This window comes from Polynucleobacter sp. AP-Reno-20A-A9 (genome assembly GCF_018882085.1).
Classification (GTDB): domain Bacteria; phylum Pseudomonadota; class Gammaproteobacteria; order Burkholderiales; family Burkholderiaceae; genus Polynucleobacter.
Window position 1 is genome coordinate 114,093 of sequence record NZ_JACVPB010000005.1, and the last position, 56,032, is coordinate 170,124.

Annotated in this window: 63 protein-coding genes and 1 tRNA gene (2 of these 64 only partly in view); 27 read left to right on the plus strand and 37 right to left on the minus strand. The window is 44.5% G+C overall.

Features of this window, described 5'->3' with window-relative positions; translation table 11 throughout:
* The 5 genes from tilS to ICN39_RS06355 form a co-directional block, all read left to right on the plus strand.
* Window positions 1-712: the 3' portion of a tRNA lysidine(34) synthetase TilS gene (tilS, locus tag ICN39_RS06335; protein ID WP_216233210.1), read on the plus strand. Its footprint begins 677 nt before the window's first position; only the last 712 of its 1,389 coding nucleotides appear in the window; the start codon falls outside the window, past its left edge; the stop codon is at window positions 710-712.
* A gap of 14 nt (window positions 713-726) precedes the next feature.
* Window positions 727-1,977, plus strand: coding sequence for an aspartate kinase (locus tag ICN39_RS06340; protein ID WP_216233211.1), 1,251 nt, complete (start codon window positions 727-729; stop codon window positions 1,975-1,977).
* A 72-nt stretch (window positions 1,978-2,049) separates the two neighbouring features.
* A tRNA-Ser gene (locus ICN39_RS06345) sits at window positions 2,050-2,144 on the plus strand.
* Window positions 2,145-2,423: 279 nt separating this feature from the next.
* Window positions 2,424-2,756 (plus strand): hypothetical protein, encoded by a 333-nt coding sequence (locus tag ICN39_RS06350; protein WP_216233212.1) that lies wholly within the window; start codon window positions 2,424-2,426, stop codon window positions 2,754-2,756.
* Window positions 2,757-2,992: 236 nt separating this feature from the next.
* Window positions 2,993-3,163, plus strand: coding sequence for a hypothetical protein (locus ICN39_RS06355; protein ID WP_216233213.1), 171 nt, complete (start codon window positions 2,993-2,995; stop codon window positions 3,161-3,163).
* Here ICN39_RS06355 and ICN39_RS06360 read toward each other — a convergent pair.
* Window positions 3,160-3,390, minus strand: coding sequence for a helix-turn-helix transcriptional regulator (locus ICN39_RS06360; RefSeq protein WP_216233214.1), 231 nt, complete (start codon window positions 3,388-3,390; stop codon window positions 3,160-3,162). The two genes, ICN39_RS06355 and ICN39_RS06360, sit on opposite strands and share 4 nt — an antisense overlap.
* Window positions 3,391-3,787: 397 nt before the next feature.
* Here ICN39_RS06360 and ICN39_RS06365 point away from each other — a divergent pair, with 397 nt between their 5' ends.
* Both ICN39_RS06365 and ICN39_RS06370 read left to right on the plus strand, forming a co-directional pair.
* Window positions 3,788-4,561, plus strand: a complete 774-nt coding sequence (locus ICN39_RS06365; RefSeq protein WP_216233215.1) for a peptidoglycan DD-metalloendopeptidase family protein — start codon at window positions 3,788-3,790, stop codon at window positions 4,559-4,561.
* The gene (locus ICN39_RS06370; RefSeq protein ID WP_216233216.1) at window positions 4,537-5,463 is read left to right on the plus strand and encodes a M48 family metallopeptidase; all 927 of its coding nucleotides are present in this window, start codon (window positions 4,537-4,539) and stop codon (window positions 5,461-5,463) included. The genes ICN39_RS06365 and ICN39_RS06370 overlap by 25 nt, the downstream gene beginning before the upstream one ends.
* Window positions 5,464-5,592: 129 nt before the next feature.
* On the opposite strand, the gene ICN39_RS06375 is transcribed toward ICN39_RS06370, so the two are convergent.
* The 7 genes from ICN39_RS06375 to ICN39_RS06405 form a co-directional block, all read right to left on the minus strand.
* On the minus strand, window positions 5,593-6,321 hold the full coding sequence (locus ICN39_RS06375; RefSeq protein ID WP_216233217.1) for a plasmid recombination protein: 729 nt from the start codon (window positions 6,319-6,321) through the stop codon (window positions 5,593-5,595).
* Entirely contained in the window at window positions 6,314-6,622 is a 309-nt protein-coding gene (locus ICN39_RS06380) for a hypothetical protein (RefSeq protein ID WP_216233218.1), read from the minus strand. Before ICN39_RS06380 ends, ICN39_RS06375 begins: the two co-directional genes overlap by 8 nt.
* Window positions 6,609-6,857 carry an AlpA family transcriptional regulator gene (locus tag ICN39_RS06385; RefSeq protein WP_216233219.1) on the minus strand — a complete coding sequence of 83 codons (249 nt, stop codon included), beginning with the start codon at window positions 6,855-6,857 and terminating at the stop codon, window positions 6,609-6,611. Before ICN39_RS06385 ends, ICN39_RS06380 begins: the two co-directional genes overlap by 14 nt.
* A 99-nt stretch (window positions 6,858-6,956) precedes the next feature.
* Window positions 6,957-7,424 (minus strand): hypothetical protein, encoded by a 468-nt coding sequence (locus ICN39_RS06390; RefSeq protein WP_216233220.1) that lies wholly within the window; start codon window positions 7,422-7,424, stop codon window positions 6,957-6,959.
* Window positions 7,421-8,656, minus strand: a complete 1,236-nt coding sequence (locus tag ICN39_RS06395; RefSeq protein ID WP_216233221.1) for a tyrosine-type recombinase/integrase — start codon at window positions 8,654-8,656, stop codon at window positions 7,421-7,423. Before ICN39_RS06395 ends, ICN39_RS06390 begins: the two co-directional genes overlap by 4 nt.
* Before the next feature lie 393 nt (window positions 8,657-9,049).
* Entirely contained in the window at window positions 9,050-9,643 is a 594-nt protein-coding gene (locus ICN39_RS06400) for a nitroreductase (protein ID WP_215309027.1), read from the minus strand.
* The gene (locus tag ICN39_RS06405) at window positions 9,633-10,100 is read right to left on the minus strand and encodes a nuclear transport factor 2 family protein (protein ID WP_216233222.1); all 468 of its coding nucleotides are present in this window, start codon (window positions 10,098-10,100) and stop codon (window positions 9,633-9,635) included. Before ICN39_RS06405 ends, ICN39_RS06400 begins: the two co-directional genes overlap by 11 nt.
* Before the next feature lie 287 nt (window positions 10,101-10,387).
* Between ICN39_RS06405 and ICN39_RS06410 the strand changes: the two genes are divergently transcribed.
* Window positions 10,388-11,353: an HPP family protein gene (locus tag ICN39_RS06410; protein WP_255532347.1), complete on the plus strand. Its 966-nt coding sequence runs from the start codon at window positions 10,388-10,390 to the stop codon at window positions 11,351-11,353.
* Window positions 11,350-11,874 (plus strand): HPP family protein, encoded by a 525-nt coding sequence (locus ICN39_RS06415; protein ID WP_216233224.1) that lies wholly within the window; start codon window positions 11,350-11,352, stop codon window positions 11,872-11,874. The genes ICN39_RS06410 and ICN39_RS06415 overlap by 4 nt, the downstream gene beginning before the upstream one ends.
* Window positions 11,875-11,880: 6 nt before the next feature.
* Here the strand turns inward: ICN39_RS06415 and ICN39_RS06420 are convergent, their stop codons facing one another.
* From ICN39_RS06420 to ICN39_RS06445, 6 genes are read right to left on the minus strand one after another with little or no spacing between them, the layout of a single operon-like run.
* The gene (locus tag ICN39_RS06420; RefSeq protein ID WP_215340168.1) at window positions 11,881-12,390 is read right to left on the minus strand and encodes an HPP family protein; all 510 of its coding nucleotides are present in this window, start codon (window positions 12,388-12,390) and stop codon (window positions 11,881-11,883) included.
* 3 nt (window positions 12,391-12,393) lie between these two features.
* Window positions 12,394-13,302, minus strand: a complete 909-nt coding sequence (gene ybiB / locus ICN39_RS06425; protein WP_216233225.1) for a DNA-binding protein YbiB — start codon at window positions 13,300-13,302, stop codon at window positions 12,394-12,396.
* Between the two features lie 7 nt (window positions 13,303-13,309).
* Window positions 13,310-16,150: a nitrate reductase gene (locus ICN39_RS06430; protein WP_216233226.1), complete on the minus strand. Its 2,841-nt coding sequence runs from the start codon at window positions 16,148-16,150 to the stop codon at window positions 13,310-13,312.
* On the minus strand, window positions 16,143-16,493 hold the full coding sequence (gene nirD / locus ICN39_RS06435) for a nitrite reductase small subunit NirD (protein WP_216233227.1): 351 nt from the start codon (window positions 16,491-16,493) through the stop codon (window positions 16,143-16,145). The genes ICN39_RS06430 and nirD overlap by 8 nt, the downstream gene beginning before the upstream one ends.
* Window positions 16,486-18,936 (minus strand): nitrite reductase large subunit NirB, encoded by a 2,451-nt coding sequence (nirB, locus tag ICN39_RS06440; RefSeq protein ID WP_216233228.1) that lies wholly within the window; start codon window positions 18,934-18,936, stop codon window positions 16,486-16,488. The genes nirD and nirB overlap by 8 nt, the downstream gene beginning before the upstream one ends.
* Entirely contained in the window at window positions 18,933-20,228 is a 1,296-nt protein-coding gene (locus ICN39_RS06445; RefSeq protein WP_216860306.1) for a CmpA/NrtA family ABC transporter substrate-binding protein, read from the minus strand. The genes nirB and ICN39_RS06445 overlap by 4 nt, the downstream gene beginning before the upstream one ends.
* A 151-nt stretch (window positions 20,229-20,379) precedes the next feature.
* Here ICN39_RS06445 and cobA point away from each other — a divergent pair, with 151 nt between their 5' ends.
* The 6 genes from cobA (at window position 20,380) to ICN39_RS06475 (ending at window position 25,294) form a co-directional block, all read left to right on the plus strand.
* Entirely contained in the window at window positions 20,380-21,183 is an 804-nt protein-coding gene (gene cobA / locus ICN39_RS06450) for a uroporphyrinogen-III C-methyltransferase (RefSeq protein ID WP_255532335.1), read from the plus strand.
* Between the two features lie 20 nt (window positions 21,184-21,203).
* A complete protein-coding gene (locus ICN39_RS06455) occupies window positions 21,204-22,577 on the plus strand; it encodes a CmpA/NrtA family ABC transporter substrate-binding protein (RefSeq protein ID WP_216233229.1) in 1,374 nt (457 codons plus the stop codon).
* Between the two features lie 15 nt (window positions 22,578-22,592).
* Window positions 22,593-23,453, plus strand: coding sequence for a nitrate ABC transporter permease (gene ntrB, locus ICN39_RS06460; protein WP_071465701.1), 861 nt, complete (start codon window positions 22,593-22,595; stop codon window positions 23,451-23,453).
* Window positions 23,443-24,306: an ABC transporter ATP-binding protein gene (locus tag ICN39_RS06465; RefSeq protein ID WP_215345032.1), complete on the plus strand. Its 864-nt coding sequence runs from the start codon at window positions 23,443-23,445 to the stop codon at window positions 24,304-24,306. Before ntrB ends, ICN39_RS06465 begins: the two co-directional genes overlap by 11 nt.
* 30 nt (window positions 24,307-24,336) lie before the next feature.
* Window positions 24,337-24,780: a cyanase gene (cynS, locus tag ICN39_RS06470; RefSeq protein ID WP_216233230.1), complete on the plus strand. Its 444-nt coding sequence runs from the start codon at window positions 24,337-24,339 to the stop codon at window positions 24,778-24,780.
* A gap of 88 nt (window positions 24,781-24,868) precedes the next feature.
* Window positions 24,869-25,294 (plus strand): PAS domain S-box protein, encoded by a 426-nt coding sequence (locus ICN39_RS06475; protein WP_216233231.1) that lies wholly within the window; start codon window positions 24,869-24,871, stop codon window positions 25,292-25,294.
* 468 nt (window positions 25,295-25,762) lie between these two features.
* On the opposite strand, the gene ICN39_RS06480 is transcribed toward ICN39_RS06475, so the two are convergent.
* The 6 genes from ICN39_RS06480 to ICN39_RS06505 all read right to left on the minus strand — a co-directional run bounded on the left by ICN39_RS06480 (window position 25,763) and on the right by ICN39_RS06505 (window position 29,455).
* Entirely contained in the window at window positions 25,763-26,356 is a 594-nt protein-coding gene (locus tag ICN39_RS06480; RefSeq protein ID WP_216233232.1) for a DNA-3-methyladenine glycosylase I, read from the minus strand.
* A 148-nt stretch (window positions 26,357-26,504) separates the two neighbouring features.
* Window positions 26,505-26,924, minus strand: coding sequence for a hypothetical protein (locus ICN39_RS06485; RefSeq protein WP_216233233.1), 420 nt, complete (start codon window positions 26,922-26,924; stop codon window positions 26,505-26,507).
* Window positions 26,921-27,754: an FAD:protein FMN transferase gene (locus tag ICN39_RS06490; RefSeq protein ID WP_216233234.1), complete on the minus strand. Its 834-nt coding sequence runs from the start codon at window positions 27,752-27,754 to the stop codon at window positions 26,921-26,923. The genes ICN39_RS06485 and ICN39_RS06490 overlap by 4 nt, the downstream gene beginning before the upstream one ends.
* A complete protein-coding gene (locus tag ICN39_RS06495) occupies window positions 27,751-28,296 on the minus strand; it encodes an FMN-binding protein (protein ID WP_216233235.1) in 546 nt (181 codons plus the stop codon). Before ICN39_RS06495 ends, ICN39_RS06490 begins: the two co-directional genes overlap by 4 nt.
* Before the next feature lie 7 nt (window positions 28,297-28,303).
* Window positions 28,304-28,498, minus strand: coding sequence for a hypothetical protein (locus ICN39_RS06500; RefSeq protein ID WP_216233236.1), 195 nt, complete (start codon window positions 28,496-28,498; stop codon window positions 28,304-28,306).
* Between the two features lie 27 nt (window positions 28,499-28,525).
* A complete protein-coding gene (locus tag ICN39_RS06505) occupies window positions 28,526-29,455 on the minus strand; it encodes a DUF6662 family protein (RefSeq protein ID WP_216233237.1) in 930 nt (309 codons plus the stop codon).
* Window positions 29,456-29,617: 162 nt separating this feature from the next.
* On the opposite strand from ICN39_RS06505, the gene ICN39_RS06510 reads away from it, so the two are divergent.
* Window positions 29,618-30,067, plus strand: coding sequence for a bacterioferritin (locus tag ICN39_RS06510; protein WP_216233238.1), 450 nt, complete (start codon window positions 29,618-29,620; stop codon window positions 30,065-30,067).
* A 103-nt stretch (window positions 30,068-30,170) separates the two neighbouring features.
* Entirely contained in the window at window positions 30,171-30,818 is a 648-nt protein-coding gene (locus ICN39_RS06515; RefSeq protein WP_216233239.1) for a hypothetical protein, read from the plus strand.
* Between the two features lie 78 nt (window positions 30,819-30,896).
* On the opposite strand, the gene ICN39_RS06520 is transcribed toward ICN39_RS06515, so the two are convergent.
* The 6 genes from ICN39_RS06520 to ICN39_RS06545 form a co-directional block, all read right to left on the minus strand.
* Window positions 30,897-31,445: a hypothetical protein gene (locus ICN39_RS06520; RefSeq protein WP_216233240.1), complete on the minus strand. Its 549-nt coding sequence runs from the start codon at window positions 31,443-31,445 to the stop codon at window positions 30,897-30,899.
* A 63-nt stretch (window positions 31,446-31,508) separates the two neighbouring features.
* Window positions 31,509-32,336, minus strand: a complete 828-nt coding sequence (locus ICN39_RS06525) for an SDR family NAD(P)-dependent oxidoreductase (RefSeq protein WP_216233241.1) — start codon at window positions 32,334-32,336, stop codon at window positions 31,509-31,511.
* The gene (locus ICN39_RS06530) at window positions 32,337-33,062 is read right to left on the minus strand and encodes an SDR family oxidoreductase (protein WP_370623699.1); all 726 of its coding nucleotides are present in this window, start codon (window positions 33,060-33,062) and stop codon (window positions 32,337-32,339) included. It lies immediately after the preceding gene.
* A gap of 2 nt (window positions 33,063-33,064) precedes the next feature.
* Complete coding sequence (locus ICN39_RS06535) at window positions 33,065-33,844, minus strand: citryl-CoA lyase (protein ID WP_216233243.1); 780 nt, start codon at window positions 33,842-33,844, stop codon at window positions 33,065-33,067.
* Between the two features lie 23 nt (window positions 33,845-33,867).
* The gene (locus ICN39_RS06540; RefSeq protein ID WP_216233244.1) at window positions 33,868-35,376 is read right to left on the minus strand and encodes a class I adenylate-forming enzyme family protein; all 1,509 of its coding nucleotides are present in this window, start codon (window positions 35,374-35,376) and stop codon (window positions 33,868-33,870) included.
* Between the two features lie 6 nt (window positions 35,377-35,382).
* On the minus strand, window positions 35,383-36,375 hold the full coding sequence (locus tag ICN39_RS06545) for a tripartite tricarboxylate transporter substrate binding protein (protein ID WP_216233245.1): 993 nt from the start codon (window positions 36,373-36,375) through the stop codon (window positions 35,383-35,385).
* A 403-nt stretch (window positions 36,376-36,778) separates the two neighbouring features.
* Between ICN39_RS06545 and ICN39_RS06550 the strand changes: the two genes are divergently transcribed.
* The 5 genes from ICN39_RS06550 to ICN39_RS06570 are packed head-to-tail and all read left to right on the plus strand — an operon-like array spanning window position 36,779 to window position 38,605.
* The gene (locus ICN39_RS06550) at window positions 36,779-37,078 is read left to right on the plus strand and encodes a hypothetical protein (protein WP_216233246.1); all 300 of its coding nucleotides are present in this window, start codon (window positions 36,779-36,781) and stop codon (window positions 37,076-37,078) included.
* Between the two features lie 59 nt (window positions 37,079-37,137).
* Complete coding sequence (locus ICN39_RS06555; protein WP_216861009.1) at window positions 37,138-37,563, plus strand: Smr/MutS family protein; 426 nt, start codon at window positions 37,138-37,140, stop codon at window positions 37,561-37,563.
* A 47-nt stretch (window positions 37,564-37,610) separates the two neighbouring features.
* Window positions 37,611-37,952, plus strand: coding sequence for a YqjD family protein (locus ICN39_RS06560; RefSeq protein ID WP_216233248.1), 342 nt, complete (start codon window positions 37,611-37,613; stop codon window positions 37,950-37,952).
* Between the two features lie 6 nt (window positions 37,953-37,958).
* On the plus strand, window positions 37,959-38,327 hold the full coding sequence (locus ICN39_RS06565; protein ID WP_216233249.1) for a phage holin family protein: 369 nt from the start codon (window positions 37,959-37,961) through the stop codon (window positions 38,325-38,327).
* Entirely contained in the window at window positions 38,324-38,605 is a 282-nt protein-coding gene (locus ICN39_RS06570) for a YqjK-like family protein (RefSeq protein ID WP_216233250.1), read from the plus strand. Before ICN39_RS06565 ends, ICN39_RS06570 begins: the two co-directional genes overlap by 4 nt.
* Here ICN39_RS06570 and ICN39_RS06575 read toward each other — a convergent pair.
* Window positions 38,602-39,120: an adenine phosphoribosyltransferase gene (locus ICN39_RS06575; protein ID WP_216233251.1), complete on the minus strand. Its 519-nt coding sequence runs from the start codon at window positions 39,118-39,120 to the stop codon at window positions 38,602-38,604. The genes ICN39_RS06570 and ICN39_RS06575 overlap by 4 nt on opposite strands.
* An 11-nt stretch (window positions 39,121-39,131) precedes the next feature.
* On the opposite strand from ICN39_RS06575, the gene ICN39_RS06580 reads away from it, so the two are divergent.
* Both ICN39_RS06580 and ICN39_RS06585 read left to right on the plus strand, forming a co-directional pair.
* Entirely contained in the window at window positions 39,132-39,692 is a 561-nt protein-coding gene (locus tag ICN39_RS06580; protein ID WP_216233252.1) for a 5'-methylthioadenosine nucleosidase, read from the plus strand.
* 47 nt (window positions 39,693-39,739) lie between these two features.
* Complete coding sequence (locus ICN39_RS06585; protein WP_216233253.1) at window positions 39,740-41,338, plus strand: choline dehydrogenase; 1,599 nt, start codon at window positions 39,740-39,742, stop codon at window positions 41,336-41,338.
* On the opposite strand, the gene ICN39_RS06590 is transcribed toward ICN39_RS06585, so the two are convergent.
* From ICN39_RS06590 to ICN39_RS06620, 7 genes are read right to left on the minus strand one after another with little or no spacing between them, the layout of a single operon-like run.
* Window positions 41,335-42,099: an enoyl-CoA hydratase gene (locus ICN39_RS06590; RefSeq protein WP_216233254.1), complete on the minus strand. Its 765-nt coding sequence runs from the start codon at window positions 42,097-42,099 to the stop codon at window positions 41,335-41,337. The two genes, ICN39_RS06585 and ICN39_RS06590, sit on opposite strands and share 4 nt — an antisense overlap.
* Before the next feature lie 5 nt (window positions 42,100-42,104).
* Window positions 42,105-43,085 (minus strand): nitronate monooxygenase family protein, encoded by a 981-nt coding sequence (locus ICN39_RS06595; protein ID WP_216233255.1) that lies wholly within the window; start codon window positions 43,083-43,085, stop codon window positions 42,105-42,107.
* Window positions 43,086-43,109: 24 nt separating this feature from the next.
* The gene (locus tag ICN39_RS06600) at window positions 43,110-43,565 is read right to left on the minus strand and encodes a DUF2147 domain-containing protein (RefSeq protein WP_216233256.1); all 456 of its coding nucleotides are present in this window, start codon (window positions 43,563-43,565) and stop codon (window positions 43,110-43,112) included.
* A 31-nt stretch (window positions 43,566-43,596) separates the two neighbouring features.
* Window positions 43,597-44,793 carry an acetyl-CoA C-acyltransferase gene (locus ICN39_RS06605; protein WP_216233257.1) on the minus strand — a complete coding sequence of 399 codons (1,197 nt, stop codon included), beginning with the start codon at window positions 44,791-44,793 and terminating at the stop codon, window positions 43,597-43,599.
* Between the two features lie 17 nt (window positions 44,794-44,810).
* Complete coding sequence (locus ICN39_RS06610) at window positions 44,811-47,252, minus strand: 3-hydroxyacyl-CoA dehydrogenase/enoyl-CoA hydratase family protein (RefSeq protein WP_216233258.1); 2,442 nt, start codon at window positions 47,250-47,252, stop codon at window positions 44,811-44,813.
* Between the two features lie 10 nt (window positions 47,253-47,262).
* A complete protein-coding gene (locus ICN39_RS06615; protein ID WP_216233259.1) occupies window positions 47,263-49,050 on the minus strand; it encodes an acyl-CoA dehydrogenase C-terminal domain-containing protein in 1,788 nt (595 codons plus the stop codon).
* A gap of 24 nt (window positions 49,051-49,074) precedes the next feature.
* A complete protein-coding gene (locus ICN39_RS06620; RefSeq protein ID WP_216233260.1) occupies window positions 49,075-49,710 on the minus strand; it encodes a TetR/AcrR family transcriptional regulator in 636 nt (211 codons plus the stop codon).
* Window positions 49,711-49,949: 239 nt separating this feature from the next.
* Here ICN39_RS06620 and ICN39_RS06625 point away from each other — a divergent pair, with 239 nt between their 5' ends.
* The 3 genes from ICN39_RS06625 (at window position 49,950) to ICN39_RS06635 (ending at window position 53,395) form a co-directional block, all read left to right on the plus strand.
* Window positions 49,950-50,762, plus strand: coding sequence for an outer membrane protein (locus tag ICN39_RS06625; protein WP_216233261.1), 813 nt, complete (start codon window positions 49,950-49,952; stop codon window positions 50,760-50,762).
* 139 nt (window positions 50,763-50,901) lie between these two features.
* Complete coding sequence (locus ICN39_RS06630) at window positions 50,902-52,578, plus strand: long-chain-fatty-acid--CoA ligase (RefSeq protein ID WP_216233262.1); 1,677 nt, start codon at window positions 50,902-50,904, stop codon at window positions 52,576-52,578.
* Between the two features lie 79 nt (window positions 52,579-52,657).
* Window positions 52,658-53,395, plus strand: coding sequence for a 1-acyl-sn-glycerol-3-phosphate acyltransferase (locus ICN39_RS06635; RefSeq protein WP_216233288.1), 738 nt, complete (start codon window positions 52,658-52,660; stop codon window positions 53,393-53,395).
* Between the two features lie 33 nt (window positions 53,396-53,428).
* Here ICN39_RS06635 and ICN39_RS06640 read toward each other — a convergent pair whose 3' ends face one another.
* The 3 genes from ICN39_RS06640 to ICN39_RS06650 form a co-directional block, all read right to left on the minus strand.
* On the minus strand, window positions 53,429-53,881 hold the full coding sequence (locus ICN39_RS06640) for a DUF4442 domain-containing protein (protein ID WP_255532338.1): 453 nt from the start codon (window positions 53,879-53,881) through the stop codon (window positions 53,429-53,431).
* Window positions 53,882-53,893: 12 nt separating this feature from the next.
* Window positions 53,894-55,636, minus strand: coding sequence for an IlvD/Edd family dehydratase (locus tag ICN39_RS06645; RefSeq protein ID WP_216233263.1), 1,743 nt, complete (start codon window positions 55,634-55,636; stop codon window positions 53,894-53,896).
* A 64-nt stretch (window positions 55,637-55,700) separates the two neighbouring features.
* A protein-coding gene (locus tag ICN39_RS06650) for a transporter (RefSeq protein WP_255532339.1) crosses the window boundary here: on the minus strand, window positions 55,701-56,032 show its 3' end. It continues 508 nt past the right edge of the window; the window shows 332 of its 840 coding nt (coding positions 509-840); its start codon lies off the right edge, out of view; it ends in the stop codon at window positions 55,701-55,703.

A 56,032-nucleotide genomic window follows, 5' to 3' on the forward strand; every position in this document is an offset into this window, starting at 1 on the left:
AGCATTGGCAAACATGGCGCGTAGCGCAGAACTTTTGGGAGAGGCGCAAACTCTACTCAATCGTCTGGCCAAGCAAGATGGGAAGAGCATTCTCAATAAAGATCAATTGAAAGTAGTGCCATTATTAGCTCTTGCTAAGGATGACTTGCCGGCAGCAAATAATGTCTTGCGCTATTGGTTGCAAACGCAACAGTTGGCGATGCCATCTCAAGAACGTCTTCAGGCATGGTGGCGTGATCTTGCAAAAGTCAAAACAGACGCCAAATTAGAGTGGCTGCATGACGATAGAAAAATCTACCTATGGCGTGGGGCACTGCAAGTATCGAATCCAAATGAAGGGCGTTGGGTTCTCAAATCATTGCCAGCGAATTCCAAGCAATTGGGGCTGCCAGCTGATTGGGTTAAAAAAGCCCAAGAAAATAATCAAATCACCCTCAGAGAGCGCCTAGGCTCCGAGAAGATTCAGATTAAGCCCGAGACACCCCGTAAAACCCTCAAAAACCTCTACCAGGAGGCTGATATCCCGCCTTGGGAGCGTCAGGCACCCTTACTCTATATCGGTGATGAGTTAATCGCTGTAGCTGGGATTGGGCTTAGTTATCCGCATCTCACATCCATGGGAAGGCGAGTACTCCCGGAATGGGTGCAAAACCCTGTAAAATTAGCCCTTTTTAGACCTCCAAGGATTCATTTCCTTGTTACAGATAGTTAGATAGACAGTTTTTTATGGCTCTTATCGTTCATAAATATGGCGGCACCTCAATGGGCTCAACAGAGCGCATTGCCAATGTTGCCAAACGCGTAGCTAAATGGATGCGTGCTGGCCACCAGGTAGTGGTTGTGCCATCAGCTATGTCAGGCGAAACCAATCGCTTGCTAGGCCTTGCAAAAGAGATTAATCCGGACGCAAGCCCACGCGAGTTAGATCAAATTGCATCTACTGGTGAGCAAGTCAGTTCTGGCCTATTGGCTCTGGCACTCATGCGTGAAGGCGTTGATGCGGTGAGTTACGCTGGTTGGCAGGTAACAGTGCATACCGATTCTGCTTTTACTAAAGCACGCATCAAGAGTATTGAGGGCGACAAGATTCTCAAAGATCTGAATGCTGGCCGTGCAGTCGTTGTTACCGGTTTCCAGGGTGTTGATCCTAACGGCAATATCACCACACTAGGTCGCGGTGGCTCCGATACATCAGCAGTAGCAATGGCAGCAGCTTTAAAAGCGGATGAGTGTTTGATATACACAGACGTTGATGGTGTCTACACAACTGACCCACGTGTTTGTGAAGATGCGCGCCGCCTAGACAAGATTACCTTTGAAGAGATGCTAGAAATGGCAAGCTTAGGTTCAAAGGTATTGCAGATTCGTTCAGTCGAGTTTGCAGGTAAGTACAAAGTTAAAACCCGTGTTCTGTCTTCATTGACAGACCCATTGATGCCTTTAGACATAGAAATGAAGTCGGGCACCTTGATTACATTTGAAGAGGACAGCACTATGGAAGCCGCAGTTATTTCCGGCATCGCCTTTGCGCGTGATGAAGCGAAGATTACCGTTCTTGGAGTTCCTGATCGTCCAGGTATCGCATATCAAATCCTTGGCCCGATTGCAGATGCCAATATTGATGTGGACATGATTATTCAGAACCAATCAGTGGAAGGTAAAACAGACTTTACGTTCACAGTGCCGCGTGCTGATTATCAAAAAGCATTGGACTTACTAAAGAACACTGTACAAGCGCACATCGAGGCAAAAGAAATCTCTGGCGATCCAAAGGTATCTAAAGTTTCAGTAGTTGGCGTTGGCATGCGTTCCCATGTTGGCATTGCCAGCAAGATGTTCCGCACTTTGTCAGAAGAGGGCATCAATATCCTGATGATCTCTACCAGCGAAATCAAGATCTCAGTGGTGATTGATGAGAAATACATGGAATTGGCTGTACGCGCCTTGCACAAGGCGTTTGAGCTAGATCAGAAGTAAGTAAAAAGCGTAATAAACCCCTCAGGAGCGGTTATCCGTTAAACTGTGGGGCGTTGTAATAGTATGAAGTACGGAGACGTGGCCGAGCTGGTCGAAGGCACTCCCCTGCTAAGGGAGCATCGGGGCTAAAACTCTGATCGGAGGTTCGAATCCTCTCGTCTCCGCCAAATACTCTGTATTTTGGCAATGAAATCAAAGGGTTACAGGTTTGGTTATCTGTATACCCCTTTTTCAACCCTCACTTCATCATTCCATAGACTCCATTTTTCCCTAGAAACTAGGGGTGGGGGAAGGAAAACCTACAGATTTAAATATAGATATAAGGGTGCTTCTGACGCCGACCTAACTTTTCAAATTTAAGTTTTTTATGAGTCAACTCGTTCATTTTCATCAGCGTTATTAGGGTAAGAGGATGAATAACCTCTGTACATAAATGGGAGGTCAAAATGAAAAAGATACTCGTTTCCCTAGTAACTGCATTAACTCTAGTAGGTGTTGCCTCTTCAGCAAATGCTCATGGCTGGAGAGGGGGTTATGGTGGCTACGGTGGTGGTTGGCATGGAGGTGGATGGGCACCATTTGCGGTGGGTGCTGTAGCAGGTGCGGTAGTAGCTAATGCTTATTACAGACCAGCCCCTGTTTACTATGGCCCAGCATATTACCCCCCACAAAACTACTACTATCCACAACAACATGCTGCAGCCTATTGTCCTGAAAATGGCTTGTACTATCCTCAAACTCAAGCCTGTCCTAGTGGATGGCAAAGAGTGGTCAACTAAGCAACTTTACTCAAATAAAAGCATTGAACCACCTACGGGTGGTTTTTTATTGCCTGACCTTCTTGTTATTATTATTTGTATGTTAGATATTGAATTCTTTGCAAGAGTAAATCCTCAAAGACTTACCTCTTTTGACGAGGACCTCAAGACATGGAGAAAAGAGTTTCAAGACGATGAGAAGCGAAATGCCCTAAAAAGGGTGGGGCACCTAAAAGCCGAACCATTAGAAACAACCTATGAAAGATTTCCTGAAGAAAGCTAAGCCCACCCTTGAGAGCCTTTTGAGGGAAAGTCAGGTTATTACAGGAAAAGACTTGATTAAGCGTAAAGAGGACAAGGATAAGGAATTGGCTTTATTCCAAGAAGCCCTTGAGTTTGAGGAGCGACACAGAAAGCCTAAGTCTTAGAATTTATCGACCAGTCTCTTTAGCCATTTACTTGGCTCAAGGTCTAATGCCTCGCAGTAAGAAGTAAACTCAATTACATCTATATTGCGCTCTCCAGATTCAACTTTTGAGATGTAGCTCTGGGGCTTCTTTAGTTTCTTGGCTAGGTCAACTTGATGCATCTTGGCCTGTAATCGAGCATTTTTAAGCTCAGACCTAAGAAGTTCGTATTTTTGACGTTCCAGCATCGTTTGATGCTAAGAGCTATCACTAAATATCCCATATTAGGATATAGAATATAGAGATTAGAACCATCGGGGTGAGCAATGAAGTGTCTACTGGCATTTACAGCTTTAGTTTTAGCATCTATTTCTTTAGTGTATGGACAGTGGGGGCAACCTCAGTGCGGCACCTCATTTACCCCTCCGTGTATTCAGCAAGTTAGACCTGCTGTACCACCACCAGGTCCTCCTAGAGCAGACCCTTATCAAAATAGGCCAGATTATCCCCAGCAATTGAATGGAGGTGGTTTTTCACAAACTCGGCAAACGGACTGGAATTGTGTCGCAAGGTGTACTGCTCAGGGTGGTGGCGGGAATCAATGCAACCAAATTTGTTCGCAATAGAAACTTTGAAATTTAATAAATGAGAATTGCAGTTGCTTTTATCTTCACGTTTGTAAATGTTCTGGCTTTTGGCCAGAATGCACCTTCGACTTATGTGGTAAAGGAGGGGGATACGATTGCACGAATTGCTTTGGACCATGGAATTAGTCCAAAAGAATTTGCCACATGGAATTGTTTGCTAACAGGAAATCCACAATCTGTTAGCCAAATATACATTGGCCAAATATTGAGTTTGCAGCCTAAAAATAATTCTTGTAACCAAGTATCTTCTGGTGCTGCACCGACAAGCTCTCCACCAAACTTTATCTGGCCAGCAAAAGGGAAAGTTGTACAGAGCACGGTGGGAATTGGCAAAGGAATTGCTATTTTGGGTCAATATGGAGACCCAGTAGTAGCAGCAGCCGATGGTACAGTGGCATACGCTGGAGATGGCCTCAAAGGCTATGGCAATTTGGTGCTCATTAAACACGACAGTACTTATTTAACAGCCTATGCTAACAATAGTTCCTTGCAAGTAAGAACTAATGATTTTGTTTCCAAAGGACAAAAGATTGCAGAAGTAGGCGGTTCAGATATTAACAATCCACAATTGCATTTTGAAATCAGGGTCAATGGAAAACCAGTTGACCCAGAACCATATCTTAAGGGCCTCATAGCTTCAACTCCTTCGGCACCCTCAGCGTCTTCAAACCCAACACCCTCTTTAGGTGATTACAAAAATAAATGTAAAGAACTAGGCTTTAAAGAGCAGACAGAGGCATTTGGAAAATGCGTACTACGACTTTCAAAATAGTTGTTACGTTAACCATTCTTTTGGGTTCGAGCCTATGCTTCAGTCTTGATACTTCTGATGAGGAAAAGGCATGTAGAGATATTGGATTTACCAAGAAGAATCCTCAGCTTGGTGAATGTGTTTTAGAGTTGTTAGAGAGAAAGCAAGCATTTGAGGCAGCAAAAAAAGCAAATGCTGTTAGTCAACTGAGTTATAGGTCTTCACCCCCGAGACCAGGCAGTACTTCGGTTTGGGATTTGAGGCAAATCGCCAATTCAAGCAATCAAATTTCTTACTTAAATAGGCCAGATTCCTCTGTTTATGAAACGTTAAAGGTGGAGGATGCTAAATCAGTTGTTGCTGTGGCTAACGCGATAGGTAGGAACTCTGGGATACGTCCAACACTATTTCTATTGGAATCAAGCGAGCTGAATGCTGGAGCAACCTTCAATAAGGATGGCAAGCCAATCATTATTATCAATAAGCCAATGATGGATTTGATAAAAGATGACCCCGATATGGCTGCAGCTCTATTAGGTCACGAGATGGCTCATCTTTATTTAAGGCATCCTGGCGCTACTGCTGGAGCTGATGCGGCAGGAAGTATTTTAGGGTTGCTCGCTGGTATCGCCTTAGAAATTGTTGCTCAAAATAAATTAGGCGTTACAAATCTAGGATTGCAGGGCGGGCAACTTATTGGAACTGCTTTTTCTACATCTTTTACTAGAGACCAAGAGAGAGATGCAGACAGGCTTGGATTGATTTGGGCCAAGCAAGATGGTTACGACCCCAATGGAGCCATCAAGCTATTTAAAGCTATTGAGAGCAAAAGTGGCAATACTTTGATTCCTTTTTTCCAAAGCCATCCTAACCCAAGTGAGCGTATTGAAAATGCTCAGAGAGTAATCAATGGGGGAGGATAGCAAGTTCTGCAAATAATCCTTGTATAGATATACAGAGACTAAATATATGTAGTGATTAAAAGGCTAACTTGTGTAGACCAATTTCTAACCGCACTCCTCATGCTCACTAAATCTATACGATTACCTGCGCTACTTAGTCATTATTTCAACAAATTCCTCTCGGCCTTTTATATTCGGATGAATCCCAATGGCATTCAATAAGGGTAGCGGATTCATTTGGATAACCCTCTCTAATGCATCTCGATATTCCGTTAGTTTTTCAGGAAATCTAATTACGGTATCCAGAAAATTATTGGTCAGATTTATTCGTTGTTCGGACGATATCAGATGGATAGGTATTGGCTTATGAATTCCATATTTATTGGCTACTTTTGTAAAATAGTCATCTATCATGGCTCGTTGTTGAGCTTTGTAACCGCAGATTTCTTTGGCTGTTAATTTTCCATTTCTTAAAGGCAGCATAACTACATGCATATGCGGTATTCCTTCATCAAAGTGGATTACAGCGTTAAGCACAGGAACTTTGAGATAAGCTCTTATCCATTCCAAAGAGTTACGGAATAGACCCATCAAATTACCCTCAAAATGGATATCTGGACAGAAGATGGCCTCAATAGCGAGAATGGCATCCTTCCTAATCTTTTTTTTGTATCCATTACTCAATAATTCTTTTGCCTCTAGTGCTACCAACTTAGAGTGATTTGCCCCCTCAAGGATGATGTTCAAATGACTCTTTCTTGGGTCAATTCGACTAGTTCCTCCAAGTTCAGCAGTTATTTCCCTTAAGTTATGTCTGGCGGCAATTTCAGCAGAATAAGCTCCTTTAATCTTTTTGAGTTTGAAAATTAAATTACCCATTTAACTTTCTCCCAGCAAGGATTCGAGAGCCTGTAGTTGTGGCTCTTATAAGGGCGCTTACAAGGTGAGCAGGAATACCAGGAAGAGTGAATATCTCCTCGGTAGCCTTAGCCATTACCTTAGCTATCTCTCCTAGGTATGCATCCTTAAAAATCTCAGGACGAACCTTTTCCTTTTGGTATTCCAGAAGATAAAGGCATAGTTCTTCACCTTTTATTATTCGTTGCTTAATTATTGGTTTCCAGATTGGACAAATGGGGGCTGAGCAGAACTCAAATCTATCGCAGTCATAGATTTTCATATGACCCCCTCGATGATTCAAGTGAAGATACTAGGGACTTAATCTGCTCATTAGATTGACCAGCTATTCGAGCAGATAGAAGAGTGCTTATTTCGTTGGAGGGCCAGCCAACAGCTCTTTTACCAAGTCTGATTGGCTTAACAAACAATCCATCTTTTACTTGCTGATATATATGTGAACGTGAGACTCCAAATGTTGTTAATACATCTGGAAGTCTATGAATCTCTGAAATCATTATTAACTCCTTTAGTGGTTTAACTAAGGAGTAGTTTCGAGATTCTCTTTCAATCTGAAAATTGCTGTCATAGCCCTATTTTTAGGGATGATGGACTATTTATTTAATATTCCTTAAAAAGTACTGAATTTTTGGTTTCACATAGTTGTAGTTTGCTTTAATGCGGTCAAATCTGCATCCATCAATATCGCTGACCTTTGCCCTCGCTATGTAATCGGCAATCGCCTTTTCCAACGTCAATTCATAGCGTTCCCTGAGGTATTGGACGAAATAATAATCACGAACTCGCTCGCCTAGATTGATTGAGCTCTCTTTTCTGCCTTTAATCTTGGCTTTGCCATATACAAGTTTGAAAGCATCGGGATGCTTTAACCAAATCTTATTATCTTTGGGTAAGGATTTGAGGGCATGAACAAGTGTCCAGTATTTTGCCTCTATAGTGCTCAGTATTTGCTGCATCTCTATGTCAATTCGTTTCTTGTCGATGGAGCTATGAAGTTCAGAAATTAGGAAGTGAATTTCTTTTCCTTCCTCAAACTTCGACTCATTAAATTCTTTACAAGTCACGCTGCACTCCTAAATGGAAGTACTTGGCTGCTATCCAGTTGACCTTCGGCTAATTGGGCAAAATGATTCATCAAGTTAATGCGATTTTGGTATTGATTAGACCTTAAGTAGGATGCTTCTACCTTATTGGGATTATTGTGTGCTAGAGCTGCTTCAGCAATCTCTGCTGGGAAGTTGGTAGCTTCAGATACCCAGGTGCGGAAGGTTGAGCGGAATCCATGAACAACAATTTCTTTATTTGATGTCTTATCTTTGTAGCCCTTTATACCTCTCACAACCTCTAGCATTGCCATATTAGAGAGCACTCCCATTTTCTTATCGTTAGGGAAAACCCATTTTTCATGAAGTCCTTTAACCTTTTCAAGAATTGCAACTGCTGAAGGGGAGAGTGGAATAGCATGCTCTTTTGCCATCTTCATTCTGGTAGCTGGAATCGTCCATCTTTTTTCATCAAGGTCAATTTCATCCCATTGAGCATTGATTACTTCACCTGTTCTAGAGGCGGTTAGGATTAAGAACTCTAAGGCGAGTCTGCTCACTGCATTTGACTTTCTTAGCTCCTTAATAAAAGTAGACAATTGTTTCCAATGCAATGAGGGCTGATGAATTCTTTCAGTGGGTTTTTTGGCTAAACTAAACTCTAAATTTCCTTTCATTGCAGCAGGATTCTCACCGGTTCTAAAGCCCATACTCTTCGCGTAGTCCAAGACCCTTTCAATCCGACCCCTAAGTTTCCTGGCCGTATCGTTCTTCTCATTCCAGATGGGTTGAAGCACCTTTAGGACTAGTGGGGTGGAGATGAAATCTACCTTGATGTTAGAGAGACTCTTAGCATCATTTTTAAGGGTGTTGCGCCACTGGAGTTCACTCTTGGCATTCTTCCAGTCGGACTTATGAATTTCAATGTATGCCTCACAACATTCCCAAAAAGTTGGAACATTCAAAGACTTCTTTAAATTTCTTTCATAGAGTGGGTCTTTGCCTTCTAGCAACATCTTGCGAGACTCAGCAAGTTTTAATCTGGCCGCCTGTAGACTGACATCTTTCAAGGCTCCAAAGCCCATTTCTCTAACGCGCTTATTGAGCTGGTATCTGAATATCCATGACTTACTAATGCCTCTGGCTCCCTCGCGAACTTGAAGGTAAAGGCCATCTCCATCCAAATGATTTCCAAGGTTCTTGGTTGTCTCTACGAACTTAGCTGAGAGCTGGTTGCTTGTTCTATTGGCCATATAAATCCATTTTACCTACCCATTGTTCAACCCCATTTATGCTACAGGATTTATAAGAACTGTAAAGAACATTCTTGGACTAATATCAGCCTATGAGCCAATAAATATATGGGGTATTTGGAATTCCTTGGATTTTCTTGGAGGTGGTGAGAACGCCTCTCGTCTCCGCCAGTACTTTTGGCATTTTTTCTGTTTTTCACTATATGCATCAATGACTTAGCCTCATAACCGGGGCTTTTTCTTTATTACTCCCGCTTACCAGTACGCTTACCACTCAAGCAATATTTGATTCCGGATGTGTGGCTAATGCAATTTAAGCTAACGATTACTCAGCACACCTTGATGGCATGGTTAATTAATTGTTGAGAAGCTAAAAACGTTCAATAGATTCAGCTAGAAAACTGAACTGTAAGAATTTGCATCAGGCCTATGCTTATTGGGCTTATGAACCGAGATAGTGCCGATAGTGATGAAGCACAGAGGCTCCTCTTTATCTTTAAATAAAAATAATTCCCTCATCTTTTGGCTGTAAAGAGCCTTACCGCTTGATAGTCCTGAGCCAAATCCCAAAGCATTAGCCATTAGCAAAATATTTTGAATTGCACACCCTGCGGAGATGAGTTTTTCTTGCTCGGGAATATTGTCAAGTTCATTGTTCAGCTTAGCGGTTGCCAATAAAAGCAAGGGGCCTCGAAAAGCTTTCTGCTTTGCTTCATCAATTTGAGTTAACGTTGCGCTTGGGTCTCTTGCTATGAGTGCGTCTGCAAATAAGTCACCTAATAAATTACGACTTTCGGGACTGACTTCATAAAAGTGCCAAGGCGTTACCTTTCCATGGTCGGGAGCGGCTCCAGCCGCATTCAAAATTTCTAATTTCTGGGGTAGGTTAGGGCCTGGTGCAATCAGTCTTTTAGGAGAAACATGCTGGCGACTATGGATCAGTGCATGAGCAAAGCCTCCGAGTGAATCTAAATTATCAGAAGCCAAAATCACTTAGTCCTGGATGGTCATCAGGTCTTCTTCCTAGGGGCCAAAAAAAATTTCGGTCAGATTCTTTAATGGGTAAATCATTAATGCTAGCGAAACGTCTCATCATGAAACCATTTTCATTGAACTCCCAATTCTCATTACCAAAGCTGCGACTCCAATTGCCAGAGTCATCATGACATTCGTAGGCAAAACGAACCGCAATGCGGTTATCTGTAAATGCCCATAATTCCTTAATCAGGCGGTAGTCTAGCTCCTTGGCCCATTTGCGGCGAAGAAACTCTTTGACTTGTTCTCTGCCTTTAGGGAATTCAGCCCGATTTCGCCAAATAGTATCTTCCGTATAAACCAGGGAAACCTTCTCGGGATCTCTTGTATTCCAAGCATCTTCAGCCATTCGAATTTTTTGAATTGCTGTTTCTTTAGTAAAAGGGGGTAGGGGTAGTTTTTGTTCCATAGTACTTTGCGGTTAATCTTTCGGAATAATAAGAATAAACAGGGATTTGCATACAATAGCAAAATTAGTACCACTTTTGGTGCATTCAAAATAAGCCTTTAATGAGATCGCATTTGAGACATTTTTTTAAAAAGTTAATTACCATTTTTCTTCTGGAAACTACCTCAGTTTCTTGGTTGGAGAGGTTTAGATCGGCTTTAGGAGTTGTGCTGGGCTTGCTCGCAATAATGGGTCTTGGTTTATTGCTTGCAAGTTACGGAAACGCATCACCATGGATTGTCGCTTCGATGGGTGCCACTGCATTTTTATTATTTGTCTTGCCCTCAAGCCCAATGGCGCAACCATGGGCGGTTATAGGGGGTAGTTGCGTTTCTGCTTTGATAGGTGTTGCTTGTACGCAGTTTGTTCACGAATTGCCATTATTAATCCCCCTGTCCGTTGGGCTCGCAATTTTGGCAATGTTTACTTTGCGTTGCTTACACGCGCCTGCTGCAGCTTTGGCCCTTTTGATTCCTTTGGGCGGAATGGTAGATTTTCATTTTGTGCTTTTTCCGGTTATGGGTAATGCTGTTTTATTGGTTTTATGTGCAGTCATTTATAACTCCTTAACTGGCAAGCCATATCCGCAACGCCCCAAGGTGATCTTAGATTCATCTCCACTACAAAAACGAAACCGTAAGATCGAAGATCAGGAAATTAGTGCTGTTTTAGAGAGATATAACCAAGTTCTAGATATCAGCAAGGATGACTTGGCTAATTTGATTTCTCAAGTTGAGCATGGGGCATATCAAAAGAAGTTGCAAGGTATGCTGTGTAAAAATATTATGACCACTGAAGTCTTATATGTTGGCATGGATTCACCTTTGGATCAAGCATGGAATTTACTGCGCAAGCGTCATGTTAAAGCTTTACCAGTCATAGATGGTGCAAAAAGGGTGCTTGGAATTATTACTCTAGAGGATTTTCTTAAAAGTGCAGCAGTGGATTTCCACCAAACTTTTGGACAGCGCATCAGGGGTTTTATGCGGACAGCTGTTCCCGGTTTGAATAGTTTGCCTAACGCTGTTGGGCAGGTGATGAGTAAGCCGGTAAGGGTAATTAGTGAAGATCGAAATATGCTTGACTTGGCTGAGATATTTTGTGGTGATGGTCATCACCATATCCCCGTAATTAATGATAATAGGCAGCTGGTAGGAATGATCACCCAATCTGACTTTGTAAAAGCTATTGACCAGTCTATTGATATTAGATGAAAAATATTTTCAATAAACTGATTAATTTCTTTCATCAAATCGCACCACCTCAGGACCAATACTCTTGGTTTGATAGGTTGCGAGTATCGATTGGTGTTGGCCTAACTATTTTTGCGATAGCCCTATTGAATCTTCTATGGGGTGATATGACTCAAGACGAGAACATGGTGACGGCAGTTTTTGGAGTCAGCGCTCTATGCATTTTCCTACTTCCCAATAGTAAATTCTTTTCGCCCTTAACTTTAATAGAGGCAAATCTATTGGCTTCCTGCGTAGCCTTCATTTGTGTTTATCTAATTTCATCGATTTCTGTGGGAATTCCAGTCGCCGTCATTGGTACGATAGTTGGAATGTATTTGCTGGGGTGCATGCATCCGCCAGCGGTTTTCTTAAGTATTTTTATAGTAATGGCTGGAACTAATAGCTATGACTTTGCCTTGCATCCTGTTTTGGCCGACTCTCTTGTATTGGCCTTGGCGAGTTTTTTAAACAAAGCTTTAATAAAGCGTTCATTGGGCTAAGCTTTGCTACCCCCAAACACTCCAATCCTTGGATTGCGGTGAGGGTTCATTCCACTTCACCGGGTAATGCAGGGCTTTACCGGGAGTGAGGCGACTCCAGATGGCTGCTACAACCGCAAGAATCGTCACGCTTACCAAAACAACTGCTGTAAGATGACCAAAGCCAGCATGTGCCTGGATCATGATGAGTGGATTAGCACCAGCCGGCGGATGAACAGTTTGCGTAAGCAATAAGACTACCAAAGTAATTACCTCCGCTAGCAAGTAAACCCATAAAGCATCATCAAAGAGCTGGTAACAGACAATGCCAATGAGTGCGCTAATGAGGTGCCCGCCAAATAAAGCTCTTGGCTGTGCTGCAGGAGCACCAGTCAAGCCAAACAGAAATATCGTAGAGCCACCCAGTGATGCAAGCAGTAATGGTGATGCCGGTGGTTTTGTAACAATTAAAGCCAATCCAAGTGCAACCATTGCGCCTAGCGAAACCCATGCCAAACGTTTAACTATTTTGAGCATGACTTAGTGTAATCCAGCCATCGTAGATATTTGAATGGCTTGCCTGAGAATTGAGCTCGGACATTTGACTTGCCCAGATAGAATTTGCTCGGTAACGGATGCCGTTGAAATGGCGTCAATCTCTAAAAACGGACTGAGATCTTCAAAGCGCTCTTCGGGGGTTGTCATTTCATTCGCATTTGCAAGAAAAAAATGCATTTCTGGCAATCGCTGTAGAGAAGCGGTTGGCTCACCCTCGCTTCCCCTCATAAAAATTGCATTTGCTGAACGAAGTTGAAAAAATTCTCGTAGTTTTTCTGGATATTCTGGGTGGGTGTAGTTAGAAACTTGCCAAGAGCTCTGAAGCGTTGGATTAATCAGTTTTGCCAGCACATGACCAGTATTCCGCAGACCAATTCTTTCTCTGATATCTAATAATTTTTGAAGGGCTGGGGAAATAACATTAAGAGGGCAAAAGATCGGTTGATTCAATGCCAGGAGGGCGCCAAATTCATCTTTGGACTTGAGAATTGGCCAGCCAAGAGACTTAAAAATTTCATGGCTCGTTACCCTGGTTAGATCTTTTTCGACCCCCTGAACAAGCACTGTAAAACCATAACTAGCAAGTATGCCGGAAAGGAGTGGCGTTAAGTTTGCTTGTTTTCTAGCCCCGTTATAACTTGGTAAGACTATGGTGGGGCGTTTGCCAAGATTCAGTAAATTCAGATGCGGTTGTAGGGCGTCCATAAAGCCCACGAGCTCAGAGACAGACTCACCCTTGATGCGCATAGCTATACAAAATGCACCCAGCTCTAAATCGCTGACATTGCCATCTAGAATTTGAGTGAAGACTTCTTTTGCCTGATTGCGATCAAGGTCGCCGGCGCCTTTGCTGCCTCGGCCAATGACTTTTAAGAATGATGTGATGCTCATTGCAGGATTATGCCGCTACTTCCACTTTCTTGAGAAAGCTGACAATAATTTGCTTGACTTCGGGTTTGCAGGAACCGCAATTGGTTCCACATTGCGTTTCAGATTGAAGAGAGGTCATGGCGTCTTCGGGGGAGGTTCCTGTTGGCATCTTGCTTAAGCATTGCTTCATTGTGTCTGCAGATACATTAAAGCAATTACAAATTGCCTTGCCTTTAGGTTTAATTTCTACAGGGGGTTTGCTGACAGGCATCAACAAAGACCGACCAAGGGCTTTTGCATCTAAGCCGCTTTCCAGGTACTCTCTTAACCAGGTAGTACTTGCTAGGCTTTCAATGGAGCCAGTCAGCATTGCAGATAGAACCTTCTCTTGAGCACGCACAAGTCGTACGACGCCTCTGCGATTATCGCTATAGCGCATTACTGGCTCTCCGGAGGCCTCATCTAATTTGAATTTCTCCATCACTTGCTTTAGAGCTTGTGCAGCAAGAGACTCAGATTCTTCTAACGGGTCATCGTGGTGGGCTGCCTTGAATGAAACCCCAATGAGGTCACCATCCTGCTCTCTACCAAATAGAACGCATTGGGCGGAATCGAAATGAGGCAAGATACTGCGCAAACTGTTTTGAGCAGAAAATACCTCATCTTTTGGAAATAAACCAAATGCCACCAATTGCCAAGGAAGATTAGCGGGCAAAATCTTAACGGCTGAATGTTTCAGTTCAGGCTGACCGGATACAGGGTCAATCATGTTGCAAGTAAGGCCGTTGACTCCGCGACCCGGTGTTTTACCAGCAGCACCTGAAATAAATTCTGAACCCCAGTGCATGGCAATAAAGGCTTGCGACGTGGCGATATCGTCTGAGACTTTGATTGGGAAGATCTCACTACCTCTGCGACTGGTGACATGAACTAAATCACCATTTTCTAAATTCATCCTGCCAGCATCTTTGGGTGACATCTCCACACAAGGCTCTGGTGCATGTCCATAAAGTGTTCCAATGGTTCCCGTTCTACTCATACCATGCCATTGATCTCTGAGGCGTCCCGTATTTAAGGCAAAGGGATAGCGTGCATCTACAGATTCTGCGGTTGCTTTATAGGGTGCAGCAATAAAGTGAGCTCTCTTATCTTTAGTTGGGAATATTCCATCTTCATAGAGACGTTTCTTTCCTGAATCTGAACCTACTGGCATTGGCCACTGTTGAGGCCCGCGTTCCTCAAGGATTTTGTAACTTAAACCAGTAATATCGAGATCGCGACCGGCTGTACTTTCGCGATGTTCATTCCAAATATCTTCTGGTCCTGCGTAAGGAAATAGAGTTGATGTTCTTTCTTTTCTATTGCCGGGTAATAGCGCTTCAAGAGCTAGCCCAATTTCAATAGCGATCTGCCAATCATGTTTAGCAGACGCATAGGGATCAATTGCGGGATTTACTTTGGAAATTCTTCGCTCTGAATTAGTAACTGTCCCCACTTTTTCTGCCCAGGTAGTGGCGGGCAATAATACGTCTGCATATAAGGTGGTGGCTGTGTGCGCATAAGCTTCCTGCACTACAACAAATTCTGCTTTGCTTAATCCCTCGTGAACTGCATTGAGATCGGGCATCGATTGTGCTGGGTTTGTACAGACGATCCATATGGCTTTGAGTTTTTCAGTACGCAATGCCTCAAACATGGGAATGGCACTAAGACCTGGCTTTTCGGGAACTGAATCCACTCCCCACAGGTTTGCAACTTCTGCACGATGTTCTGGGTTGGCAAGATCACGGTGTGCGGATAGTAGATTGGCTAAACCTCCAACCTCCCGGCCACCCATGGCATTGGGTTGTCCAGTCAAAGAGAATGGGCCAGCACCAGCCTTTCCTATTTGACCGGTGGCCAAGTGTAGATTTACTAAAGCAGCATTCTTGGCTGTACCTGATGCTGATTGATTTAATCCCTGGCAGTACATCGATAGGGTTGCGGGAGAAGTTGCAAACCATTGCGCTGCCTGGAACAAGTCTTTTTCGTTAATGCCACAGATCTGGCTCACTGCCTTAGGTGTGAAATCTCTAACCAAATCACGCAGCGCATCAAAATCTGCCGTATATGAGTTGATATAAGACTCATCAATCCATTTCTCCCAGAGCATGATGTAAAGCATCCCGTGATAGAGGGCAACATCAGTACCAGGTTGTATCTGTAGGTAGAGATCAGCTTCTTTGGCGGTATCGGTTTTTCTGGGGTCAACAACAATAACTTTGAGATCCTGATTATTTTTACGGGCATCCTCAAGACGTCTATACAAAATCGGATGAGCAAAAGCGGTATTTGATCCCGTAATAAAAATAGTGGATGCAGAATCAATATCTTCATAGCAACAGGGTGGGGCATCCATCCCCAAGGTTTGCTTGTAGCCAGCTACCGCACTAGACATACATAGGCGTGAGTTGGTATCAATATTGTTAGAGCCAATCAAGCCCTTCATTAACTTATTGAAGATGTAATAGTCTTCGGTCAGTAATTGACCAGACACATAAATGCCAACAGATTCTGGACCATGCTCTTGAATGATGTCGGCAAATTTTTGGGCAACAGTTTGAATTGCCTCGGGCCAAGAAATATCTACCGGCTCTTCACCCCTTTTTTTGCGGATGGCTGGTGAACCCAGCCGAGCCTGTATCTGAAGGCTTGGGTTTGCAGTGAGATGAAGGGTGGAGCCTTTACTGCAGAGTCTGCCAAAGTTTGCAGGATGATCGGGGTCGCCGCGAACCCCGGTTATCTCGATCTTTCCGTTACTTTTTGCGGTTTCAATAATGACGCCACAGCCAACACCGCAATAGCAACAGGTGCTCTTAACTTCAGCCATGAGTAGCTTGCAATTCCTCGCGGCTTAGCCAAACCACACCAGACTCTACTTTGACTGCAAAGGATTTAGCGCAGCCTTCATCTGGGGCAACTGCACAGCCAGTGGAGAGATCTATATTCCAGGAGTGCAGTGGACAGGTTACGGATTTTCCATGGACAATGCCCTGAGACAGGGGGCCACCCTTATGCGGGCACTTATCCAATACGGCAAATACTTCGTCTTCTGAATTTCTGAAAATTGCAATTTGACCGGCGGGGGCCTCAATAACTCGAGACCCCAACACAGGGATTTCTTCAACGGTTGTGATTTTTTGCCACTGATCAAGTTGGGCGGTATTAGACATTTCCAACCTCGACAATAGGAATGGTTTTAAATTGACGAACATCTACACCAGCACGTTCAAAGTCTTTCCAAGGATCTGGAGCATCTTTTAGATCAAACAGCAGTCTTTCGTAGAGAGCTTTACGACTTTCAGCATCGTCAACCACCTTCTGCTTAATGTATTCCATGCCAACTCTTGCCAAGTAATGGACAGTTCGATCCAGGTACCAGGCTTCTTCGCGGTACAGTTGTAAGAAGGCCCCAGAGTATTCACGAACTTCCTCATCAGTTTTAACTTTACAGAGAAATTCCGCAACTTCTGTTTTAATGCCGCCGTTACCACCAATATAGAGCTCCCAGCCAGATTCAACGCCAATAATGCCAACGTCTTTGATACCAGCTTCTGCACAGTTTCGCGGGCAGCCAGACACTGCAAGCTTCACTTTGTGAGGTGCATACATACCGAAGAGCATTCTCTCTAGATCTACGCCCATTTTCATGGAGGATTGCGTGCCAAAACGACAGTGCTCATCACCAACACAAGTTTTCACTGTGCGAATTGATTTGCCATAGGCATGTCCTGATGGCATATCCAGCTCTTTCCAAACCGCTGGAAGATCATCCTTCTTGATGCCAAGTAAGTCAATTCGTTGGCCGCCAGTTACCTTGACTGTGGGCACTTGGTATTTCTCAGCAACGTCAGCAATTCTTCGTAGCTCAGAAGGAGTGGTTAGACCACCAAACATCCGTGGAATAACTGAGTAGGTACCATCTTTCTGAATATTGGCATGAGCACGTTCATTAATGAAGCGTGATTGTGGATCATCTTTTGCTTCATGTGGCCATGTGGAGATCAAATAATAATTTAAGGCAGGGCGACAAGTCGCACAACCGTTAGGTGTTCTCCAGTTCAGTTCGGTGCGAACTTGCTCTTGAGAAATTAGGTGACCGGATCGTATGGCTTGACGAATTTCATCATGAGAAAGATCGGAGCATCCGCAAATCGATTTCTTTCTGGGGGTTGCTGAATAATCTGTGCCAAGAACATTCATCAGCACTTGCTCAACTAGGCCTGTACATGAACCACAGGAGCTGCTGGCCTTAGTACATTTCTTCACTTCATCTAGTGTGAATAGACCCTGTTCCCGAATAGCCTTGACAATAGTGCCTTTGGTGACCCCATTGCATCCGCAGATTTCATCTGCATCAGTCATTCCGGCAGCTTTATTATGACCTTGATGGCCAACGTCGCCAATATTAGATTCACCAAACATCAATGTGTCACGAATTTCTGCAATGCTTTGTTCGTCACGCATGAGCTTGAAATACCAAGTACTATCTGCTGTATCGCCAAACATGCAGGCACCAATTAAACGATCATCTTTAAGAACTAATTTTTTATACACGCCACCAATAGGATCGGCTAGAGTAATTTCTTCAGTACCTTCGCCTCCCATAAAGTTTCCAGAGGAGAAGAGATCAACACCTGTTACTTTCAGTTTTGTTGATGTTACGGAGCCCTCATAGCGACCGATGCCGTGTTCGGCAAGGTGATTTGCACAAACCTTAGCCTGCTCAAATAAAGGCGCAACTAAACCATAGGCAGTTCCTCGATGGCTTGCGCACTCACCAACTGCATAGACTCTTGGATCAAACGTTTGTAGAGTGTCATTAACAACGATACCTCTTTGGCAATGTAAACCTGCAGATTCGGCTAACGCTGTATTGGGCTTAATACCTGCCGCCATAACAACTAAGTCAGCTGGTATTTCTAATCCACCTTTAAAGCGGATATGGCCGACACGATCGCCAGCAGTATTAGGGGTAATTGCCTCAGTAGAAGTTTTCAGTAAAAACTTAAGACCTTTTTCTTCCAAGGATTTTTGTAGTAAATCAGCCGCTGTTTTATCTAGCTGTCTTTCCATCAACCATTCGGCAAGATGGACCACGGTCACACTCATACCCCTGAGAGCTAGACCATTTGCAGCTTCTAGACCAAGCAGACCGCCGCCAATGACAACCGCATTTTTGTAACGCGTCGCCACATCAATCATCTCATTGGTATCTTTAATATCACGATACGCAATCACGCCAGGTAAATCATTTCCTGGAACGGGCAAGATGAATGGCAAAGAGCCGGTAGCCAGCAATAAGCGATCGTAGCTTTCAACAGTGCCATCATCAGCAATAACAGTGCGCTCTTTGCGATCAATCTTAGTTATGGTTTTTCCAAGATGAAGATGGATACCATTGCTCTTGTACCAATCAAGGTCATTTAGAACAATTTGCTCAAGAGTCTGTTCGCCTGCTAATACCGGGGACAGCAAAATACGGTTGTAGTTGGGATGGGGCTCAGCACCAAAGATGGTGATGTCATAAAGCTCTGGGTCGAGCTTTAATAGTTCCTCGATGGTCCGAACGCCGGCCATCCCATTGCCAATCATGACGAGTTTTTGTTTTTTCATGCTTTGATCTTGAAGCTATCTGCATAAGCAGCAGGGTTGGAGCCATTCCACACAACACCATCAAATAATTTGCTGGAGCGCATATCACTTTTTGGTAATGGGGTTTTGGAGGCCGTAGCCGCATCTTTGTAGATAGCGATATTGTTAACCTTCTTCGCAACTGCCAAGTAATCTGGGTGTTCTTTGAGCAATCCCCAGCGCTTATGTTGGGTCATAAACCACATGCCATCAGACAGGTATGGGAAAGTCGCTAAACCGTCGTTATAAAACTTCATCGCATGCGGGTCATCCCATGTCTTGCCGATACCGTTGTTGTAGCGACCCATCATGCGGTCTTGAATCACGCTGACATCGGTATTGACAAACGAAGGTGCAGACACGACTTCTGCAGTTGCATGTTTGTTAGAGGTTGATGCATCAATATATTTTCCCGCCTCCAAGATTGCAGCTGTCACTGCGCGACAAGTATTGGGATACTTCTTTGCAAAGTCAGAAGTTGTACCCAGCGCCTTCTCTGGATGATCTTGCCAAATAGCTTGTGTAGTAATGGCTGTAAAGCCAATGCCGTCGATGATTGCACGGGCATTCCAGGGCTCACCTACACAATAGCCATCCATATTTCCGCTACGCATATTCGCCACCATTTGTGGGGGCGGAACAGTGATAATTTTCGCGTCTTTAAATGGATTAATGCCATAGTTCGCTAACCAGTAGTAGAGCCACATAGCGTGTGTACCAGTTGGGAAAGTTTGCGCAAAAGTGTAGTCACGCTTTTCTTTATCCATGACAGCTTTAAGGCTTGCCCCATCAGTAACGCCCTTTTGGTAAAGCGCTTTAGATAAAGTAATTGCTTGGCCGTTATTGTTTAAGGACATCAGGAGTGACATATCTTTTTGTTGTCCACCGATACCCATTTGCAGTCCGTACATCAAGCCATACAGAATGTGCGACATATCATTTTCACCATTCACTAGCTTGTCACGGATTGCAGCCCATGATGCTTCTTTGGTGGGGATGATCTTGACACCGTATTTCTTATCTAGACCAAGATGGTTGGCCATGACAACAGAAGAGCAGTCTGTAAGGGCAATGAAACTGACCTTTACATCCGTTTTCTCAGGGGCATCGGAGCCTGCTGCCCATGCACCCGCTTTAACCATTGGATCTATTAAGGACAGAATGCTTGCAGAGCCAATACTTTGGATAAGTTTGCGACGCGTAGGATTCGCATCAGCAACAGTGGGGGTAGTAGCTTCTGGTAATAAACCGCTAATGCTTGTTTTCTCTTTCATGCTGAGCTCCTTTAGTCGATAACTAACGATAAAGAAGTAGTAAGTCCCGACATTAGAGTGGTGGCTCAGTATTGGTGCACCAAATCAAAGCATGAGCATTTTTGGTTCACGTAGAGAATTTAGGGCTATTGCCGACTGTTACAAATGATGCATGGAACAAATTGCACCAAGAACAGCCAAAGCACCCAAATTTAATGGGGCGCTGCCTGGCGTCTACCTCATTGGTGCTGGGCCTGGAGCCTCTGATCTCATAACTGTTCGGGGTTCAAGAATTTTGGCTCAGGCAGACATTGTTTTTTATGACGCACTCATTGATAGTTCTATGTTGGAGTGGTGTCCTGGCACTAGGATGGTGCAGGTAGGGAAAAGATGCGGATCGCATTCAAGCTCTCAGCACTTCATTAACAAGCAATTGGTGGATGCTGCAGGCAAGTACTCAGTAGTTGTGCGCCTAAAAGGCGGGGATCCGATGATCTTTGGTCGTGCGCAGGAAGAAATTGACGCTCTTGAGAGAGCAAACGTGCGCTATGAGATTGTTCCAGGCATCACTACTGCCTTAGCGGCCTCGGCAGAATTAAAGCAGCCTCCAACTACGAGAGAGTTAAGTAGAACCCTGACGCTGACTACTCTTCCTGGCCGTTGCGCACATGAAGATCATAAAACCGCTATTTACTATATGGCGCGTGATCAGCTATCTGAGGTTGCGACAACATTGATTGCTCAGGGCTACACCATAGATACCCCTGTTTGCTTGATGGAATCGGTCAGCCTGCCAACGCAACGCAGTTTTGCCTGCACATTGGATGAACTGCGCTTTGGTGATGTTCATCATCATTTTTTAGATAAGCAACCTGTTGTGGTGATGGTCGGAGAGGTTTATAGAAAAAAACTGCATACGCTTATCCCATTAATCGAGTCACAAAATCATTTCAACGTATTTCAAGCGGCATCTTAATTACTTACTAGGAGCTATAAATGAATTCATATCGTCCATTTGATCCAGATAGACCTCTGTTTAGCAACCGCTGTAGCTGTGGACAGCATGCATCTGAGTTAGATCATGCAAACTCGCTTTCAGCAATGATGGATGCCGAGCAGCAAAGCGCAGATTTTGTTGAGGCCAGCTTAGTTAAGGCTCTTTTTCCTCAAGAAGATCGTAGACGCGCGTTTTTAAAGGCTGTTGGAGTAGGCGGAGCAATGAGCGCTCTCTCAGGCTTCTTGCCAGTAGGGTCCCTGCAGGCAATGGCACAAGAAAAAGCCACATTAGAAAAGCCAGACCTAAAAATTGGCTTTATCGCAATTACTTGTGCGACTCCACTCATCATGGCTGACCCACTAGGTTTTTATAAAAAACAAGGCCTGAATGTCACCCTTAATAAGACTGCGGGTTGGGCTTTAATTCGTGACAAGATGCTCAATAAAGAGCATGATGCCTCACACTTTTTATCACCAATGCCGATCTCAATGTCAATGGGCTTGGGTTCTGATCCTTCTCAGATGCGTGTGGCCACAATTCAGAATGTGAATGGTCAGGCTATTACGTTAGCTAACAAGCATAAAGATAATCGTGATCCGAAAAACTGGAAGGGTATGAAGTTTGCCGTTCCATTTGAATACTCAATGCATAACTTCTTGCTGCGTTATTACGTAGCTCAAGCTGGCTTAGATCCAGATAAAGATATTCAGATTCGCGTTACACCTCCACCAGAGATGGTGGCTAACTTACGTGCCGGCAATATTGATGGTTTTTTAGGGCCTGATCCATTTAACCAGCGCGCAGTGTATGACGAGGTCGGATTTATACACATCCTGACTAAGCAGATTTGGGATGGTCACCCTTGCTGTGCTTTTGGAACCTCAGAAGAATTTATTCGTAAGAATCCAAACACCTTTGCAGCTCTCTATCGTGCAGTCTTAAATGCTTCAACGATGGCGCGTGATCCTGCGAATAGACCTTTAATTGCTAAAGTAATTTCTACGCCAAATTACCTTAACCAGCCCGAGACAGTTGTAATGCAGGTTCTCACTGGTAAGTTTGCAGATGGTCTAGGCAATGTGCAAAACGTACCAGATCGCATCGACTTCAACCCAATTCCTTGGTACTCCATGGCAACCTGGATGTTGACCCAAATGCAGCGCTGGGGCTATGTCAAAGGCGATGTGAATTACAAGGACATCTCTGAAAAAGTATTCTTGTTGACCGACGCTAAAAAGTATATGGGTGAGACTGGTATTGCAGTTCCACCATTAGCTAAAGTGGGATACAAAAAAGACAAGATTATGGGTAAAGAGTTTGACCCTAGTCAGCCAGCAGCCTATTTGAAATCTTTTCAAACTAATAAAGCATGAACTTAGGGTAAATGAATGAAAACAGTATCAATTAAGGTTAAAGGCGCAATTCTATCGGTTGTGATTTTACTCATGTGCTTATTTATCTGGCATATGGCTACAACACAAAAAGTTACACCGCCGCCTGGGGTTTCAACTGGCTCTAGTGAGTACAACAGCCTCATGGGTCAGGGCGGTAGTGAGCCTGTTCAAAAAACTGGGTTTCCAACCTTAACGCAGATGGGGGAGACTATCTATAAGCAGTTGTCACACCCTTTTTATGACAATGGTCCGAACGATAAGGGAATTGGTATTCAACTGGCCTATTCTTTGGCGCGTGTTGCCTTAGGATTCTTGTTGGCGATGATAGTAGCTATTCCGTTTGGATTCTGGATCGGCATGTCACCATTGGCTTACGAGGCATTTAATCCATTCATTCAAATTCTGAAGCCGATTTCGCCATTGGCTTGGATGCCTATCGCGCTCTACACCATCAAAGACTCTGCTATTTCTGGAATCTTTGTGATCTTTATTTGTTCCGTATGGCCAATGCTCCTCAACACAGCATTTGGAGTTGCTAATGTACGTAAAGAATTATTAAACGTTGCCAAGACATTGGAAGTCTCTCCTTTACGTAAGGCATTCTTAGTCATTCTTCCTGCTGCTGCACCAACCATTTTGACTGGTATGCGCATATCCATGGGTATTGCCTGGTTAGTGATCGTTGCTGCTGAGATGCTTGTTGGTGGTACCGGAATTGGTTACTTCTTATGGAATGAGTGGAATAACCTATCGCTCTCCAGTGTTATTTTTGCAATTCTTTTAATTGGTATTGTTGGAATGTTGCTAGATACAGCATTTGGCAAGTTACAAAAGGCGGTTTCGTATGCAGATTGAAAATACATTCCTCAAAGTTTCAAACCTCAGCAAGTCGTATAAAGCTGACGCACCTCCAGTATTTGAAGGAATAGATTTTGAAATCGAAAAAGGAGAGTTTGTTTGTATCATCGGCCATTCCGGATGTGGCAAAACTACTATTTTGAATGTGCTTGCTGGTCTTGAAGAAGCAACTGGCGGCGATGCCATCATGCTTGGTAAGCGTATTCAGGGCCCTGGTTTAGAGCGTGGAGTTGTATTCCAAGGGCATGCATTAATGCCGTGGATGACAGTACTGCAGAATGTGGCTTTTGCAGTGAAGTCAAAGTATCCCGATTGGTCAAAAGAGCAGATTACTGAGCATTCCAAAAAGTATCTAGCAATGGTCGGCTTGGTAAATGCTGAAAATAAAAAACCATCTGAATTATCTGGCGGTATGAAGCAAAGGGTTGGTATTGCAAGAGCCTTTGCAATTGAGCCAAAAATGCTACTACTTGATGAACCATTCGGAGCCTTGGATGCGTTAACTCGTGGGGTTATTCAGGATGAGCTACTCAAAATTTGCAAAGAAACAAATCAAACTGTATTTATGATCACCCACGATGTTGATGAGGCAATCTTGCTTTCTGACAAAATTATGCTGATGAGCAACGGCCCTAATGCACGTATCGCTGAAATCGTTGTCAACACTTTGCCCAAAGGAAGAAAGCGGGCCAATTTACATCATGATGCTATGTATTACCCAATGCGAAACCATTTAGTAGATTTTCTAGTCAATCGATCAAAGGATCTGCAGGTAAAAGGAGCTAAGGGTGAGTTGGATGGTTACAAGCCTGTAATAGTGCTTCCAGGTGTTGATGCGGTTGTTGCTTAATAAACTAAAACTTAAAACTAGGAGAAAAAGATGGATCGTTCAGTAGTTACACAAAAAATTATCGAAGCCAAAGTTCGCAATGGCATGAAGTGGAGTGATATTGCAAAAGCAATAGGAGAATCAAAGGAGTGGGTTACTGCAGGCTGTTTAGGTCAAATGACCTTTACTAAGGTGCAGGCTGAATCCGCTGGTAAGTTATTTGATTTGACTGATGAAGAGATGGCTTGGTTGCAAATTGTTCCTTATAAAGGATCTCTGCCAACCGCCGTTCCAACAGACCCATTGATCTATCGTTGGTATGAGATTGTGAGTGTTTATGGCGCTACTATTAAAGAGTTAATCCATGAAGAGTTTGGCGATGGCATTATGAGTGCAATCGATTTCTCAATGGATATCCAGCGCGAGCCTGATCCAAAGGGCGATCGTGTTCAAGTGGTGCTGTCAGGTAAGTACCTTTCTTACAAGACTTACTAAAAATAGAAGCGCCCCTGAGAACCACCTTCGGGTGGTTTTTTTATTGGGGTATTCTTAGCGACAACTTACTTAAAAATAGAGATTAAATATGTCAGACATCATAGATTTTAAGGCGCTAGTTAGTCATATTGGCGAGGCCGTGATCATTTCTGATCGGGATGAAAATATTCTCTTTTGGAATCTGTCTGCTGAGCGTATATTTGGTTATAGCTCAGACGAGGCCCTGGGAAAAACACTTAGCATCATTACTCCAGAGCGTTTTAGAGAGCGTCACTCTAAAGGGTATTTTCACACTATTCAGACAGGTGTAACAAAGTATGGAAATACTTTGTTAAGAGTTCCTGCGATGCATAAGGATGGGCGGTCTATCTCCATTGCTTTTTCAGTAAGCATGCTTTTTGATGATAAAAAACAACCTATTGCCATAGCTGCGATTGTCCGCGATGAAACTGAACGTTTTCAAGAAGAGCGTAATTTGAAGGCCAAACTGGCAGCATATGAGAGTAGCGAGTAAAGCTCCAACACTAAGATTGCTATAAATTTGCTTGGTTTTAGCCCTTTTGTTTCTCCTTCGCTATTACTTATGCCCATAATTTGCTTACCATCCCGCTTACCAGCAAAACATGGATTTTAGTAAGTTTGAATGGATTGCTCGGGAGTGGGGTCTACCTTCTAAGCCATATAAACAATAGCTCAAATGGACATCTGTAGACTTATCGGGAGGAGCAATTTTTAGATCTGGTCTCCGCCATCATTTTTGGCGTTTTTTCTACTTCTTGCTATATACAACAAAGACATGGCCCCTTAACCGGGGCTTTTTCTTTGGCACCCCCGCTTACCAGTTCGCTTACAACTCAAAGAATGCTTGCTTTTGAATTTTTAGCAACGCAACTTGGTGCCTTCAGAAAATACAGAATCCCTATGAGTAATCTAGCGGCAGGGCAGACAGCATTTCTGATTGATGTCAGATGTCTCATTCGATTTACAACAGCAGAGGATTAACCTTCTTTTTCACTTCAGCGTGTCGATGACAAGAAATGAGATGATCATTAATCATTCCGCTCGCTTGCATAAACGCATAACAAATTGTTGTGCCAACAAACTTAAACCCAGCCTTTAGAAGCGCCTTGCTCATTGCATCTGATTCGGGAGAGCTTGCTGGTACCTCTCTGGGCTGGCGTCGTTTGTTTTGAATGGGTTTATTTCTAACAAATGACCAGAGAAATTGATTAAATGGTTGCCCACTTTTCTCTAGGGCCAAATAAGCCTTAGCGTTAGCAATCGTGGCGGCTACTTTTAGCCGATTGCGAATAATTCCAGGATTTGCCAATAGTTCGGCGATCTTTTTATCGTCGTATTTGGCTATCTTCTTTGGGTCGAAGTGGTTAAATGCTTCCCGATAGCCTCCTCTCTTCTTCAATACGGTTGACCAAGAGAGGCCAGCTTGCGCACCTTCTAATATCAGCAATTCAAAAAGAGCCCGGCTATCGTGGAGTGGAACCCCCCATTCAGTATCGTGATACTGGCGATACAGATCAAAACCCTCGCACCATGGGCAACGAATCAGTGTTTTCATATCTTGATTCTACGGGGTTTGATGGATAGGGGGCAGTCATTGTTTCTTCTAAACAGAACAAACGTATTCAGCATCTAATTATGGGGCGGACGATGTCTGTTGTCGGCCAGAAGCGGCCTAATGAATTTACGAATTGAGGTGCATTGGATCAGCGACGAAATGATCTATTAGCAACATGAAATACAAAGAAGCCAAAAAAGACTAGCCCCAGAATCCAGTGAGTTAACTCGCTGCCCTCATGCATTTCTTCTGGCCCGTAATAGAGCAGCATTGCCGTAATCACAAGGACCACTAAAAAAACCAATTGCGAGATTCCGCTGATCAGATTCTTCTTGGATTTAAGTCCAGCCTTAATGTGAAAAGGAAGAACGGCTCCAAAAGCAATTAATGCAATAGCAGCGGAAACGCCGTGAATGATTAATATATTTCTATTCCCTAGTAATGAGCGGGAGATATGAAACTCATGCCCCATCAGGAATGCAATTCCTGATAGTGAGCAAATAAAAAGGCTGGTGATGGTGTACCACCTTTGCCAGCCAGGCATCTTGCCTAAACCATGTTTTTTCATGCTGCAATTCTAATGGCTTGAGCGGAGTATTTTTGAAGACAAGGGTGTTGGCAATCTTTGGTAATTGCAAATACCTTTGTGAGGGCGTCAGCATAAACGCACTCAGGGGCGATTACTGAATAGGATTCGCTAAATTGAATTTGCTCTTTAGTTAAAGGATTAACAATATGCCCCATATTAGTCTTCGATTTATCACAGTAATACAGGGCACTACTTGCAATAGAGCCATTTTCAAGTGAGCCAATGGCAATGAGCTCTTTCAGATTTGATGGGTTGCGCACACTTATTACTTGCAAACTTGTGCCAAATACTCGCAAATCACCACCGGCATTCACGCATCCAGATTGAACTCCAAATTTTTGGAGAGCTTCTACTGCCTTATCAACTGCAAATCCTTTGGCCACTCCCCCGAGGTCTAGTTGCAGTGGTTTAGTGGAGCGGACCATATTTGGTTCGATCAAAATCAGGTCTGCCAACCCACCTAATTTAGCCTCTGAGAAATTTTGGTGTCTAGGTAGTAAGCCAGATTGCACCAGTTGCTCGCCGACACCGCAATCAAAGATTCCCTCCGAGGCTTCAAATAGCTCCTTAGCAATTTTTAAAACCTGAAATGTCCAATCGTTAACCTGCATGGTTTCGAGATGAGAGCGAGCATTTATTTTGGAGAGTTCGCTATTTGGGTTATGAAAGCTCATTAAGTCATGCACTAATTCGATGGCTAAAAAAGCATCACTGGTGGCCTTATTGAGATCAATGTGACAAGAGTCATTCCGATCATCATTGATCGAGATTTCTACATAAGTTCCCAGCAAAGGCTTGCAACGAATCATTTTGGTACGGCATTCTTTAAGGCAAGGTCATAGAAGACCATGATACGTTTAACCCCATCGGTAAGGTGCTTGCTTGATAGCGTAGCGCCAGAGATGTTTTCGATATCCTTATTTAACTTGATGGGATCAGCAGCTGTTTTGCCGTAGAACTGCTTTCGCCAACTAAGATCAGCTACCTCATATCCATAGGATTCTCGATATTCCATAATTTCGATGCCTTGGACAGCCCCATTAGGTGATATGCCGATAGCATAGGTGATCATTTCATGTTTTCCAACTACTTCATCCACAATAAGCCAGCTCCCATCGGCGGCTTTATAAATTCGGTTGCCCTGTAGCGGCTCACTCACACTAGAGGCTGATTTCATTTTGCCTTGAAGATCATCGGTGATGACCATTGGCATCACTGTAAATTTCTTGCCAGGAAAAATGAGTTGCTGCGCTTGTTCGGTGGAGACATATATTTTTGAATATGCAACCACTGGTGCACTGGCTAGCGCAATACCAGTTAGGACTAAAAGAGGGTTTGGTTTCCAATTCATGATTGTTTTAGGCTAATCTAGGATTGCTGATTAATAGTTGATTTGCTTCGTTGCATAAAAACTGAAGCTCAGGAGTGCAGCCCTTTAATTCCGCCAACGCATCAAACATCATCAGCGCTCTTTCTTTAGCAGTTTCGCAATGCGTAGTTTGAAATCTGACCATATAGGTTAAGGCTGCAATTAGAAGATTTTGCGATTCCATTTGATGTCCTTTGATGTATTGGAGAATTTATAGCTTAGTTAACGGGAAGCCAAACTTGAACATAAATTCATTAACCCCATGGGAGTCCCAAACACGGGCATTGGAGCACTCAGCTGTCCCGTCGCCCATACATGTTCCACCTTTAAGTTGGTAACGCCATGCAGCAGTGAACCACCAGTCCTTACTTGCATAATGTAAGTTTGGGCCAACAAAGGTAGCCTTTTGAGTCTGATTCTGGAGGTTATAGGCTGAGTAGTCATTATGAAAGCGTGCCTCAACCCCACCAAACCATTTGGGGGCAAATCGATAGCTAGCCCCAACCAAGAAATCGAGCATTGATTCTGGAACATTGCCATTACCCACAAATTTCAATTGCTCGTTCGCTACAACTACGTTGCCAGCCAAGATCAGCTTATCGTCAATAAAATTTGATTGAAGTAGCAATCTAGCCTCAAGCTCATTTTTATTCACGCCAATAGTCGGCTCAAAATAAAGACCAACTCCAACAGGTGAGGTCACTGGATTGGTTATTCGGTAAATGGCTTCCAGCGACCCACCTTCAACACCGCTTCTCCTGTAAGGTGTTGCTGGATTATGGCTAGCCGGTACAGGCTGCCCCCCAGTGCAAGTAGGGCTATCGCCGCAAGCTTCTGGGTTAGTGTAGTTTTGGTTTGCATTGACGTAGTAGGCATTGAGATAGCCCGCCACCTGAAAATCATTGGTGACTCCATATTCCAACTCGGACCTAGAGACCCAAGCGTTGTAGGATCCTGCGGCCTGTTGTTTTGTTAATTGGAGTCGCTGTTCAAATTCTAGTTCCCCTTTGGGCTGTAGGTCTAATGTGTAGATCCAACCAAATGCGCCTTCGCCAGCTTGAGCCAGTGAAATATGAAGCGTTATGGCCAATAGGACGGAGAAGACAATCAGCTTGCCAATGCTTGGTTTTGAAGGGTTCATGAAAAAAAGTAATTATTAATGAGAATCGTTATCATCAATATATCATAAATGAGAATAATTCCTATTTAAATAAATGGAGATTTTTTATATTTGTGAGGTAAAAAGGTAGTAAATTTGTAAAACAGGGTTTAAAAACCCGCAAAAACAAAGGAAAAAACGCGTATGAGTAACGAAACAGCCATTAATGCTTTAAACAAAATCATGGAGCTGGAGCTAGCTGGGGTAGTGAAATATACCCATTACTCGTTGATGGTTTATGGCTATAACCGCATTCCGATTGTTTCTTGGTTAAAAGGAAATGCTGATGAAAGTCTTGCGCATGCGCACAAGGCAGGCGAGTTGGTCACTTTGTTGGGCGGACATCCTTCGCTAAAGATTGGTTCATTGCTCGAAACTGAGCAGCATGACATTGGCGATATTCTGCGTGAAAGTCTTGCGCATGAGAAGGTTGCTTTGACCGCTTATTACGACCTTCTTAAGGTTGCCGAGCAAATTCATTCGGTTCTGCTAGAGGAGTATGCGAGAGAAATGATCGTGCAGGAGGAAATGCATCTTGATGAAGTTAATAAGATGCTTCGTAAACCAGGCGATCTTGAGCCGTTCAAGCAGTAAGTTGCAGTTAGTAGTCTTACAAAGTAAAAAGCCCCAAATTGATGGGGCTTTTTAACTGATAACCAATGCAGTATTACGGCTTGCCCAACAGCAGGCCAAAGAAATGATTATTCACCTAGCCTACCCAGGGGGCAAGGAGTGTCAGGCGATTACTTCACAAATTGACTTAGCAACAACCATATTTGCAATAACTGATAAGGATACCCAAGGTATTCAGATAGCTTCGGCAGGTCTCAAGGGTAAAGATTTAACTCCGTTATTTAAAGACCCTGAAAAAGCAAATGTCGATTCTGCAAGGCCAGCCTCTTTATTCAACTTCAATATGCTGATGTTCACTAGCTGGGCTTGGGCAGAAAAAACCTATTCTTGGTTAATGTCTGGAAAAGTAAGCAATCCAGAGGCTGAGAAAATTTTAAGAGCCTATGAACCTAACTTTCATAATCGCGTTGGTATTCGTAGTGTCTTTGATGGACGTTATCGTTTCTCACGCTACTTCTCGCCATTGCAATTTAATACTCCATCTTCCTTCGAAGAGTTGATTGCCAAGAATGATCTGGAGCTATTCGATCTAAAAAATGATCCTGAGGAGATGAATAACTTAGCCATGGATCCTAAAAAGAATGCTCAACTCATCATGGCAATGAATCAAGTCATGAATGAACGGATTGCTCAAGAGGTAGGGGTCGATGATGGTAGTTTCTTGCCAATACGAAACGGCAGGTGGTATTTCCCGAAAGATAATCAACGATAGAGATTAACTAATTTCTAATCCATGTAAATAAAGGGGCTCCAGGCCCCTTTATTTGTTTCTTATTAACTGAATGCGCGGTCAATTAAATCCGTTCACTGCTTGCATGTAGCCCTGGATATATTGAGGCGGCACAAAGAGTTCAGTTTTTATTCCTGTTTTGGAGGATAGGGTGATGATGAAACCCTTCTTCATGCGATCCTTTAAAAACGCTTCAGTCAATTGGATGGAGACTACCTCTCTGAAGATGCAACCTCTATCACCACAAGCACCAGCTTCTCTACCAACCACTTTAAATGTCGTGGCAGGAGTGTTTTCTAGTATTGCGGAATCGTAATAACGCCATTGTGAGAAATATGTCAGTTGCGCGTTGAGCTCATAAGTCTTGGCGCCTTGTTTAGGCTGCTCCGCTCTGAGGCTAAACATTTCATAGGTATTGGCTTCATCCATCGTATTGATAGGCGGGCCTTGATAGGTTTTTCCACCAGTTACTGAATTCGGCGTAATGATGGTCGAGTGATAGACATCATTAATTTCCCAACCGCTAATTTTTTTATCGTTGTGGTTGCAAGCAACAAGACCAGCACTAATTGCCAGCAATAAAACAACTCGATAGATGATGCGATACATATAAAGCTCCTAGATAATCACCAAATCATACTATCCCTTGGGTTAGGGCTCGAATTACGGGGATTAGACGTATTTCCCAGTCAAACCACCGTCAACTACCAGCTCAGTGCCCGTAATATAGGCGGCAGCATCTGAGACCAGAAAGGCGCAAGCGTGTGCCACATCCCAGGCTGTTCCAGAGCGCCCCATAGGTACCTGCTTATCACGTGCGGCACGAGCTTCATCGATGCCGTTTTCAGAGAACATCTTGGCTACCGTATGGGCAATTCGCGGAGTATCAATTAAGCCCGGCACTACCGTATTGGCGCGAATACCTTTATCCGCGTACTGCTGAGCAATCATCCGAATAAATTGGGTATTGGCAGCCTTGGTCACGCTGTAGGCGAGGTGAGGGTATCCAAGATATCGCATACCGGCCACAGAAGAAATGGCAATGATGTTGCCAGTACTGCGAGATACCATTTCAGGCAAGACTTCTTGAGCTGCTAGCAATAAGCTCCGCACATTGACCTTATGAATGCGATCAAAATCTTCAGCGCTTGTTTCCAATGGTCCGCCAACTTTGCCAATGCCAACGTTGTGATGCAGCACGTCAATAGGACCAAAGTGTTTACGAGCTTCACTAAAGAGTCTTTTTACATCCTCTTCTTCAGATACATCTCCAACAAAAGTCTGAGCTATTAAGCCTTCATCCAGAATGATCTTGGTGGTTTCTTCTGCTGAAGCCTGATCTCGATCTACTACACAGACTTTGGCTCCTAAGCGAGCATAAGTGACGCAAGAGGCTCTGCCGATGCTCCAGCCGGGACCGGCAGAGCCGCCGCCTGATACAAAGATCATGCGATCTGTAAGATCTGTAGGTAAGCCGGCAGGATGCGATCTGGAGCTCATTTATTGACTCAATCCAACCGTCATGCCACCACAAACATATACAACCTGACCAGTTGTATAGCCCGCGCGCTGATCAAGTAGGGAAGCGGCGATATGGGCAACTTCCTCCGGTTGGCCAATACGACCTAGCGGTACTCTATCTAGGATGCGTTGCGTAGCAGGTGCGCCAGGAGGATTTGCACTCTGAAAAAGTTCTGTAGCAATCGGACCGGGCCCAATAGCATTCACCGTGATGCCATTACTAGCGAGCTCTAAAGCCAGTGTGCGAGTCAATCCCAGTAGGCCCGCTTTAGAGGTAGCATATGAAATTCGCTCTTCTTTACCCAAAGCAGCGCGACTGGCAATGTTCACAATGCGACCAAAATGAGCAGCTTTCATGGCTGGGAGCACGGCTTGCACACAAATAATAGCTGCAGCGACATTGACGCTCATTACAGCCTGAAGATCCGCAATAGTAGTGTTTTCGATAGTGGCAGGGCGAACAATACCTGCGTTATTCACTAGGCGGTTAATCGAGTGCTTAGAGGTCACATCAGCCAGCACAGCACGCAAAGCCTTCTCATCGGAAATGTCTACTTGGACAAAGGTTTCATGTTCAGCAATTTTGACAGGAGACTCTTTATCAAAATTAATCACATGCATGCCATCGGCAATCAGACGTTCCAATATAGCCCGGCCAATGCCGCGGCTAGCGCCAGTAACTAATACGCATTCTTTAGAGTCCATCATTAGCCAATTTTATTGGCGCCATCCACAAACGGAATAGCATGCTCAATAGTGTCCCAAATAAAGCGGCCGGATGGACTTTGTTGCTCTTCCACAATATGAGCTACTAAACCAGCTGAGCGGGAAATGACGGCAAACCCACGCATCACTGCGGTTGGAATACCAATCTCACCAAGGAGGGCGGCAACAGCACCAGTAGCATTGATGATAATAGGGCGGCCAGCTACCTCATCTACTGCTTTAGATAAAGTCTCGAGCGCACGAATATGATCGCCTTTGAGATCCTTCTCGGCACGACCCATATCTAATAACTTATAGGCGCGAGGATCTACTGGCTTATGAAGGTGATGACCAAAACCTGGAACGGCGCCTTTAATGCTCTTGTATTGTTGCGCAATCGAAAGAGCTTCAGCGTATTGGTCTTTGGATGCGATGATTCTATCTAGTAAAGCAGAGCAGTTCTCCATTGTGCCAATAAAGGAGCTGCCAACAGCGAGCAAGCCAGCTGATACTGCGCCTTGAAGGTTCTCTGGGGCGCTCATATAGATCAAGCGTGTGGCGATCGCACTCGGTGTTAAGCCATGCTCCATCAACACAATCAGCACTACATCTGTAATACGAATATCAACACCACGAGGCTCTCTACCCAGAATCTGCATCAACATGACTTCGGTAAATGTTTTCTTGCCCATCAAATCTTCTACTAAATCTGCATCACGGTAGTGCAGGCTAGTCAGGGTATGCGTACACAAGCTAGTAACAGGAGTTTTTTTGGTAGTCATAATCTAAAAGTATTTAATAACGTCTAATTAGGCGTTTGAAGTTTTTGAATCACCGCACTCTTGAGTAATTTACCCACATTAGAGCGAGGCAAGCTGTCATAGAAGTGAACGTGTTTTGGAGTTTGTACTGGCCCAAGGAGATTACGTACAAATGCAATGAGCTCTGCTTCATCCGCCTTTTGTCCTGGATGTAATTGCACGGCTGCTTGAACGGTTTCACCCCATTTATCATCGGGAAGTCCAAAGACGAGGCATTCGTGAACAGCAGGGTGCTGACTTAAAGCATTTTCAACGTCAACCGGATACACATTGAACCCACCAGTAATCACGATGTCCTTGAGGCGATCTTTGAGATATAAAAATCCTCGTTCATCAATCAAACCGCGGTCACCGGTATGTAGCCAACCATCAATAATGGTTTCAGCTGTTTTCTCAGGCATGCGCCAATAGCCATTCATAAGTAGATCGCCACGAGCAACCACTTCACCAATTTCACCGGTAGGCAGTATTTCTCCTTCGGGAGACATGATGGCCACATCACTAAACCAGGTAGGCCTGCCAACAGCTGCCCAATTATTTGGGTCCTCAAAATCCTCTGGACGCATGACTGTCAAAATTTGTGGGGCTTCAGTTTGGCCATAGGTGGTGCCTAAAACAGGCCCAAAGAAATCCCGCACCTTGCGAACTTGTTCTGGAGGCATTGGGGCGCCGCCATAAATGAGTCTTCGTAACTTTGGAAAATCGTTTCTAGATGCATTGGGCAATGCCATCAACATATAAACCAAGGTTGGAGGCATAAAGCAGACTGTGCCGCGACGTTCACGGAAAGCTGTTCTCACAACTTCAGCGCCTGCGCCATCCAAAATCACATGGCATCCACCTTGTGCCAAGATAGGAACGATATAGGTAGATGTGCCATGAGTAATAGGTGCCGCAACAACATAGCGCTCATGCTCGTCAAATCCCCAGACCTGAATTTGATTGCTAATGTTTGCCATCCAAGCGCGGTAAGGTTGCATTACGCCTTTAGGGGCCCCCGTAGTGCCACCAGTAAATTTGATAGCCTGAATCGCATCTAAAGGTAACTCAAAAGAAGGTTGCGGCGCATCCTCGTGCAAATGAATTAACTCATCCATACTGCGCGCAGATGTACCGGAGTCAGCGCCTGTATAAATCCATGCACCCTGAGCGCCTTTAAGTAAAGCTTGATTGGTGGCATCCAAAATCACAATAGAAGGTTCAGTGATATTAATAATGCGTTGAATCTCAGGATGGGTGCTTTTGGGATTGAGTGGAACCCATACTTTGCCACAAGCCAAAATAGCCAATAAGGCAGTAATGTGATCAGCGCTATTACCAGCGCAAATAGCTACCCGACTCTGAAGACTAGGATCTAAAGCGGTGAGCCCTGCTGATAATGCTTTGACACGCTTCGCTAAGGTGGCGTAATGAATCGGGCCACTCGGTGTGTCAATGGCAATGCGATCGGGCCAGCGTTGTACGGCCCTCCAAAAAAAATCAATCGGAAACATAATGAATTATTCTGCTTTAGCGCCAGAAGCCTTTACAACATCACGCCAGCGTTTAACTTCGGTCGCTTCAAAAGCAGCCATTTTTTCTGGAGATCCAGGCTCTGGTGTTGCGGCCAATTCTTGAAGGCGCTGTTTAACTTCAGGTGAGTTGAGGGCCTTATTTAAGGCAGCATTTAATTGAGTGATGATTGGCTTTGGCGTTCCCGCAGGAGCAACCAATGCAAACCAAGATTGCACATCAAAACCAGGATAGCCAGATTCAGCAATAGTCGGAACATCAGGTAGGAATGGCGAGCGTTGAGCGCTAGTCACAGCAATTGGGCGTAGCTTTCCAGCCTTGATATGAGGTAATGCAGAAGGCGCATTATCAAACATGGACTCCACTTGACCGCCAAGCAAATCAGTTACCGCAGGAGCGCTACCTTTGTAGGGGATATGCAGCATTTGAATTTTTGCCTGCATCTTAAACATTTCACCAGAGAGGTGAATGGATGAGCCGCTACCAGAGGAGGCAAAGGTTACACCATCTTTAGCGTCTTTGGCATAGCGTACATATTCTGAAAGCGTTTTTACTGGAAGATTTGGATTAACTACCAAAATATTCGGAATCTTAGCAATCATGCCAATCGGCTCAAAATCTTTAATAGGGTCATAGCTCAGATTTGGGTAGAGCGTTGCGTTAATGGTATTAGCAATTGAGAAGGCATAGAGGGTGTATCCATCAGCAGGCGAGCGAGCCACAATTTCAGCGCCGACGTTGCTATTAGCACCAGGACGGTTTTCTACGACGATAGATTGACCTAGGGTATTGCCCATACCTACCGATACCAGGCGAGTTAATACATCAGTAGCGCCACCGGCCGAATAGCCAACAATAATTTTGATGGGTTTGGTAGGCCAAGCAGCTGTAGATTGCGCTGAGGCCGGGATCGCAGTAGCCATTATGAAGGCTGCAAGAAAAGTCAACAAGTCTTTTTTAGGCGTGAAATGTAAGGACATGGGTCTTCTCCAATATCTAGGGAGCCTAAAGACAATCCTTAAGACCCTAATTTTATTTATTCAGTATTTATAACACCAAAGCGGCACGCACACCCCAATAAAGCCGCAGTCAAAGTTGCAATCCCAGAACCCTTTTATTAGGGTATCTCGCTAGAATATAGTTATAGTTCACAACTTCACAACTTCAGATGTTGTGATATAGTGTTGCTACTGGGAGATGAAATGAAGAGACAGATACCAAAAACACATCAAGCCTTGGAGTGGGTGGGGAAGGGTATGACTGCTGCTCAAGCAGCCAGAAAGATGCAGATTTCAGAATCCAGTGTGTATGCCGCCCTTAGAAAGACAAAGGCGAAAGAAGTGGGTTGTTGTCCAACGTGTGGTCACAAAATAAGGAACTAAGATGAAAAAGACTCTATTAGCAGCTGTAACAATCTCTGTTGCTGCATTCGCTTATGCGAATACATCGCCGTCAGATTCTTCTGAGTTGGTAAATCAGCAATGCAAGATATCTGCTGAAGCGGTATCCACTTTGAAAGGACTACGTTATGGCAATACTTCCATTCGCAAAGATGTCGCTACATTGATTAACGCGAGTCTCAAAACACCAGAAAATCGTGATCTAGCCCAAAAGACCTTGAATCTCATGGTTGACGATAAGACAACCGATGTAAGAAGTTTGGAAGGTAAGTACTGCTCTTAAGGAATTCAGCCTAATTTAATAAAGTGGCTCATAACGCTGAATGTCCTGATTGTGGAAATATGCGGGCATTGTTCAATCAATGTCCGCATTGCGGTTCTATCAACTTGCCCATATTGAGTTCAGATACGGTTGAACTCAATATTAAGCAAGATGGACCTTATGTTGACGAGGCGTTAGATCGGATAACAGACTACCTACGAAAATCATTAGAGGTAGGTATTAAAGCTATTGTGTTGATTCATGGGTATGGGTCAAGCGGCGAGGGTGGCCGAATCAAGTGGGCTATTCATGATGCCTTGGAAAATAACCGTTACTCTGACCGAGTTGATGAGTATCATTTTGGCGAAGACGTCGGATATGGTAGCGAGGCCTATCATGCCTTATTAAAGCGCCGTCCTGGCCTAAAGCGTTATCTCAAGCGCTTCAAAGAAGGTAATGCCGGAATGACCGTTTTATTGCTGGGATCTCAGGCTAGAAGTGCTTAGAATAGGAGTATTGGTATTTATGCCTTATCTATTGGGAAAGCATTCATATGACCGCTAAAAAACTCGACCATGTAGATTTACATGATGAAAAGCAAGCTAGTGCAGAAAGCCTCATTGGTGAATTTAAAGCTCTCATGGCTGATGCTGAAGCCTTAATCAAAGCAACCGAAGATCATCCAGGTGCTGCTATTAGCTCCATTCGTAATAAGACCCTGGAAACTCTCGCAGGCGCCAAAGAGAGTCTTTCAGGTGTCGAGGGCAAGATTCTTGATAAAGCGAAGGTAGCTGCTCAAGATGCGGATGATTTTGTGCATCGTAATCCTTGGGAGGCGGTAGGTGTTGCAGCTGGCTTAGGTTTGCTGATTGGCTTGTTCATTGGACGTCGCTAGATCGATATGTCTCAAGAAAACATACTTTCTTCCATTAAAGGCCTTGCTTCCACTGGAGCATCGATAGCCCAAACCCGTTTAGAGCTTTTATCGGTTGACGTTCAGATTGCCAGAAGTAAATTCATTAGCTTGTTAGCAATGATCGTGAGCGCCTTATTCTTTTTATTCTTTGGCTTAGTAATGTTGGCTCTGCTAATAGTGATTTACAGCTGGGAATCTGACCGAATGTTGGCTTTGGGTTTATTGACCGGAGCCTTTTTATCAGTCGGTTTGATTCTGGCAGCCTTGATTTTGCAATCACTCCGTAAGATGCCTAAATTATTTGAAGCCTCGATTGCTGAATTGGCAAAAGATCGCGAAGCCTTATCCAAATGAGTGCCAAACTAAAAGAGCTAGAGTTGCGCCAACAGGAGTTAAAACATCAGGCGCATCGTGAGCGTAAAGACTTTGCCGAATATTTTGAGGCTTGGGAAAAGCCACTCTCATGGGTTGATAAAGGGGTTGATACTGTTAACTTCTTGAGAAGCAACCCCATTGTGTGGACTAGTGCATTTGCAGCATTGGCCCATTACAAGCCTAGGTTTGCAAGCAAGGCGCTTGCAGTGGGTTGGGGCGCTATGAAGATTATCAAGAGCGCTAAAAAACTGGTCTAACTTTTTAATGCAGACTGATGGCGAATGCCCGCTTGATTTAACAGCTCGCCCCCATTTAAGGATGTAATTTCTAGCAAAGTAATTGCGCCACACATTTCAAAGCCAGCGCTACGAATTAATTTATCGGCTGCAACTAAGGTTCCGCCAGTTGCTAGAACATCATCAAGCAATAATACTCTGGCACCCTTAGGTAAGGTGGATTGTTGAATCTCTAAAGAATCATTTCCATACTCTAGGCCATAAGTTTCGCGATGGCTAGCTAAAGGCAGTTTGTTAGGCTTTCTGGCTAGCGCTAAGCCCTTATGTGCGTGGTGGGCTAGAGCAGAGCCAAAGATAAAACCGCGGGATTCAATCCCTAGAATATGGGTGTAATCAAATTGTTGGGCAAGCTCATCTAACTGTCGGATTGCCTCTTTAAAGGCAATTGGATTGGCTAATAAGGGGGATATATCCCTAAAAAGAACGCCGGGTTTTGGAAAATCAGGGACCCCGGGTAGATAATCTAATAAATTCATCGCCAGCCAATATGAAAACAGAACTCCTCATTATTACCGCATTAGAGTCCGAGCTCAAGCGTGAATCATTGCCTCAGGGCGTCGAGATTGTGTATTCCGGCATTGGTAAAATTAATGCTGCCATGACTAGTATCAAAGCAATACATCAATACTCTCCAAAACGAATCTTGAACTTTGGCACTGCCGGAAAAATCAAATCAGAATTGCAAGGCTTGCTGGAGATTGGTAAGGTCATTCAACGTGATATGGATGCCGAGCCATTAGCGCCACGCGGAAGCACTCCTTTTTGCGCAAGGCCACAAGAGTATGTATCTACCGGAAAATTTATCTGTGGCTCTGGCGATAGCTTTGTGACGGCATACGATCCTTGGTTGCATAGTCAAGGTGTTGATGTTGTCGATATGGAGTTATTCGCAATTGCTGCAATCGCACATGAGCACCACATACCATGGCAATCATTTAAATATATCACTGATGAGGCCAATGAGAATTCAGGCGATGACTGGCAGTCTAAAGTCCATCATGGCCAAGACCTTTTCCTGGATCGAATTCAGGATATATTGTGTAAATAGCGTTTGCCAATAGTGTTTGTCTCATAGATATCCAGGAGTAATGTTTAGTGAATACTCATGAATTTGATTACATTGTTATTGGGGGTGGTTCGGCTGGAAGCGTCATAGCTGGGCGACTTAGCGAGGATGCTGGCGCTAGCGTTACATTACTAGAAGCTGGTGGTAAGGGTGACAGTTGGGTGGTTAAAACACCTGCAGCTGCTGTGGCGATGTTGCCAACATCAATTAATAACTATGCTTTTCAAACGGTACCTCAGAAGGGCTTAAATGGTCGTAGAGGATATCAACCCAGAGGTAAGTGCTTAGGCGGCTCTTCGGCGATTAATGCGATGATTTACACCAGAGGTCATCGTTGCGATTACGACCACTGGGCGGCACTCGGTAATACAGGCTGGTCGTATGATGAACTTTTACCGTATTTCAAGAAAAGTGAAAATAACACCTCAATCAAGAATTCCTTCCATGGGAATGATGGTCCGTTATCCGTATCGAATCTACAGTCGCACAATCCCTTTCAGCAAATTTATTTAAATGCAGCCATAGAAGCTGGCTTCCCAGTTACAGATGATTTCAATGGTGCCGAGCAAGAGGGGTTAGGGATCTATCAGGTTACCCATAAAAACGGAGAGCGCTGGAGTACGGCACGTGGCTATCTACATCCACATATGGGTAAGCGGACAAATTTAAATGTGCAAACCGGTGTGCAGGTTGAGCGAATTTTGTTCGAGGGTAAACGCGCTGTTGGCGTTAGCTATAGCCAAGGCGGTAAGCAGCACATCATTCGCGCTAATAAGGAAGTCATTCTGTGTGCTGGTGCTTTCCATTCACCGCAATTGCTGATGGTTTCGGGAGTAGGGCCAGCTCAAGAGTTAAGGAAATTCAATGTGCCGGTCATTCATGATTTGCCCGGCGTAGGTCAAAATCTCCAAGACCATCCAGATTTTATATTTGGATATTCTGCAGATAGTCTTGATCTGATCGGCGTCTCTTTAGGGGGCACTGTTAAATTGACTGGCGAAATTATGAGGTACATCCGTTCGCGTGAAGGGATGATTGCTACCAACTTTGCAGAGGCCGGTGGCTTCCTTAAAACCGACCCCAGCCTTGAGGCGCCCGACGTCCAGTTGCATTTTGTAGTCAGTCTGGTTGAGGATCATGCTCGTAAATTGCATATGGCCCATGGCTATTCCTGCCATGTATGCGTTTTGAGGCCCAAGAGCCGAGGGCAAGTAACGTTAGCTAGTAACGGCATGAAAGATGCGCCCTTAATTGATCCTGCTTTCTTGGTCGAAGAGGAAGATTTGGAAACCTTAGTCAAAGGTTATAAGCTAACTAAACAACTCATGGATGCCCCCGCGTTTACTAAGATACGCACGAAGGATATTTTTACACCAAACGTAAAAACAGATGATGATATTCGGAAGATTATTCGAGAGAGGGCGGATACCGTCTATCACCCAGTAGGCACCTGCAAAATGGGTCATGACGCAATGGCGGTGGTTGATGCAAGCCTAAAAGTTCATGGCATTGATAGCCTAAGAGTGGTTGATGGATCAATCATGCCAACCCTCATCGGCGGCAATACCAATGCCCCCATCATCGCTATCGCTGAAAAAGCGGTAGACCTGATCCGAGCAGGTCGCTAATCTAGACCTTCAAAATTAGGCGCACGCTTTTCTAAAAAAGAAGTTAGAGCTTCTTTAGCTGCAGGGCCATGAAGCCTATCAATAAATAGTTTGCCCTCAATATCAATTTGACTGAGTACTGCTGCCTTAAGCTCGCCACCTTTTAACAAAGACTTCGTTCGTGAAACGGACCCAGAAGATAGGGTTGAAAGTTTTTTTGCCCGCTGCTCTGCATAAGGAAGTGCGGATGGCTCGGCAATGATTTTGTTTGCAAATCCAATTTGATGGGCTTCATCAGCGCTGATGGGTTCACCAAAAAGCAATATTTCTGAAGCCTTTTGATGCCCAACGAGGCGTGGTAGCAATAACGAGACCGCACCCTCTGGTACCAAACCCAGGGAAACAAAAGGAAAGATAAAGCGAGCATCCTTTTGGGCGTAAACTAAATCACAATGAAACAGTAAGGTTGCCCCGATACCAACTGCAACACCATCTACCGCTGCGATTAAGGGCTTAGTTAGTCCTGCTAGAGCTTTTAATAAATTAATAGGTGGCGCATCTTCATGTGTAATCGGCGACTGCATGAAATCCGCAATATCGTTACCAGCTGAAAAGGCATTGCCAGCCCCAGAGATCAACATCACCTTCACTTGAGGGTTTTGATCTCCATCAAAGAGTATCTGTGTAAGCTCACGATACATTGCATTGGTAAATGCGTTCTTTTTCTCAGGACGGTTCAGCAATATCTTAAGAATGCCGTCTGACAGATGATGATTAATCATGTGATCTATGCTGCGCCATTAAGTAAATTCGCTTTAGTTTCATCATATTCAGCTTTTAAACGAGCAACGAACTGCGCTGTAGGTGTAACCGCTTTCACAGCCCCGATACCTTGGCCACAGCCCCAGATATCTTTCCAGGCTTTCTGAGCTGCGCCACCGAAGTTCATTTTGCTTGGATCGCTTTCTGGAAGGTTATCCGGATCCAAACCAGCGTTGCGGATCGAAGGGGCTAAATAGTTGCCAGATACTCCGGTAAATAGGTTGCTCAAGACAATATCGTCTGAATTGCAATCAACCACCGCTTGCTTGTAGGCATCACTGGCACGAGCTTCCTCGGTGGCGATGAATGCTGAACCAATATAAGCATAGTCAGCGCCCATAGCCTGAGCAGCCAAAACCGCGCCGCCTGTTGCAATGGAGCCGCTCAGTACCAATGGGCCTTTAAACCACTCCCGAATTTCCTGAATTAATGCAAAAGGACTTTTAATGCCAGCATGTCCCCCAGCACCAGCTGCAACAGCAATTAAGCCATCAGCACCTTTTTCAATGGCTTTTTTAGCAAAGGCATTGTTGATGATGTCATGTAATACGATGCCACCATAACTATGTGCAGCGGTATTAATTTCTTCACGCGCACCTAACGAGGTAATGATGATAGGTACTTTGTATTTGACGCATAGCGCCATATCATGCTCAAGACGATCATTACTTTTGTGCACAATTTGATTAATGGCAAATGGTGCGGCAGGTTTCTCCGGATGCTCTTTGTTATAGGCATTTAAGGCAGTGGTAACTTCAATCAACCATTCTTCAAGCTGTTCGGCTGGTCTGGCATTGAGAGCGGGCATGGAGCCAATAACACCCGCTTTGCATTGGGCAATCACTAATTGAGGATTGCTGATAATGAAAAGAGGTGCAGCAATGACGGGTAAATTGCCATCTGCTAAATGTTTGCGGAGAACTTCTGGAAGAGGTTGGTTGCTCATATCAATTTCTTAATGACCTGTAGATTACTGCTCAGCTTTGTACCAAACTTGGGTACGACCTAGCAATGGAATGCCAATGTAGCCGCGCACATCCATTTTCTTGCCGTCTTCAGTCGCAATTTTGACTCGATAGATTTCACCTTCTTCAGGGTCCAAGATCCTGCCGTCTATCCATACACCTGGCTTGTCTCGCCTTAGATCAGTCATGATTTTCATCCCAAGGATGGGCTTATCTTTGCGATCATCTTTGCACAACGTGCAATACACCAAAGGCTTTTCATTGGACTTTGGAAAGGTTTTGATAATGGTTCCTTCAAGTTTCCCGTTCACTTCATCAATCTTGATTAAAGAAGAGGGCTCATTGGTCTTGTCGTCAATCGTTTTCCAAACCCCAATAGCCGGGTCGGCGGCTTGAGCATAGGCATTTCCAGCAACCAGACCAAAAAAGCAGGCCGATAGGATGAATTGTTTTTTTAACATTGTGAAGTCTCTAGATTTTGAATTAGGCCAATTAACAACGCTCAAATATTCCAGCAGCGCCCATACCAGTACCAACACACATCGTTACCATTGCATGCTTCAGATTGCGCCTCTGTAGTGCGTGAATTGCTGTGGCAGCACGGATTGCACCAGTTGCACCCAATGGATGTCCAAGTGCAATTGCGCTACCCAAAGGATTGACTTTGCTTTGATCCAAACCAAGATCCCGGATGACTGCTAATGATTGAGCTGCAAAAGCCTCGTTCAATTCAATCCAATCTAAATCTTGTAAATTGAGTCCAGCCAGTTTTAGTGCGGCTGGAATTGCTTCCTTAGGACCAATGCCCATAATCTCCGGGGCAACACCTTTAACGGCAAAACTCACAAAACGTGCCAAAGGGGTGAGGCCAAATGTCTTAATTGCTTTTTCACTAGCTAGTATGAGTGCACCAACACCATCGGAAGTTTGTGAGCTGTTGCCAGCAGTAACACTACCTCTTGCGGCGAATGGAGATTTCAGTTTGGCCAAACCTTCAAGTGAGGTATCTATACGTGGACCTTCGTCCTTAGAAAATTCACGCCACTGCACATCTACTTGACCTTTACCCAGATCCATCGAGCGATGGGCTACCTTGACAGGGAAGATTTCAGAATTAAATTCACCGGCGACTTGAGCTGCCATAGCCTTTTGATGTGAATGGAATGCAAAGGCATCTTGATCTTCGCGACTAATCTTCCACTGCTGTGCAACTTTCTCAGCAGTTAGGCCCATGCCATAAGCAATACCAATATTTTCATCACCCATAAAGATTTCTGGTGACATGGAGGGGGAGTTGCCGCCCATAGGCACCATACTCATAGACTCAACACCACCGGCAATCATCACATCTGCTTCACCAACCCGAATGCGGTCTGCCGCCATAGCTATAGCATTTAAACCGGATGAGCAGAACCGGTTGACAGTAATACCGCCCACAGTATTGGGTAGGCCGCCTAGGAGTAAACCGATACGGGCCACATTCAATCCTTGTTGACCTTCTGGCATAGCGCACCCAATGATGGCATCTTCAATAGCCTTGGGATCTAGGGTAGGGACTTGCGTCAGAATATGTTGCAAGGCATTGCCAAGCAAGTCATCCGGACGAGTATTTTTTAATGCGCCTCGTCCAGATCTACCAACGGCACTGCGAGTGGCTGCAACGATATATGCGTCTTGAATATTTTTCATAGTGATATCTCGGTAAATTAGTTTCTAACAGGCTTGCCAGTTTGAAGAATGCCCATAATCCGTTCCATGGATTTAGGGTGGCCAATGAGCTCCACAAAAGCCTGACGCTCGAGTTTGAGTAACCACTCTTCCGTAACTAGCGTTCCTGCATCCACATCACCACCAGTAATAATCTCGATAATTTTTTTGGCAATATGAGCATCATGTTCAGAGATAAAGTCACCATCACGCATATTGACTACCTGACCCATCACGGTGGCGGCAACAGAACGGCCACCTACCGGAATTAAAGTTGGGATGGGTGGTCTATATCCGGAGTAGCGCATAGCCTTTACTTGATTTTGTGCTTGCGCCAGCAATTCATAGACGTTAGCAACAATAATGTCACCCTTTTGGAGGTAAGCCATCTTCATTGCTTCTTGAGCGGATGAAGAGACTTTGGCCATCGCAGCATTTTCAAAAGAAGCTTTGGTGAAATCCAGGTAATTGGTATTGCCAGCAAGAGCTACGCCTTGAGCGGCGCGAATGGCGGCTTCCTTGAGTCCACCACCCGCAGGTAACAGGCCAACACCAACTTCTACCAAGCCGATATAGCTTTCCATAGCAGCAACTCTACGCGCTGATTGAAGAACCAATTCACAACCACCTCCTAATGCGATGCCAGAAACTGCGGCAACTACAGGCACTTGTGAGTATTTGATCTTCATCATGGTGTCTTGAAACTCTTTGACGAAAGGCTCCACGCCAGCAGGGCCACCCTTCATGACCATTGGCATCGCAGCTTCTAAATTGGCGCCTGCAGAGAATGGTCCTCCTGGAGTGCCCAGTTTTAATGAGGTAGGTTGCCATATCACCAATCCCGCATAGTTTGCTTCTGCAATCTCAACAGCTTTTTGTAGACCGCTTAATACGTCTGGACTAAAGGTATTCATCTTCGAGCGGAACGATGCAATCAAGACCTCAGGCTGATTAGCGTGGACCCAAGCACGCAAGTCAGTATTTTCAAAAATGGTTGTGCCTGCTGTTCTAGGATCAGGTGAACCATCTCCTAGCAGCGGTGCTCTAAATACTTGCTTTTCATATACCGGCAAAGCAGAGCGGGGAATAAATTTATTCTCAGATGCAGACCACGAACCTTCAGGAGTGTGGAATGCTTGCTTATCGGCAACCGGCCCACTAAAGAGCCAGGCAGGTAAGGGTTCTTTGCTTAATGTTTTGCCAGCATCAATATCTTCTTTAATCCAGTTAGCCACTTGCGTTACACCAGCAGCTTGCCAGTCTTCAAATGGACCTTTATCCCAGCCATAGCCCCAGCGCATCGCAAAGTCGATTTCTCGAGCTGATTGCGCAATATCACCTAGGTGAATCGCGCAGTAATGGAAGATGTCCCGGTAGATAGCCCATAAGAACTGTGCCTGGGGCTCATCGGTTTCACGCAATAACTCAAGGCGTTCAGCAATTGGTTTTTTTAGAATGCGCTCAATCAGCGGTTCAATCGTTGCGGTAGACGGCTTGTATTCACCAGTGGCAGCATCCAGTACGAGAACATTTTTACCATCCTTGCGATAAAAGCCGGCTTTAGTCTTTTGACCTAGCGCACCTTTGGCAATGAGCTGACTAACAACCTCTGGAGTTTTAAACAAAGCAGAGAAGGAATCACCTTGTAATGCGTTTTCCATAGTCTTAATGACATGAGCCATAGTATCTAGACCAACGACATCACTAGTTCTAAAGGTAGCTGACTTAGCGCGACCTAACTTACTACCAGTAATGGCATCGACTTCATCAAAGCCAAGACCAAACTTTTGCGCTTCAGCAAAGACTGCCAGAATCGAGAAAACACCTACACGGTTACCGATAAAGTTCGGCGTATCTTTAGCGTGCACAACCCCTTTACCCATTGTTGAGGTCATAAAGGTTTCTAGGGCATCCAATACTGCGGGATCGGTGTCTGCCGCTGGAATGAGTTCCAGTAAATGCATGTACCTAGGTGGATTAAAGAAATGCACACCACAGAAACGTTTCTTTAAATCTCCAGAGAATCCTTTAGCAAGCTCGCCAATCGGAAGGCCTGAGGTATTGGTAGCAAAAAGAGCATGCGCCGGAATATGCGGAGCTACTTTTTCATAAAGAGCGTGCTTCCAATCTAGGCGTTCAGCAATAGCTTCAATAATAAGGTCGCAATCTGCCAGGAGACCTAAGCCATCCTCGTAATTTGCAGGCGTAATGAGATTGGCTTCTGAAGATAAGCCTAGTGGAGCAGGCTTCAGCTTCTTAAGATTCTCAATCGCTTTCAGTGCAATCGCATTCTTGTCGACTGTTTTACCATCCTCGGACTTGCTCGGTAGGTCAAATAAAACTACGGGTAGACCTACGTTTATGCATTGCGCAGCAATCTGAGCGCCCATGACTCCAGCACCTAAGATGGCTACCTTTTTGATGATCTTGTTATTACTCATATTTGTTCTCTCAGAAAAAATCAGCAGGCATAGCCATTAACGATTTAGAGCCAGCACGTGCTTGACGGATCAGCATGGCTGTCTCAGGAAGGAGTTTGTCAAAGTAGAAGCGGGCGGTAGCTAGCTTTGCTTGATAGAAAGGGTCATTGCTCGATTTATTCGCTAATGCAATTTTTGCCATTCGCGCAAACAGATACGAGTAGATCAAGTGACCCACAACGCGTAAGTAAGGCACGGCAGCAGCACCCACTTCCTCGTGATTCATCATGGCTTTCATGCCAATTTCTTTAGTAAGCTTTTCAACCTTAACGGCGATATCAGAAAGTGGATCAATAAACTCCTGCATATCCTTGCGAACCCCTTCATCTTCGATGAACTGTTCGATGATTTTGCCAAACTTGGTGAGCTTTTTGCCCATATCACCAAGGACCTTGCGGCCCAAAAGGTCCAGTGATTGAATGGTATTGGTACCTTCATAAATCATATTGATGCGAGCATCACGAACATATTGCTCCATGCCCCATTCAGCAATATAACCGTGACCACCAAATACCTGCATACCTTCGTTGGTAGCAGTAAATGCGTTATCAGTTAAGAAGGCTTTAATGATTGGAGTAAGTAGGGCAACCATTTCACCCGTTTCTTTGCGAACCTTTTCATCTGGATGGTTTAGCTCTTTATCAATCATGAGAGCCACCCAGTAGGAGAACGCTCGGCCAGCCTCTGCATATGCTCTCTGAGTAAGAAGCATTCTGCGAACATCGGGATGAACAATAATCGGATCAGCCGCCTTTTCGGGGGCCTTAGCACCAGTTAAGCTGCGCATCTGCAAACGCTCTTTCGCGTAAGCAGCAGAGTTTTGATATGCCACCTCGGTCAAGCCAAGACTTTGCATACCCACACCCAAACGTGCTGCATTCATCATAACGAACATCGCATTAAGGCCTTTGTGGGGCTCACCAACCAGAGTGCCGATAGCGCCATCGAAGTTCATGACGCAAGTAGCATTACCATGAATGCCCATCTTATGCTCTAGGGAGCCACAAGACACTTCATTGGGTTTACCAATTGAACCATCAGCCCCAATATGAAACTTCGGAACCGCAAACAAAGAGATTCCTTTGCTTCCAATTGGGGAGTCTGGAAGACGTGCTAAAACAAGATGAACAATGTTCTCAGCTAAATCATGATCTCCGCTGGAGATAAAAATCTTGGTCCCATTGATGGAGTAAGTGCCATCTGCCTGAGGCTCCGCTTTAGTCTTTAGCAAACCAAGATCTGTGCCGCAATGGGGTTCAGTCAAACACATCGTTCCAGTCCATTGACCAGAAACCAATTTTTCTAAATAAGTTTTTTTCTGCTCTTCAGTACCATGCGCATGTAAACATTCGTAAGCACCATGCGACAAACCTGGGTACATCGTCCAGGATTGATTGGCAGAGTTGAGGGTTTCATACAAGACTGTATTGAGTAACTGCGGCAATCCTTGACCACCATAAACTGGATCACACGACAATGCAGGCCACCCACCCGCAACATACTGTTCATAGGCTTGCTTAAAGCCGGTAGGGGTTGTAACTGACCCATCCTCATGGCGTGTACAGCCCTCTTTATCGCCAATCTGATTTAGAGGAAAGGCGATCTCGCTAGCGAACTTACCTGCCTCTTCGATGATTTGATTCATCGTATCTTTATCAACATCTTGATATGCAGGTAGTGCAGAAAACTCCTTATCGGCACCAAGGAGTTCATGAATTACAAATTGAATATCACGGAGGGGTGGGTTGTATTGAGGCATGGTGTTCTTCTATTAAGGTTTAGATTAATTGGATTTACTGCTGCTCAAGATATCTTTGATTAACTTATTAGCATTGGCTAGACATTTGGGGCTGTCTAAAAAACGCGAATCATGATGGACGCCAAGGGCCATGCTATATAACTGGAAGAGTAGGGTATCCACATTTACGGATTTCTTTAAGTGCCCAGCTGCAATAGATTCTTTAATCGCACGACGGATTGCGGAACGCCAGTCTTCTACGCTGCGCACTAATTCATCTCGAACAATGCCGGGTTGGTCATCAAATTCAACGGCGCCGGCAATAAAGAAGCAGCTTGAACTGTCATCACCAATGCTCATCTTGATCCAAGACTGAATCATGTGATTTAAGCGAGGTAAGCCTTTGGGTTTAAGAAGGGCGGGTGAAAAGATGAGGTCCTGAAATCGCTGGTAATACTCTCGCACTACCGCAACCTGCAATTCTTCTCTAGAGCCAAAGTGGGCGAAGACACCACTTTTACTCATTTTGACAGCCTCTGCAATATTGCCGATGGTCAAGCCTTCTAGCCCTGATTTGCTAGCAATAGCCAAAGCCGCCTCAATGATGGAGTTCTTTGTCTGAACGCCTTTCTTGGGCTCAATTACATCCCTTTGTAAATCCCTTGATTCTTGAATGGACATGTCAATGTACGCAATATGTTGTAAAAATAATACGATCGTTCGTTTATATTACATCATTAATTTAATCTTGAAACCAGTATCTAGGCTCTTAAATCAAAGTTTTCGATCTGTTGGGCCAATAAAATTGATGCGCTGCAAAATAAATAGAGGGAAAACCCGAGATCCAAATGCAAACAAAGTTAATTAAGATTCTGGGAGTTGTTACAGATTTATTACAAAATAAACACAGGAAGACACAAATGAAAACAGTAAAAATTAGCGCCTTAGTTTTGGCAATGGCTGGAGTATTCGCAACAAGTGCGCATGCACAGTCTGCAAAAACAAATGCTTGGGAAGGTGCATACGGCCAAATTGGCGTTGGCTATGGAATGTTTGTGCCCAAGATTGGAAGTGGAACTGCTGTTACCAAAAATAGCGCAGTCGCTCCGGCCGGCATTCCTGGGGTACCTGCGGGCACACCTCTTACCGCATTGGGATACCCTGCTAACGTATCACAAGGCGCGTCAGCAAGTAATGTCAATAATGTTAATACTGGACTGGCCAATATAGCTGCTGGCTATAACTTTGGCATTAATGAAACCTGGATTTTGGGAGTTGCTGCAACTTATTATCCAGGTGCTAGTTCTTCCGCAACAGGACAATTAAGTGTTGCGAACACTTCAATAAGTGGAGCTCTCGGAACGCTGCCAGTACCTGGTGGAAGTAGTACAGCAACTTATAACGTTAAGAACTTATACAGCATCATTCTTACGCCTGGCTATGCAATTGACAAAGACCGCTTAGCATACGCTAAGGTTGGTTATACAGGAGCCACCATTGGACTTAATGGCCCAACTCTTGCATATCAAAGCACTAATTTAACTGGCTACACTTTAGGGTTAGGTTACAAGCAAATGATCACCCAATCACTCTATGCTTTTGGAGAAGTAAACTACGCTTCCTATGGTACAAAGTCTTTAACGGCAACCCTTACAACAGGCACTCAACTGCAAGGTATGACTGTTAGCGGTGTTGGTACCGATATTTTGGTTGGTGTTGGTTACCGCTTCTAATTGCAGTAAGTTGTTAAGTCAAAGCCCTCTCATCGCAGAGGGCTTTTTCTTTAGATTTATTGTTCCTATGATTAGAATGAGTCATACAGATTTAACATTCTGACTATAAATAAAACTATATCGAGACTGGAAGTAACTCATGGTTAATCCCTCAAAACCCTGGTTAAAACACTATCCTGAGGGTGTTCCTCATGATGTTGACATCTCTGGCTATAACTCTTTGCTGGATATGTTTGAGGAAGCCTTTGAGCGATATCCAAATAGACGTGCCTGCGAGTATCTGGATAAGTTTTTAACTTACCGAGAGCTTGATTCACACTCCAAGCACTTCGCCTCCTATTTGCAAAACCTGGGTTTAGAGCCTGGTGCGCGTGTTGCAATCATGTTGCCTAACGTTCTACAGTTTCAGATTGCAATGATCGGTATTCTTCGTGCTGGATATGTAGTAGTTAACGTTAATCCGCTCTATACCGCCCGTGAGCTGGAGTACCAACTTAAAGATAGCGGTGCTTCAGCACTAATTATCCTAGAAAACTTTGCGCATGTTTATCAACACATCGCCGCTGACGTGCCATTGAAAAAGACTATCGTTACTTCCCTTGGCGAAATGATTGGTCTGAAGGGTTCTGTAGTTAACTTTGTAGTGCGCAATGTTAAAAAACTCGTACCCGCGTGGGACTTGCCTGGTCACATTACTTTCTTAGCAGCGCTAGGTGAGGGCAGTCGCCATCGCTGGAACAAACCCAATACCTCTTTAAGTGATATTGCCTTCTTGCAATATACCGGTGGCACTACAGGCTTATCTAAGGGCGCTATTCTTTTACATAGCAATATTCTTTCTAACGTCATTCAGACAGAGTTATGGCTTGAGCCGGGATTAAAGCGCAAGCAAGTAGACCAATTGGTTTTCTTGTGCGCACTACCGATGTATCACATCTTTGCTCTAACAGCCTGCGCAGTATTGGGTATGCGTAAGGGCGGTTTATTAGTTTTAGTCCCCAACCCGCGGGACTTTGATGGCTTCATTAAATTGTTGAAGAAGCATCCTGATATCAATATTTTCCCTGGTGTTAATACGCTCTTCAATGCATTGATGCACAAACCAGAATTTGCCTCTGTGAAGTTCCCTAATATTTTGGCAACGATTGGTGGTGGTATGGCAATGCAAAAGGTGGTTGCTGATCATTGGCAAGAAATGACAGGTGCTCCCATTGCTGAAGGCTATGGCCTCTCAGAAACATCTCCAGTCGCCTGCGTGAACTCAGCCTTAATCGAGAGCTTTACGGGGTTTATAGGTTATCCAGTGCCGGGTACTGAGGTCATTATCTTGGGGGATGATGGCATTGAGGTGCCTTTCGGCACTCCTGGTGAGATTTGTATTCGGGGTCCGCAGGTAATGGCTGGTTACTGGAATAAGCCTGAAGAAACTAAGAATGTCATGACATCGGATGGCTTCTTTAAATCTGGCGATATCGGCATCATGAATGCAGATGGACTAACGAAGATCGTTGATCGTAAGAAAGACATGGTTCTAGTTTCTGGATTTAATGTCTACCCAAATGAGGTGGAAGAGGTCCTATCTTTGATACCGGGCGTCTTGGAGTGTGCGGTTATTGGTGTACCCGATGAAGATTCCGGTGAAGCAGTCAAAGCGTTTATTGTGAAGCAGGATCAATCTCTAACAGAAGAAGTTATCTTGGCATTTTGTAAAGAGAACCTTACCAACTATAAGCGTCCTAAATATATTGTTTTCCGCACTGATTTACCAAAAACCAATGTTGGAAAAATCCTAAGACGTGAATTAAGGGATTTATGAGCATTACCAGGCATCATCTCGTAAAGGCCAATCATTTAAAATAAGTTTTTAGCTCTTTATTGGTAAAAATATTATCGTGATTCTTTGGCTTCGTTCTTTCCTATTTTATCTATTTGGTCTCACAACCGTCACCATTGTTGCTACCGCAATTATTTTGGCCATCCCCTTTACGAGTCGAGGTGCGCGTTACCAGATGGGCGTATTTTGGTGCCGCTTAACCCAGAAAGCGCTTTTATTTTTCTGTGGAATTGATATCAAAATAGAAGGCTTTGAGAATATCCCTCAAGACCCCAATAAATCCCTGATCATTTTGGGTAAGCATCAATCGGCATGGGAGACATTTATTTACCCAGCCTTTTTCCCAAGACAGCTTTGCTTTGTATTCAAAAGAGAATTATTGTTTGTGCCATTTTTTGGTTGGGCTCTGGCCTCGTTAAAAATGATCCACATTAATCGCGGTGATCGTGAGAAAGCTCGATCAACAGTCAATGAGCAGGGTAAGGTAGTCTTGGCTGAGGGTAGTTGGATTGCCATTTATCCAGAGGGTACTCGAACCCCGCGTGGGTCATTCAAGCCATACAGAAAAGGCGGCGTACGCCTTGCTATTAGCACCCAAACTGACATTCTTCCGGTGGCGCAGAACTCTGGCGCCATATGGCCTAGAAATACCTTCTTAAAGCGTCCGGGGGTGATTACGCTTTCTATTGGGCCGGTGATCTCAGTGGCAGGAAAAACGGAAGAGCAGTTACAGCTGGAGGTAGAAACTTGGATTGAAGGTGAGATGCGCAGAATTGATGCTCCTGCTTATGCAAATTAACTAATCGATTAATAAATAGGCTAACAATATACGTTAGCTTTTCTTGATCTTCTTGCGGATGTATAAGGTCTTGGTGATGCGTGCCACAACATCTCCTTTTTGGTCTTTAACATCGACTACAAAGTCTTTGAGTACTTTGTCGCCAGACTCAGCAGAGCTGATGATGTCATCTAGCTGTTCTTGAGTAATTTCAAAGTTGGCATGAACCTTACCCTGGCCAGGTTTGAGAAATTCAATCTTCGCTGCTTGATCCCAAACGATATAGCCTTTACCAATATTCTGAGACACCATCATCATAAAGAAGGGGTCGGTCATCGCAAATAGGCTACCCCCAAAGTGAACGCCAATAATATTTCGGTTCAATAGACCATGCTTAAGACCTACCTTGGCATGACGAAAGTCTTTGGAGATATGCTCAACCGTAATGCCTGCACCCAGGAACGGGGGCCATAAATTCATGCCCCTGCGCAAGAGATTAGCGTTCATTACTGAAAATTTCTATTTAGATGAAGGCGTTTTGCCAACTATTTTGACTGCCCTCAAGAAATCAAAGTCGACACCCTGGTCTGCTTGTGTCACGGTATCTAAAAAGAGCTTCTTATAGCCGCGTTCAGCGGTAGGTGAAGTAATAGGATTGTCTTTCATGCGTTTAGCCAGTTCTTCGTCTGAAATTAATAAACTAATCTCACGATTCTTCACGCTTAAGCGAATGCGGTCACCATTGCGTACTTGCGCCAATGGGCCGCCAATAGCGGATTCTGGGGTGACGTGCAAAACAATGGTGCCAAAGGCGGTGCCGCTCATACGTCCATCGGAGATGCGGACAATATCTTTCACGCCTGCACGTGCTAATTTCATCGGAATAGGGATGTAGCCAGCCTCGGGCATACCAGGAGCACCCTTAGGCCCAATATTCTTCAGAACTAAAATATCATCAGCAGTAACGTCTAAGTCTGGACTATCAATCCGATTAGCTAAATCGGCAGCATCTTCAAACACCACTGCACGACCTTCATGCTCCATGAGCTTCTCGTTGGCAGCCGACTGCTTGATGATGGCGCCACCAGGGGCTAGATTGCCGTGTAATACAGCAATACTGCCGCGCGGATAGATCGGTTTATCAAATGGACGCACGACATCTTGTTTAAAGCTTGGTGCTGCGGCATCAATTTCTTCTCCCAGTGTTCTGCCGGAAACGGTCATTGCATCTAACTTTAAAAGTGGCTTGAGTTCACGTAGCAGGGTAGTCATACCGCCAGCATCATGGAAGTTTTCCATGTAGTGGTCACCAGAGGGTTTTAAGTCAACCAGCACAGGGGTTTCATCACCCATCTTATCGAGCGCATCTAAATCAATCTCTAGTCCCATGCGACCCGCAATGGCGGCTAAGTGAACAATGCCATTAGTGGACCCGCCAATGGCCAACAAAACACGCATGGCATTTTCAAATGCGTCAGCAGTGAGCACTTTATCGATCGTTAGGCCTTCTTTAGCCATCTTCACGGCACAAGTACCGGTTTCTTCAGCGACGCGGATACGGTCTGCTGTGACTGCTGGTGGAGTTGCTCCACCGGGAACCGTCATACCCAGCGCTTCAGAGATACAGGCCATCGTGCTTGCAGTGCCCATCACCGAACAAGTGCCGACACTGGCTACCAGCTGATCGTTAACCTCATCTTTTTCAACTTCATCAATTTCACCGGCGCGGAATTTACCCCAGTAACGGCGGCAGTCAGTGCAGGCACCAACACGTTCACTACGATGTGAGCCTGTCAACATCGAACCAGTGATCAATTGAATGGCCGGCAAGCCAGCAGAAGCGGCGCCCATCATTTGCGCAGGAACAGTTTTGTCGCAACCACCAATCATAACTACGGCATCCATCGGCTGTGCTCGCAACATTTCTTCGGTGTCCATAGACATCAAGTTGCGCAAGTACATGCTAGTAGGCGCAGCAAAACTTTCATGAATTGAAATCGTCGGAAATTCCATCGGCAAGCCACCGGCTAACATCACGCCGCGCTTTACCGCTTCAAGGAGCTGGGGCATATTGCCATGGCAGGGGTTGTATGCGCTACCGGTATTGATAATGCCAATGACAGGGCGATCTAAAGCGCTATTGGTATATCCAGCGCCTTTAATAAACGCTTTGCGTAAAAATAAAGAAAAGCCTTTGTCGCCATAGCTGGTTAAGCCTTTGCGCAAACCGCTCTCTGCTGGATCTTTTGGTGTATTGCTCATATTTGTCTCATATCTCTTTTTAATGTTCTTTGGACTTATTGTAGCGATGGAGCAGCCTATTTACCTACAGTCCGCCACCCCAGCGGTACTGCCAGGAGATCCCCAGTGCGGTGTAGTCGGTATTGGTGTTGGAGTAGACGCCTTTGCTGCCTGTTAGGCGGATCGAATTGTGCTTATTGATAGGGTAAGAAAAAGTGCCACCAAAACGCCAATTTTCTTGTGAGCCACTGATTTCCGTTCCGTTGACATATTTCTGGCCTCCCATGAAGTAGGTCGCATCAGCAGAAATATAGGCCGTATTCTGAAAGTAATAGATCACATGGGCTTCCGACGAATAGATGGGATTTTGGGAGAGCGTATTGCCTCCCAGAAAGCTAGTATTGCTGGTGTAGATCG

Coding starts and splice junctions, on each gene's coding strand:
- ICN39_RS06420 (WP_215340168.1), bottom strand. CDS start 12,390: ATGCTCAAAATAGTTAAACGTTTGGCATGGGTTTCGCTAGGCGCAATG.
- ICN39_RS06505 (WP_216233237.1), bottom strand. CDS start 29,455: ATGAACCCTTCAAAACCAAGCATTGGCAAGCTGATTGTCTTCTCCGTC.
- ICN39_RS06555 (WP_216861009.1), top strand. CDS start 37,138: ATGCGGGCATTGTTCAATCAATGTCCGCATTGCGGTTCTATCAACTTG.
- ICN39_RS06625 (WP_216233261.1), top strand. CDS start 49,950: ATGAAAACAGTAAAAATTAGCGCCTTAGTTTTGGCAATGGCTGGAGTA.
- ICN39_RS06465 (WP_215345032.1), top strand. CDS start 23,443: ATGCAGATTGAAAATACATTCCTCAAAGTTTCAAACCTCAGCAAGTCG.
- ICN39_RS06500 (WP_216233236.1), bottom strand. CDS start 28,498: ATGGAATCGCAAAATCTTCTAATTGCAGCCTTAACCTATATGGTCAGA.
- ICN39_RS06410 (WP_255532347.1), top strand. CDS start 10,388: ATGGGTGCCACTGCATTTTTATTATTTGTCTTGCCCTCAAGCCCAATG.
- ICN39_RS06630 (WP_216233262.1), top strand. CDS start 50,902: ATGGTTAATCCCTCAAAACCCTGGTTAAAACACTATCCTGAGGGTGTT.
- ICN39_RS06575 (WP_216233251.1), bottom strand. CDS start 39,120: ATGAATTTATTAGATTATCTACCCGGGGTCCCTGATTTTCCAAAACCC.
- ICN39_RS06340 (WP_216233211.1), top strand. CDS start 727: ATGGCTCTTATCGTTCATAAATATGGCGGCACCTCAATGGGCTCAACA.
- ICN39_RS06510 (WP_216233238.1), top strand. CDS start 29,618: ATGAGTAACGAAACAGCCATTAATGCTTTAAACAAAATCATGGAGCTG.
- ICN39_RS06395 (WP_216233221.1), bottom strand. CDS start 8,656: ATGGCCAATAGAACAAGCAACCAGCTCTCAGCTAAGTTCGTAGAGACA.
- ICN39_RS06545 (WP_216233245.1), bottom strand. CDS start 36,375: ATGTCCTTACATTTCACGCCTAAAAAAGACTTGTTGACTTTTCTTGCA.
- ICN39_RS06595 (WP_216233255.1), bottom strand. CDS start 43,085: ATGAGCAACCAACCTCTTCCAGAAGTTCTCCGCAAACATTTAGCAGAT.
- ybiB (WP_216233225.1), bottom strand. CDS start 13,302: ATGAGCATCACATCATTCTTAAAAGTCATTGGCCGAGGCAGCAAAGGC.
- ICN39_RS06430 (WP_216233226.1), bottom strand. CDS start 16,150: ATGGCTGAAGTTAAGAGCACCTGTTGCTATTGCGGTGTTGGCTGTGGC.
- ICN39_RS06560 (WP_216233248.1), top strand. CDS start 37,611: ATGACCGCTAAAAAACTCGACCATGTAGATTTACATGATGAAAAGCAA.
- ICN39_RS06520 (WP_216233240.1), bottom strand. CDS start 31,445: ATGTATCGCATCATCTATCGAGTTGTTTTATTGCTGGCAATTAGTGCT.
- ICN39_RS06455 (WP_216233229.1), top strand. CDS start 21,204: ATGAATTCATATCGTCCATTTGATCCAGATAGACCTCTGTTTAGCAAC.
- ICN39_RS06375 (WP_216233217.1), bottom strand. CDS start 6,321: ATGGGTAATTTAATTTTCAAACTCAAAAAGATTAAAGGAGCTTATTCT.
- ICN39_RS06570 (WP_216233250.1), top strand. CDS start 38,324: ATGAGTGCCAAACTAAAAGAGCTAGAGTTGCGCCAACAGGAGTTAAAA.
- ICN39_RS06515 (WP_216233239.1), top strand. CDS start 30,171: ATGATTATTCACCTAGCCTACCCAGGGGGCAAGGAGTGTCAGGCGATT.
- ICN39_RS06620 (WP_216233260.1), bottom strand. CDS start 49,710: ATGTCCATTCAAGAATCAAGGGATTTACAAAGGGATGTAATTGAGCCC.
- ICN39_RS06610 (WP_216233258.1), bottom strand. CDS start 47,252: ATGAGTAATAACAAGATCATCAAAAAGGTAGCCATCTTAGGTGCTGGA.
- ICN39_RS06615 (WP_216233259.1), bottom strand. CDS start 49,050: ATGCCTCAATACAACCCACCCCTCCGTGATATTCAATTTGTAATTCAT.
- ICN39_RS06485 (WP_216233233.1), bottom strand. CDS start 26,924: ATGAAAAAACATGGTTTAGGCAAGATGCCTGGCTGGCAAAGGTGGTAC.
- ICN39_RS06360 (WP_216233214.1), bottom strand. CDS start 3,390: ATGCTGGAACGTCAAAAATACGAACTTCTTAGGTCTGAGCTTAAAAAT.
- ICN39_RS06645 (WP_216233263.1), bottom strand. CDS start 55,636: ATGAGCAATACACCAAAAGATCCAGCAGAGAGCGGTTTGCGCAAAGGC.
- ICN39_RS06550 (WP_216233246.1), top strand. CDS start 36,779: ATGAAAAAGACTCTATTAGCAGCTGTAACAATCTCTGTTGCTGCATTC.
- ICN39_RS06530 (WP_370623699.1), bottom strand. CDS start 33,062: ATGGACTCTAAAGAATGCGTATTAGTTACTGGCGCTAGCCGCGGCATT.
- ICN39_RS06415 (WP_216233224.1), top strand. CDS start 11,350: ATGAAAAATATTTTCAATAAACTGATTAATTTCTTTCATCAAATCGCA.
- ICN39_RS06365 (WP_216233215.1), top strand. CDS start 3,788: ATGAGAATTGCAGTTGCTTTTATCTTCACGTTTGTAAATGTTCTGGCT.
- ICN39_RS06495 (WP_216233235.1), bottom strand. CDS start 28,296: ATGAATTGGAAACCAAACCCTCTTTTAGTCCTAACTGGTATTGCGCTA.
- ICN39_RS06605 (WP_216233257.1), bottom strand. CDS start 44,793: ATGAAAAATATTCAAGACGCATATATCGTTGCAGCCACTCGCAGTGCC.
- cynS (WP_216233230.1), top strand. CDS start 24,337: ATGGATCGTTCAGTAGTTACACAAAAAATTATCGAAGCCAAAGTTCGC.
- ICN39_RS06540 (WP_216233244.1), bottom strand. CDS start 35,376: ATGTTTCCGATTGATTTTTTTTGGAGGGCCGTACAACGCTGGCCCGAT.
- ICN39_RS06445 (WP_216860306.1), bottom strand. CDS start 20,228: ATGAAAGAGAAAACAAGCATTAGCGGTTTATTACCAGAAGCTACTACC.
- ICN39_RS06350 (WP_216233212.1), top strand. CDS start 2,424: ATGAAAAAGATACTCGTTTCCCTAGTAACTGCATTAACTCTAGTAGGT.
- cobA (WP_255532335.1), top strand. CDS start 20,380: ATGGAACAAATTGCACCAAGAACAGCCAAAGCACCCAAATTTAATGGG.
- ICN39_RS06490 (WP_216233234.1), bottom strand. CDS start 27,754: ATGATTCGTTGCAAGCCTTTGCTGGGAACTTATGTAGAAATCTCGATC.
- ICN39_RS06600 (WP_216233256.1), bottom strand. CDS start 43,565: ATGTTAAAAAAACAATTCATCCTATCGGCCTGCTTTTTTGGTCTGGTT.
- ICN39_RS06565 (WP_216233249.1), top strand. CDS start 37,959: ATGTCTCAAGAAAACATACTTTCTTCCATTAAAGGCCTTGCTTCCACT.
- ICN39_RS06385 (WP_216233219.1), bottom strand. CDS start 6,857: ATGATTTCAGAGATTCATAGACTTCCAGATGTATTAACAACATTTGGA.
- ICN39_RS06370 (WP_216233216.1), top strand. CDS start 4,537: ATGCGTACTACGACTTTCAAAATAGTTGTTACGTTAACCATTCTTTTG.
- ICN39_RS06640 (WP_255532338.1), bottom strand. CDS start 53,881: ATGAACGCTAATCTCTTGCGCAGGGGCATGAATTTATGGCCCCCGTTC.
- ICN39_RS06525 (WP_216233241.1), bottom strand. CDS start 32,336: ATGAGCTCCAGATCGCATCCTGCCGGCTTACCTACAGATCTTACAGAT.
- nirD (WP_216233227.1), bottom strand. CDS start 16,493: ATGTCTAATACCGCCCAACTTGATCAGTGGCAAAAAATCACAACCGTT.
- ICN39_RS06380 (WP_216233218.1), bottom strand. CDS start 6,622: ATGAAAATCTATGACTGCGATAGATTTGAGTTCTGCTCAGCCCCCATT.
- ntrB (WP_071465701.1), top strand. CDS start 22,593: ATGAAAACAGTATCAATTAAGGTTAAAGGCGCAATTCTATCGGTTGTG.
- ICN39_RS06405 (WP_216233222.1), bottom strand. CDS start 10,100: ATGGAACAAAAACTACCCCTACCCCCTTTTACTAAAGAAACAGCAATT.
- ICN39_RS06580 (WP_216233252.1), top strand. CDS start 39,132: ATGAAAACAGAACTCCTCATTATTACCGCATTAGAGTCCGAGCTCAAG.
- ICN39_RS06480 (WP_216233232.1), bottom strand. CDS start 26,356: ATGAAAACACTGATTCGTTGCCCATGGTGCGAGGGTTTTGATCTGTAT.
- ICN39_RS06355 (WP_216233213.1), top strand. CDS start 2,993: ATGAAAGATTTCCTGAAGAAAGCTAAGCCCACCCTTGAGAGCCTTTTG.
- ICN39_RS06590 (WP_216233254.1), bottom strand. CDS start 42,099: ATGATTAATCATCATCTGTCAGACGGCATTCTTAAGATATTGCTGAAC.
- ICN39_RS06475 (WP_216233231.1), top strand. CDS start 24,869: ATGTCAGACATCATAGATTTTAAGGCGCTAGTTAGTCATATTGGCGAG.
- ICN39_RS06535 (WP_216233243.1), bottom strand. CDS start 33,844: ATGACTACCAAAAAAACTCCTGTTACTAGCTTGTGTACGCATACCCTG.
- nirB (WP_216233228.1), bottom strand. CDS start 18,936: ATGAAAAAACAAAAACTCGTCATGATTGGCAATGGGATGGCCGGCGTT.